Annotated in this window: 40 protein-coding genes (2 of these 40 cut by a window edge); 23 read left to right on the top strand and 17 right to left on the bottom strand. The window is 35.5% G+C overall.

Annotated elements, in window-relative coordinates:
* The 4 genes from OLM51_RS13365 to OLM51_RS13380 all read left to right on the top strand — a co-directional run.
* Nucleotides 1-2,605 carry the 3' portion of a DUF4962 domain-containing protein gene (locus tag OLM51_RS13365; RefSeq protein WP_264551101.1) on the top strand. 71 nt of this gene lie to the left of the window's left edge, so only the last 2,605 of its 2,676 coding nucleotides appear in the window; its start codon lies beyond the left edge, outside the window; it ends in the stop codon at nt 2,603-2,605.
* A gap of 105 nt (nt 2,606-2,710) precedes the next feature.
* Nucleotides 2,711-6,754, top strand: a complete 4,044-nt coding sequence (locus tag OLM51_RS13370; RefSeq protein WP_264551102.1) for a two-component regulator propeller domain-containing protein — start codon at nt 2,711-2,713, stop codon at nt 6,752-6,754.
* Between the two features lie 229 nt (nt 6,755-6,983).
* Nucleotides 6,984-8,114, top strand: a complete 1,131-nt coding sequence (locus OLM51_RS13375; protein WP_264551103.1) for a DUF4861 domain-containing protein — start codon at nt 6,984-6,986, stop codon at nt 8,112-8,114.
* A 54-nt stretch (nt 8,115-8,168) separates the two neighbouring features.
* A complete protein-coding gene (locus tag OLM51_RS13380; protein ID WP_264551104.1) occupies nt 8,169-8,960 on the top strand; it encodes a gluconate 5-dehydrogenase in 792 nt (263 codons plus the stop codon).
* A gap of 320 nt (nt 8,961-9,280) precedes the next feature.
* Here the strand turns inward: OLM51_RS13380 and OLM51_RS13385 are convergent, their stop codons facing one another.
* Entirely contained in the window at nt 9,281-10,237 is a 957-nt protein-coding gene (locus OLM51_RS13385; protein ID WP_264551105.1) for a YheT family hydrolase, read from the bottom strand.
* A gap of 277 nt (nt 10,238-10,514) precedes the next feature.
* Between OLM51_RS13385 and OLM51_RS13390 the strand changes: the two genes are divergently transcribed.
* From OLM51_RS13390 to OLM51_RS13410, 5 genes are all read left to right on the top strand, one after another.
* On the top strand, nt 10,515-10,805 hold the full coding sequence (locus OLM51_RS13390; RefSeq protein WP_264551106.1) for a GNAT family N-acetyltransferase: 291 nt from the start codon (nt 10,515-10,517) through the stop codon (nt 10,803-10,805).
* 202 nt (nt 10,806-11,007) lie between these two features.
* On the top strand, nt 11,008-11,889 hold the full coding sequence (gene fdhD / locus OLM51_RS13395; protein ID WP_264551107.1) for a formate dehydrogenase accessory sulfurtransferase FdhD: 882 nt from the start codon (nt 11,008-11,010) through the stop codon (nt 11,887-11,889).
* A gap of 77 nt (nt 11,890-11,966) precedes the next feature.
* The gene (locus OLM51_RS13400) at nt 11,967-14,333 is read left to right on the top strand and encodes an FdhF/YdeP family oxidoreductase (protein ID WP_264551108.1); all 2,367 of its coding nucleotides are present in this window, start codon (nt 11,967-11,969) and stop codon (nt 14,331-14,333) included.
* Nucleotides 14,334-14,848: 515 nt separating this feature from the next.
* A complete protein-coding gene (locus tag OLM51_RS13405) occupies nt 14,849-15,235 on the top strand; it encodes a T9SS type A sorting domain-containing protein (protein ID WP_264551109.1) in 387 nt (128 codons plus the stop codon).
* 109 nt (nt 15,236-15,344) lie between these two features.
* Nucleotides 15,345-15,854 (top strand): hypothetical protein, encoded by a 510-nt coding sequence (locus OLM51_RS13410; protein WP_264551110.1) that lies wholly within the window; start codon nt 15,345-15,347, stop codon nt 15,852-15,854.
* A gap of 66 nt (nt 15,855-15,920) precedes the next feature.
* Here the strand turns inward: OLM51_RS13410 and OLM51_RS13415 are convergent, their stop codons facing one another.
* Nucleotides 15,921-16,943 (bottom strand): META domain-containing protein, encoded by a 1,023-nt coding sequence (locus OLM51_RS13415; RefSeq protein ID WP_264551111.1) that lies wholly within the window; start codon nt 16,941-16,943, stop codon nt 15,921-15,923.
* Nucleotides 16,944-17,054: 111 nt separating this feature from the next.
* Between OLM51_RS13415 and OLM51_RS13420 the strand changes: the two genes are divergently transcribed.
* A complete protein-coding gene (locus OLM51_RS13420) occupies nt 17,055-17,381 on the top strand; it encodes a hypothetical protein (RefSeq protein ID WP_264551112.1) in 327 nt (108 codons plus the stop codon).
* Nucleotides 17,382-17,434: 53 nt separating this feature from the next.
* Entirely contained in the window at nt 17,435-18,019 is a 585-nt protein-coding gene (locus tag OLM51_RS13425; RefSeq protein ID WP_264551113.1) for a helix-turn-helix domain-containing protein, read from the top strand.
* A gap of 201 nt (nt 18,020-18,220) precedes the next feature.
* Here OLM51_RS13425 and OLM51_RS13430 read toward each other — a convergent pair whose 3' ends face one another.
* From OLM51_RS13430 to OLM51_RS13450, 5 genes are all read right to left on the bottom strand, one after another.
* Nucleotides 18,221-19,909 (bottom strand): DUF4983 domain-containing protein, encoded by a 1,689-nt coding sequence (locus OLM51_RS13430; RefSeq protein ID WP_264551114.1) that lies wholly within the window; start codon nt 19,907-19,909, stop codon nt 18,221-18,223.
* Nucleotides 19,910-20,222: 313 nt separating this feature from the next.
* Complete coding sequence (locus OLM51_RS13435) at nt 20,223-20,930, bottom strand: phosphonatase-like hydrolase (RefSeq protein ID WP_264551115.1); 708 nt, start codon at nt 20,928-20,930, stop codon at nt 20,223-20,225.
* Between the two features lie 276 nt (nt 20,931-21,206).
* Nucleotides 21,207-22,364 carry a TIGR03364 family FAD-dependent oxidoreductase gene (locus tag OLM51_RS13440; protein WP_264551116.1) on the bottom strand — a complete coding sequence of 386 codons (1,158 nt, stop codon included), beginning with the start codon at nt 22,362-22,364 and terminating at the stop codon, nt 21,207-21,209.
* Between the two features lie 38 nt (nt 22,365-22,402).
* A complete protein-coding gene (locus OLM51_RS13445) occupies nt 22,403-23,683 on the bottom strand; it encodes a DUF5690 family protein (protein WP_413614523.1) in 1,281 nt (426 codons plus the stop codon).
* 126 nt (nt 23,684-23,809) lie between these two features.
* A complete protein-coding gene (locus OLM51_RS13450) occupies nt 23,810-26,686 on the bottom strand; it encodes a TonB-dependent receptor (RefSeq protein WP_264551117.1) in 2,877 nt (958 codons plus the stop codon).
* Between the two features lie 554 nt (nt 26,687-27,240).
* On the opposite strand from OLM51_RS13450, the gene OLM51_RS13455 reads away from it, so the two are divergent.
* From OLM51_RS13455 to OLM51_RS13485, 7 genes are read left to right on the top strand one after another with little or no spacing between them, the layout of a single operon-like run.
* Complete coding sequence (locus OLM51_RS13455) at nt 27,241-28,368, top strand: NAD(P)/FAD-dependent oxidoreductase (RefSeq protein WP_264551118.1); 1,128 nt, start codon at nt 27,241-27,243, stop codon at nt 28,366-28,368.
* On the top strand, nt 28,369-29,082 hold the full coding sequence (locus OLM51_RS13460; protein ID WP_264551119.1) for a methyltransferase domain-containing protein: 714 nt from the start codon (nt 28,369-28,371) through the stop codon (nt 29,080-29,082).
* Nucleotides 29,079-30,131 (top strand): type III polyketide synthase, encoded by a 1,053-nt coding sequence (locus tag OLM51_RS13465; protein ID WP_264551120.1) that lies wholly within the window; start codon nt 29,079-29,081, stop codon nt 30,129-30,131. Before OLM51_RS13460 ends, OLM51_RS13465 begins: the two co-directional genes overlap by 4 nt.
* Nucleotides 30,132-30,147: 16 nt before the next feature.
* Complete coding sequence (locus tag OLM51_RS13470) at nt 30,148-30,585, top strand: 3-hydroxyacyl-ACP dehydratase FabZ family protein (RefSeq protein WP_264551121.1); 438 nt, start codon at nt 30,148-30,150, stop codon at nt 30,583-30,585.
* Nucleotides 30,582-31,850, top strand: a complete 1,269-nt coding sequence (locus OLM51_RS13475; protein ID WP_264551122.1) for a beta-ketoacyl-[acyl-carrier-protein] synthase family protein — start codon at nt 30,582-30,584, stop codon at nt 31,848-31,850. Before OLM51_RS13470 ends, OLM51_RS13475 begins: the two co-directional genes overlap by 4 nt.
* A 1-nt stretch (nt 31,851) precedes the next feature.
* Entirely contained in the window at nt 31,852-32,106 is a 255-nt protein-coding gene (locus OLM51_RS13480; protein ID WP_264551123.1) for an acyl carrier protein, read from the top strand.
* Nucleotides 32,103-32,603, top strand: a complete 501-nt coding sequence (locus OLM51_RS13485) for a 4'-phosphopantetheinyl transferase superfamily protein (RefSeq protein WP_264551124.1) — start codon at nt 32,103-32,105, stop codon at nt 32,601-32,603. The genes OLM51_RS13480 and OLM51_RS13485 overlap by 4 nt, the downstream gene beginning before the upstream one ends.
* Before the next feature lie 103 nt (nt 32,604-32,706).
* Here OLM51_RS13485 and OLM51_RS13490 read toward each other — a convergent pair whose 3' ends face one another.
* From OLM51_RS13490 to OLM51_RS13500, 3 genes are all read right to left on the bottom strand, one after another.
* Nucleotides 32,707-33,843, bottom strand: a complete 1,137-nt coding sequence (locus tag OLM51_RS13490) for an efflux RND transporter periplasmic adaptor subunit (protein WP_264551125.1) — start codon at nt 33,841-33,843, stop codon at nt 32,707-32,709.
* 4 nt (nt 33,844-33,847) lie between these two features.
* Nucleotides 33,848-38,227 (bottom strand): CusA/CzcA family heavy metal efflux RND transporter, encoded by a 4,380-nt coding sequence (locus OLM51_RS13495; RefSeq protein WP_264551126.1) that lies wholly within the window; start codon nt 38,225-38,227, stop codon nt 33,848-33,850.
* Nucleotides 38,228-38,308: 81 nt separating this feature from the next.
* Complete coding sequence (locus OLM51_RS13500) at nt 38,309-38,653, bottom strand: hypothetical protein (RefSeq protein WP_264551127.1); 345 nt, start codon at nt 38,651-38,653, stop codon at nt 38,309-38,311.
* A 195-nt stretch (nt 38,654-38,848) separates the two neighbouring features.
* Between OLM51_RS13500 and OLM51_RS13505 the strand changes: the two genes are divergently transcribed.
* Nucleotides 38,849-39,646, top strand: a complete 798-nt coding sequence (locus OLM51_RS13505; RefSeq protein ID WP_264551128.1) for a polysaccharide deacetylase family protein — start codon at nt 38,849-38,851, stop codon at nt 39,644-39,646.
* Between the two features lie 104 nt (nt 39,647-39,750).
* On the opposite strand, the gene OLM51_RS13510 is transcribed toward OLM51_RS13505, so the two are convergent.
* The 3 genes from OLM51_RS13510 to OLM51_RS13520 form a co-directional block, all read right to left on the bottom strand.
* Nucleotides 39,751-41,028, bottom strand: coding sequence for an efflux RND transporter periplasmic adaptor subunit (locus tag OLM51_RS13510; protein ID WP_264551129.1), 1,278 nt, complete (start codon nt 41,026-41,028; stop codon nt 39,751-39,753).
* 73 nt (nt 41,029-41,101) lie between these two features.
* Nucleotides 41,102-45,418 carry a CusA/CzcA family heavy metal efflux RND transporter gene (locus OLM51_RS13515; protein WP_264551130.1) on the bottom strand — a complete coding sequence of 1,439 codons (4,317 nt, stop codon included), beginning with the start codon at nt 45,416-45,418 and terminating at the stop codon, nt 41,102-41,104.
* A gap of 175 nt (nt 45,419-45,593) precedes the next feature.
* Nucleotides 45,594-45,917: a DUF6660 family protein gene (locus tag OLM51_RS13520; protein WP_264551131.1), complete on the bottom strand. Its 324-nt coding sequence runs from the start codon at nt 45,915-45,917 to the stop codon at nt 45,594-45,596.
* A gap of 274 nt (nt 45,918-46,191) precedes the next feature.
* Between OLM51_RS13520 and OLM51_RS13525 the strand changes: the two genes are divergently transcribed.
* Nucleotides 46,192-47,799, top strand: coding sequence for a class I SAM-dependent methyltransferase (locus OLM51_RS13525; RefSeq protein ID WP_264554294.1), 1,608 nt, complete (start codon nt 46,192-46,194; stop codon nt 47,797-47,799).
* A 92-nt stretch (nt 47,800-47,891) separates the two neighbouring features.
* On the opposite strand, the gene OLM51_RS13530 is transcribed toward OLM51_RS13525, so the two are convergent.
* Nucleotides 47,892-48,344 (bottom strand): hypothetical protein, encoded by a 453-nt coding sequence (locus tag OLM51_RS13530; protein ID WP_213256432.1) that lies wholly within the window; start codon nt 48,342-48,344, stop codon nt 47,892-47,894.
* Between the two features lie 90 nt (nt 48,345-48,434).
* Nucleotides 48,435-49,070 carry a hypothetical protein gene (locus OLM51_RS13535; protein ID WP_264551132.1) on the bottom strand — a complete coding sequence of 212 codons (636 nt, stop codon included), beginning with the start codon at nt 49,068-49,070 and terminating at the stop codon, nt 48,435-48,437.
* A gap of 588 nt (nt 49,071-49,658) precedes the next feature.
* Between OLM51_RS13535 and OLM51_RS13540 the strand changes: the two genes are divergently transcribed.
* From OLM51_RS13540 to OLM51_RS13550, 3 genes are all read left to right on the top strand, one after another.
* The gene (locus tag OLM51_RS13540; protein WP_264551133.1) at nt 49,659-52,736 is read left to right on the top strand and encodes a LodA/GoxA family CTQ-dependent oxidase; all 3,078 of its coding nucleotides are present in this window, start codon (nt 49,659-49,661) and stop codon (nt 52,734-52,736) included.
* Nucleotides 52,737-52,738: 2 nt separating this feature from the next.
* Nucleotides 52,739-53,866 carry an NAD(P)/FAD-dependent oxidoreductase gene (locus OLM51_RS13545; protein ID WP_264551134.1) on the top strand — a complete coding sequence of 376 codons (1,128 nt, stop codon included), beginning with the start codon at nt 52,739-52,741 and terminating at the stop codon, nt 53,864-53,866.
* A gap of 320 nt (nt 53,867-54,186) precedes the next feature.
* Entirely contained in the window at nt 54,187-56,004 is a 1,818-nt protein-coding gene (locus OLM51_RS13550; RefSeq protein ID WP_264551135.1) for a phospholipase D-like domain-containing protein, read from the top strand.
* Nucleotides 56,005-56,125: 121 nt separating this feature from the next.
* On the opposite strand, the gene OLM51_RS13555 is transcribed toward OLM51_RS13550, so the two are convergent.
* Both OLM51_RS13555 and OLM51_RS13560 read right to left on the bottom strand, forming a co-directional pair.
* Nucleotides 56,126-57,598 (bottom strand): NAD(P)/FAD-dependent oxidoreductase, encoded by a 1,473-nt coding sequence (locus OLM51_RS13555; protein ID WP_264551136.1) that lies wholly within the window; start codon nt 57,596-57,598, stop codon nt 56,126-56,128.
* Nucleotides 57,599-57,604: 6 nt separating this feature from the next.
* Nucleotides 57,605-57,671 carry the end of a radical SAM/SPASM domain-containing protein gene (locus tag OLM51_RS13560; protein ID WP_264551137.1) on the bottom strand. 1,319 nt of this gene lie beyond the right edge of the window, so the window shows 67 of its 1,386 coding nt (coding positions 1,320-1,386); the start codon falls outside the window, past its right edge — the gene reads right to left on this strand; the stop codon is at nt 57,605-57,607.

Consider the following 57,671-nt stretch of genomic DNA (forward strand, 5'->3'; position numbering starts at 1 on the left):
AAAACTGACCGCAGAAAAACTGCATTCAAGAGTCCGAGAATGGCCTTATCCTGTAAACGGAATTACGGTTCCTACCAATGCTCCTTCCCTCCTTTGGCCTGCAACAAATGGCAAAGACATGGTTAAACCAATGGAAAGCGGCAGCGAAGTACCCGAAGATCCCAATATTGGCAATGTCCGCTATAAAGTGATGCTCGCAGGCGATACCAATTTCAGTAAAGATTTAATTGCCAGTACAGAACAACGCTGGGCTGTTTATCCGCTTCATCAAGCCTTAAAACCCGGAAAATGGTACTGGAAATACGGTTACGCTTTAAAAGGCAGTACTCAATGGACCTGGTCTCCGGTTTATGATTTTGTAGTCGATGCTAAATATGTAAACGAAAAAGTGTCACCGCCAGTAAGCGAAGTTTTAAAACGCAACGAAGGATCGCATCCGCTTTTATGGGATATGAATCGTATTGGCGAAGATTTTTACAAAAACAATCTCGATAATCCCGAAGCGAAAAAGTTTATCGCTTTCGCGGAAAAACTAATGCTGGCCCCGCTTCCAACCGAAAAACCGCAAAGAGTAATTGATACTACGGGCAAAAACAAACTAGAAAAAAAGATCATTATAGAAAGAATGTATCATGGTTTTGGTGATGCCGTTGGTAATCCGGTTCGCAATTTATGCATTGCATATCAGCTTACTAAAGACGAACGTTTCATTCAGGATGCCAAACGCAGAGCCTTAAACCTTGCAGCCATGAATCCAGACGGATTAGCAACTGGTGATGATTTTACAAGCGGAGCCGTGCTTGAAGCCTTAGGCTGGTTTTATGATGCAGGATATCAATTCCTGACGCCACAGGAAAAAGAGATATTTAAAAACATAATTACCATTAGAGCAAAAAGAGTTTACAATCATTTGCCTAACCGTTTTGAACTGCATGTAAGCGATAACCACGTTTGGCAGATTACTTTAAGAAATCTTGCAATTGCAACCGTTGCCGTAATCAATGATGTTCCCGAAGCCAAAGAATGGCTGACCTACATGTATGAAGTCTGGTCGGCACGTTTTCCGGTTTTAGGCACTACAGATGGCGGCTGGCATGAAGGAAATGGCTATTTCAGAGTTAACTTTAAATCGATCATTTACTTATCGCAAATGTTTGGCGATTTTAGCAGAGTCGATTATTTTAAATTACCGTGGATGGAAAATCTGCCGTTTTATATGTTATACACACATCCAAACGGAGCGGCAAGTACCGCAATTGGCGATATGTGGGAGAATATTCCGTATATCGTAAAAGGAGAAGCCTGGTTTGCCGATGCCTTGACCTACAAAATGAACAATCCGTATTTAAACTGGTACGTAAACGAAATAAAAAGAGATTATCCATCTTATTATCACGGCACAGATGATTTTCTGTTCTTTAGATTATTAAACTATAAACCCAATAGAAACATGCCTGTAACTTCGCCGGAGAATTTACCAAAAACCCGCAAATTTGGCGATGTTGGTGTAGTTGCCATGCACGAAGATTTGGCTAAAGCCGATAAAACTTTAAGCAGTTATTTATTCAGCAGTCCGTTTGGTTCTTCCGGACATGGACATGCGTCTCAGAATGCTTTTACTGTTAATTATAAAGGCAAAGTAATCTTTGGCGGAACAGGTTATTACAGCAATTTCAGCGACAAACATAATCTTTTGTTCTACAGATCATCAAAAGCTTACAACACCATTTTAGCCGATAGTTTAAATCAGAAAATTGGTGAAGAAGGTTACGGATGGATTCCGAGAGCCATTTCAGGGAAACACATTCAATATGCTTTGGGCGATGCCAGTAATGCTTATGGAGAAATAAAAAGTGACTTCTGGTTAAACCGATTCAAACAAATTAATGTCGTGCCAAGCAAAGCAAATGGTTACGGAGAATCTGGTGTAACGCTGTACCGCAGACATATGTTACAATTAGAAGGCGGTTATATTGTTTTGTATGATGAGTTAGAAGCTAAAACTCCGGTAAAATGGGCTACTCAATTTCATTGTCCGTATTACACCATCAAAGGAGAAAATTCGGCGAAAGCCAAACAACAAAACTTTACCGTACAAACCGATTTAGGAAATGTAAATGCGAGCGTTTTTGCTAATACCCCTTTAAATATGGCAGTTCACAATCAGTTTTACGAAGCTGCGGTGAACTGGAACAAAGTAACGAATGACGAAGGCCAGATCAAAGAATTCAAAGACCAATGGCACGCCGGAATCACTTCTGAACCCAAACAAAAATTTAGATTCTTAACCATTATTCAAATTAAAGACGGCAAAACAGAAGTCATCAAAACTATTTCAAACAAGAATGGTTTAGCTAATTTACAAGTTGGAGAATGGAATATTCAGGCGCAGTTAGACGGAGAAAAAACGGCTGCTTTACAAGTTTCGGGTAAAACCCTAAAATCATTATTCAGCTATGGAAATCTGCCTGTAAAATTTGAAGGAAAAACCTATTCGCCTAAAATTACAGGAAGTTCTGTATTGTTACAAATAGAAAACAATAAAGTGAAACAGCAAGAGGCCGTAGACGAATTACCGGATGTTGCCAAATACGACAAAAATTAAAAAATAGAAGATGCTTGCTTTTTCTTTAATTTAGAGCATTGTTTTACTTCCTGCAAGGTTTGAAAAACCTTGCAGGATGAATACCGAGATTTAGTTTAATAAAATATGAGAAAAAAGATTGCTATAGCAGCCCTTTTGTTCACTGTCTTTTTTACAATAAAAAGTCACGCACAAGTTCAGGATCGATATTTCCGAAATATTTCGGTAGATAAAGGCTTGTCGCAAAGTTCTGTTTTTGCCATTCAGCAGGATACACTGGGCTTTATCTGGATAGGAACTCAGGATGGATTAAATCGTTATGACAGCAAAGGTTTTAAAGTATATCGCCCAATAAAGAACATAAAAAATAGCTTGCAGTCGTACTACATACGCAGTTTATTTACAGATCATAAAGGACAATTATGGGTAGGCGGTAATCAAGGCATCAGCGTTTACAATTACAACACCGATAGTTTTACCAATTATCCGTTACCGCGAAATATTGGCGAGTGGTACATCTCTTCTATAACCGAGGACAAACAGCACAGAATTTGGGCAAGTTCTATTGCAGGTGATGTTTTTGTACTGAATCCAAAAGAGGAAAAATTTACGGCTGTAAAGTTCAATGCCTCTTCGCATGAAATTAAAAAAATAGCTTACATCGGGCTTTGGCAGCAACAAATTATTTTAGGAACCGATGTTGGTCTTTTTAAACTCAACCAAAATACGCGTCAACTGATAAAAATAAATTTAGGAGCAAAAAAGCCTTATATCAATGATGTTTATGTTGAGGGCAAAAAATTATGGGTGGCCACCGAAGGCGAAGGCGTAATACAATATAATGCGCAAAACAGACAGACTTCTTCCCTGCTTCACAGCTCTGGAACCAACAGTATTGCCGATAATAATATTAGATGCATAGGAAAAGATACCGAAGGAAATATCTGGATGGGAACTTTTAGAGGATTGACTATTTTTAATCCAAAGAATAATTCGTTTACCAATTATTACCATCAAATATCACAGCCTTATACGATTAGCCAAAACTCGGTTCGCTGTTTTTTTAAAGACAAACAAAACGGAATTTGGCTTGGAACATATTATGGCGGTTTAAATTACTATCATAAAAACGATATTAAGTTTAATTTGCTGAGTCAAAACTCAGGGAAGCCGTCTTTAAATGATGAAGTAATTGGTGTTATCAAACAAGATGCAAAAGGAAATTTCTGGATTGGAAGCAACGATAAAGGGCTGAATTACTGGAACAAAAATGCCAATACGATTACCTATTATTCCAACAGCGAGAATAATCCAAACAGCTTAAGTTCTAACAATATCAAGGCGATTGCATTTGATGACAACGGCAATGTCTTAATTGGTACACACAACGGCGGAATGAATTTATTGAATCCCAACAGCGGTTCTGTACAGCGCTTTCGCCATGACGAAAATAATCCAAACACAATTGCCGGAGATTTGGTTTACAGCTTATTAAAAGATTCTAAAGGCCGAATTTGGGTGGGCACAAGATCAGGATTAGATCAGTTTCATCCGGAAACTAAAACCTTTACACACATTCATTTAGATAAAGCCGGAAAACGATTGACTTCTGACGATATTACGTTTTTGTTTGAAGACAGCAAAAACCGAATCTGGATTGGAACTACAAATGGTGTAACGCTTTTTTATCCGGATACGCAGTTATTTGGAAACATCGGACACGGGAAATTAAGCGACGATATTGTAAATTGTATTACCGAAGATGCAAAACACCGTATTTGGCTCGGCACAAGAGAAGGTTTACGATTGTATGATGAAACCCAGGAATCCTTCATTGTTTTTAAAGCCGGAAAAGACTTTGTTAAAGAAACCATTTACGGAATTGTTCCGGATGATGATGGAAATCTGTGGATTTCAACCAACAGCGGACTAATCAAATTTAATCCCGACAAAGGATCTGTTCAGACTTTTGACGAAAGTGACGGCTTACAGAACAAACAATTTAATGATTATGCTTTTTATAAAGCAAAAGACGGCATGCTGCTTTTTGGCGGTATCAAAGGAATCTCCTACTTCTATCCGTCGCTGATAAAACAACAGCCGCTTCCTTTAAAATTAAGTTTTACGGCTTTAGAAGTTTTAAACAAAAATGTTGCTGTTGAGGATGAAACAGGCATTCTTGAAGAACATATCGATCAGGTAAATGAGCTTGAAATTGGCCCGGAATACAAGCAGTTCAGTATCTTTTTTAATACTTTCAACTACATTTCGTCAAACAGAACTTACTATTATTATAAGTTAGAAGGAATTGACAAAGACTGGCAGAGAACAGATGAACTCAAAGTAAGTTACAGTAATCTACCAGCCGGAAAATACAATTTCCAGATTAAGGCAATTGGGCCAAATGGAGAAACCAGCGCCATTAGAAATTTAAAAATTGTGATTTTACCGCCTTGGTACAAAACCATCTGGTTTTCTTTATTGCTTTTAACCATTATTGGTACAGCCGGATATATTGGTTTTAAAATTATAAAAGAAAGAATAAACGCCGTTCAGCAGTTAAAACTGGAGCGTATAGACAAAGAAAGAGTAAGCTATATCAACCAGATTAAAATGGATTTCTTTACTAATGTATCACATGAATTAAGAACGCCTTTAACCTTGATTTTAGCTCCTTTAGAAGAATTATTAAAAATGCCTTTTGCTGATAAAATTTCGAAAAAGAAACATGAATTAATGTTTATCAACGCAAAAAGACTTTACAACTTAGTCGATCAATTATTTGAGTTTAGAAAAACCGAAATGGGAACCCGTCAGCTTAAAGTAGGCAAAGGCGACATTGTAGGTTTTACCAAAGAAATTTTTGAATCGTTTAAACCACTTTCAGAGAAAAACGGCATTCAGTATTCTTATCATTCAGAAGAACCGCAGCTGCTGTTTTATTTTGATAAAGATGCGATGGAAAAAATCCTGTTTAATCTTTTATCCAACGCCTTTAAGTATACCAAAACCGGCCAAAGCATTCATGTTGAGTTAATAAAGAAAAATGATACGGTACAAATAAAGGTCGCTGACACGGGTGTCGGAATTAGCGAAGAAGATCTATCAAAAGTTTTTGATCGTTTTTATCAGGTAAACAATCGCGAGATGAATCTGGGTTCCGGTGTTGGTTTAGCCTTTACAAAACGTTTGGTAGAACTGCATCATGGCGAGATTACTGCCGAAAGCGCACAGGAAAAAGGAAGCACTTTTACCGTAATAATTCCAACTTTAGATCAGGCTTATAAAAACGACCAGCAAATAGAAAGTTCCTTATACGAATTGTCTATTATATCAGATAATGAGCTTGATGAAGATGCTGCATTAGAGGAAGAAAATGAAATTATCGAAAGAGATCAGCCTGTTAAACTGCTTATTGTAGATGATAATAAAGAGATTTTAGATTATCTGCAGGATTATTTCAGCAAAATATACGAAGTTACTACAGCTTACAATGGCCAAATGGCGCTGGATCTTTTAGAAATACAGCCTTTTGATCTTATTATAAGCGATGTAATGATGCCGGAGCTTGACGGCTTGCATTTTTGCAAAAAGGTAAAACAGAACATCAATACATCGCATATTCCGTTAATGCTCTTAACGGCGCGAAATGAAACCAGCCAGCAGATAAAAGGTCTTGAAATGGGTGCCGACGATTATATCACAAAACCATTTTCAACTCCGTTATTAGCTGCAAAAATTACAAATCTGCTTCGTTCCCGTAAACGATTAAAAGAATATTATTCGGTGGGCAAAGAAATGGTTCCGGAGAATATTGCCTTTAATACTCTTGATGAAGAATTTCTAAAACAAGCCATTCAGATTGTCGAAGATCACCTCGCCGATTCTGAATTTTCGGTAGATCAGTTCAGCAAAGAAATCGGGATGAGCCGCTCCAACCTTTACTTGAAATTAAAGGCCATAACAGGCGAATCTGCAATGGATTTCATCAAAAGAATACGCTTTAAAAAAGCAGTCGAACTCATGCAAAGCAAACGCTATACGATTGCGCAAATCACGTATATGTGCGGCTTCAATTCGCCATCGTATTTCTCGACTGCATTCAAACAGCATTATGGCTGTATGCCAAGCGAATACTTAGCGAGAACTGATGAACCAAAAGAAGAATAAAAAGTAAAACTACACAAACTAAATACAATGAAAAAACCACATTGCCTTCCCATGAAAATCTTTTAAAAACAAGTCTTTAAAGGACTATTAACGATCCTGATTTCTTATTCTGAAAAGTCTTAACTCGTACAAATGCAAAACACATTTGGCACCGGGAAAGCCACAACTATGCCTTTTTTGAGCGGATTTCGAGAAAAATTACATTAAAAAACAACAATTATTGCACGTCATGAAATTAATGAAACTTCACTTTTTACTCGCTTTTGTTTTGCCTTTAGCCACTTTGGCACAAACAAAAGCAACTATTACCATTCAAAACAATTCAGTCGTTAGCCGAAAAGAATCGGTAGTAGCCATAAAATGGAAAACGGTGCTTTCCTCCTTCCCACAAATTGATACAGCCAATTTTGTCGTGATTAACAGCATTACAAAAAAACAAATTCCTTTTCAGCTGGAACACCGCGGACAAGCTGCTATTCAGAATCTATTGGTGCAAATCGACATTAAAGCAAAATCTTCGCTGCATCTTTTCATTCAAAAAGGAAAACCGGAACTCTTTACAGCCAAAACCTATTGCCGTTATGTGCCAGAACGCAAAGACGATTTTGCCTGGGAAAACGATAAAATTGCCTTTAGAACGTACGGAAAAGCACTTGAAAAAACCGAAGGAGACGCCTACGGTTATGATGTTTGGGTAAAACGTACCAGCAAATTAGTTTTAAACGACCGTTACAAACGCGACGATTATCATATCGATCATGGCGATGGTTTAGATTATTATCATGTTGGATTTACGTTGGGCGCAGGAAATATGGCTCCGTTTGTAAAGGATACTATCCGATATTCCGGAAATTATCATCATTGGAAAATTTTAGACAATGGCCCGCTTCGATCTACTTTTCAATTAAGTTATGATGCCTGGAATGCCGGCGGTATAAAAGTTAAAGCCGTAAAAATCATTTCGCTTGATGCAGGTTCCCAATTAAACCGAATCGAAAACATCTACACATTCGACGATAACAATTCAATGCCGGTTGTGGTTGGAATTATCAGACGCGAAAAACAAGGTATAATAGACTTAAACGAGCAGCAGGGAATTATGAGTTACTGGGAACCTGCTTCTGAAAAAGACGGAACTACGGCTGTAGGCTCTATATTAAGCACTCCTGCCAATAAAATGTGGGTCGATAAAGAGCAGTTATTGGCCAAAACTTCAGTTAAGAATAACGAACCAATCGTGTACTATTCGGGTGCAGCGTGGGATAAAGCTGGCCAAATAACCAATTCAAAACAATGGCAGGATTACTTAGATCACTTTAATCAGGAACTTCAAAATCTTTTGATTATAAATGTAAAATAGTTCAACATCAAACACAAAATAATACAATTATTAATAACCAAAAACTTAAAAAAAATGTCAATTAACTTATTTGATTTAACGGAAAAAACAGCGCTTATTACAGGAGGAGTTCATGGTCTGGGAATGGCAATGGCCAAAGGACTTGGGCATGCAGGTGCAAAAATTGTGGTAAACGACCATTCATCGCAGGAAGCTGTAGATAATGCCATTTCCGAATACAAAGCCGAAGGAATCGAAGCACACGGCTATCTATTTGATGTAACCGATGAAGCTGCTGTAATTGCCGCTATTAACAAAATAGAAACCGAAGTTGGCCCAATAGATATTTTAATAAACAATGCCGGAATCATCAAAAGAACGCCTATAATCGAAATGGAAGTCGCAGATTTTGAAGCGGTAATAAAAGTAGATTTAACTGGTCCTTTTATCGTTTCTAAAAATGTAGCAAAAGGAATGATAGAACGCGGAGGAGGAAAAATCATAAACATGTGTTCGATGATGAGCGAATTAGGAAGAGATTCTGTAAGTGCGTACGCATCGGCAAAAGGCGGACTAAAAATGCTGACCAAAAATATGGCTACAGAATGGGCTAAATTTAATATTCAGACTAACGGAATTGGCCCGGGATATTTCGCCACAAGCCAAACCGCTCCTATTCGAGTAAACGGACATCCTTTTAACGAATTTATTATGGGCAGAACGCCAGCAGGACGTTGGGGAGATCCAGATGATCTGCAAGGTGCTGCTATATTTTTAAGCTCAAAAGCAAGTGACTTTGTAAACGGACATATTGTATATGTTGATGGTGGAATTTTAGCTACCATAGGAAAACCATCTAACGAATAATAGTATATAGAAACATAGTTTTTCCATCTAACAAAAATCGTTTCGCTTATTCAAAACAAACATAGCTTATTATTTTTAAGTTATGTTTTTAAAATTAAAGCTATTCCCGATAGGTATCGGGATAAAGAATTAAAAAAGATTAAAAAAAATCTTCAAGATCTACTAAATCTGCGGGAAAAAATATCCCGCAGAATTCTATATACTTAAACACAGTGCTAACAATAAAAACTGTTTTTATAAGGAAACAGTTAAATACTGTAATTAGAAACTGATAAATATTTATAGTTTTTGGAGAAATCCAGCTTTTATTTATTAACTGGTTACCAGGATTTAAAAAACTCATAAGCTCTTTTTTCTGCATATGAATAGGTCGAATTGCGCAACGGAAAAGCACAGTGTCCACCATATTTTGGAGTTTCCAGATAAACATATTCGCTTTCCTGAGCGATAGCTCTCGGATAACATCTTTCGCCTAAAAAAGGATCATCAAGTGAATTGATAATTAAAACCGGAGTTGTAATATTTTTAAGAGAAAACTCTGGAGAAACACGCTGATAATAATCATCCCGACTTGCGAAACCATGCAGCGGTGCAGTAAAATACTGATCAACTTCATCAAAAGAAGAAATTTTATCAATCTGATCGCGATTTATAAAATCAGGAAACTGTATTGCTTTGTATTTTAGTTTTCTTTTAATATCAATGGTAAAATTCTTTAAATAAACCTTGTTAAATCCTTGTTTGAGTACCTCTGCACTTGTGGCAATATGTGTTGGCACCGAAATTGAAACGGCAGCCTTTATGCGTTTATCGATTTTTGTCCAGCCTAAATAATTCAAAAGCTGAACACCACCCATTGAATATCCAATCAAATAAACCTCTTTGAATCCTTTTTGTAAAACAAACTGTACCACTTCATCAAGATCATCAACAGCACCGTGATGATATAATCTCGGAAGACGGTTCATTTCTCCTCCACAAGTACGATTGTTCCATGCAAAAACAGAAAAACCTCGTTGTTGAAAATAAGCCGCACAACTATTATTATAAGTTCTGCGCGAATCGCCTTCTAAACCATGGCAAAGAATAACTGCTTTTTTGGGATCACCTATAACAAAATCAATATTGATAAAATCTCCATCGTTTAACTCCTGCTTTTCTCTTGTATAGTTAGGAACTTCAAACTTTTTAAACAAAGCAGCATAAATAGTAGAAATATGCCTATTACGATAAATAATAGAAGGATCATTATATTCTGATTGTTCAATAATTGGCATGATTAAAAAGTTTTTGTGGTACTTTATACAAAGCTAAGAAATCAATCCATATGTAATTTAATACTGTCTTTTTTTTATTTTACTTTTTAGAGCTCTCAATCAATTAAGAGAATAAATTCATAAAATAGCAAAATATGATCTCCTATATGAGATACAGCGATAGCAAGAGACAAATATTGTTACTTCTTAATCCAGGTTAAGCGATACCTATTTCATTATTTAATAAATTTACAATGCAAACAACGCTACAAATGCGATACATTAATTAATAAAAAAGATGGAAACAATAAAACTAGAATTAGACGAAAAAAAACACGGCGCCTTTAATCTTTATGTTGATGATAAAAAAATAGGCGAAATGACCGTAAGCATTAAACCCGGCTTATTAACCGTATACCACACTGGAATTGAACCAGAAGGTGAAGGGAAAGGTTATGCAAAGAAATTATTGGAAGAGATGGTAGCTTATGTACGTGCCAATAATCTGAAAGTTTTACCTCTTTGCCCTTACGTTCATGCACAATTCAAAAGACATCCGGATGAGTATGAAGATATCTGGAAAAAGTAATTTATCTTTTAAAATTAAACACACAGAAGCATCGTTTTTAAACTTTACAAAAGTACCGACATAGAGTATTTTCTGTAAGCAAGCGAAATTGCAGCCGTATAAAATTTGTGCCTTTATTTGCATACGAATACGCTCCAAATAAAAGACCTCTTTCAATCAAATTTTTATTAAATTTACCTATCAATTTTTATAATCCGCTTTTATGGAAATAAATAATCCGGAATTAGTTTCCATTAAAGAAGTACCTATTAGAAAGGTTACCGGTTTTAAAAGTTTATCTTTATCTGATACTCTTTCTATTGAAGAACCGTTGGAAATAAGAATTCAATACGGGCCAATAAATCAAAGAGTGCATAAAAGCATTTCTGTGACCATGAGAACTCCCGGTCATGATGAAGAACTTGCAATAGGATTTCTATTTACAGAAGGAATAATTTCATCTTATCACGTCGTTAAAAATGTATCTCATGTAGAATTAGAATGTAAATTAAAAAAGAAAAACATTGTTCTTGTCGAACTTATAGAAGACTTTGTTCCTCATTTGATGCAGGCAGATCGTAATTTCTATACTACTTCAAGCTGTGGGGTTTGTGGGAAAGGTTCTATTGAAGCTATAAAAACAGTTAGCCCTTTTAAGTCTCTTACTAAACAAAACTTAAATATTTCACCCGATGTATTATATCATTTGCCTCAAAAATTAAAAAGGGCTCAAAATAATTTTGCTGCAACAGGCGGGATTCACGCAGCTGGCTTATTTTCTGTTGAGGGGGATCTTAAACTTTTACGGGAAGATGTTGGCAGGCATAACGCTCTCGACAAATTAATTGGTAATTCATTAAACACTCACCTACTGCCATTAAATCAGTATATTTTACTTCTTAGCGGAAGAGCTAGTTTCGAGTTAATTCAAAAAGCTGCTATGGCAGGCATATCTGTTGTGGCAGCAATTGGTGCTCCATCAACCCTTGCACTGGAATTATCCATAGAGCTCAACATTACCCTTTTGGGATTTCTTAAAGAAGACAGATTTAATATCTATAATTCTTCTGATGAAGTATCGATACAAACTACTGATCAAAACTAAAAGCAATAATTAGGCGTACACCGTTATAATTCACTTTACTTAAAACTTCTGCACTCCACTATTTAAACTGAAAAGCTATGAAAGAGGACAAACCTAAAAAAAATATCGGGCAAGAAAATAAAATACCCGATGCCGAAAACCCATATACGCTTTTAGACTTAAAATTAACAAAAGTAAAAAACTGGGCAGCGGGTGTCCCTGGAGTTGTAGCAGCTTTTAGTGATCTAATAGAAGAAAAAACAATTGTACGAGGAACAAAAGCATTGTTTCAGATGAATCAGAAGGGTGGTTTTGATTGCCCAAGTTGTGCATGGCCCGATCCTGACGATGAACGATCTGTACTGGGCGAATATTGCGAAAACGGAGTTAAAGCATTAGCCGAGGAAGCTACTACAAAAAAAATAACTCCTGATTTTTTTAAAGAAAATTCAGTTTATACCCTAGCTACATTAGATGATTACCAGATTGGAAAATTAGGAAGACTGACCAGCCCAATGTATTTGCCAAAAAATGGCACCCATTATGAACCAATTAGCTGGGATAATGCATTTCAAAAAATTGCGCAACATCTTAATGCACTAGAGTCTCCTGATGAGGCCGCTTTTTATACCTCCGGAAGAACCAGCAATGAAGCTTCTTTTCTCTATCAGCTCTTTGCAAAAGAATATGGCACTAACAATATGCCAGATTGCTCAAATATGTGCCACGAAACATCAGGATCGGCGTTAAGGACCACTATCGGAATTGGTAAAGGTACAGTAACACTGGATGATTTTTACGACACCGATGTAATCGTAATTATTGGTCAAAACCCTGGAACTAATGCCCCAAGAATGCTGAGTGCTTTGTCAAGAGGTAAAAAGAACGGAGCAAAAATTATTGCGATCAATCCCCTGCCCGAAGCGGGTTTAATGGGATTTAGAAATCCGCAGGAAATTAATGGTGTTCTTAGTAGTGGCATTAAACTGGCTGATCTTTATCTGCCTGTAAAAATAAATGGTGATATGGCTTTACTAAAAGCGATCGAAATCCTTTTAATTGAATTTGAAAAGAAAAACCCGGGCAAGGTATTCGATTATGATTTTATAAAAGAAAAAACCACTGGTTACGATGCATTTCTTCAGCAATTTGATCAATACAATCTTGATGATCTGGCTCAGCTTTCGGGAGTTTCTAAAGAAGCACTATATGAAGCAGCTGAAATTATAGCCTTCAGAAAACGAATTATAGTTTGTTGGGGAATGGGACTTACACAACAACCCAATGGTGTTGAAATGATCAGGGAAATTCTCAATATACTGTTGTTGAAAGGAAGTATTGGCAAACCAGGCGCCGGTGTATGTCCTGTTCGTGGGCATAGTAATGTTCAGGGCAACAGAACAATGTTAATTGATGAAAAACCTACTAATGAACAACTGGATCGTTTGCAGGCCTATTATGGTTTTAATCCTCCACGTAAACACGGATACGACGTTGTCAGAGCTATTAAAGCAATGCACGAGGAAAAGATAAAACTGTTATTCTCAATGGGAGGTAATTTTTTATCTGCCACGCCTGATACAAATTATACGGCTAATGCTCTAAGAAAACTTAATCTAACGGTTTGTGTTTCTACCAAATTAAACCGCACACATCTAATTCATGGACAAGAGGCACTTATACTACCAACATTGTCACGAAGCGATATTGACTTGATTAATGGTGAAATACAGTTTGTTACTACCGAAAACTCTATGGGCGTAGTACAATCTTCAAAAGGTATACTTACACCAGTATCAGATGATCTCATTAATGAAATGCAAATTGTCTGTAGAATGGCTATGGCCACTTTAGGGAAAAAATCGGTTATTGACTGGCAGCGCTATCATGACAGCTACGACAATGTGAGAGATGCTATTGAAAATTGCATTCCTGGTTTTGAAAATTACAACATAAGAGCACGCCAAAAAGGAGGTTTTTATTTGCCTAATGCTGCACGGGACGGACAGTTTATCACTAAAGATTTTGGTGATCGTGCACCATTTACTTTAACAGTAATACCAGACAATAAACTAGCTCATGATGAGTATATGATGGCAACCACCCGAACACACGACCAGTTTAATACCACAATTTATGGTCTTGATGATCGCTATCGCGGTGTAAAAAACGAACGCAGGGTAATCTTCATGAACCCAAAAGATATCCAACAAGCAGGTTTTAAAGCTGGTGATAAAGTTGATTTATTCAATTATGACGATAATATCGAACGAATTGCTCCTTTATTTATCATTATTTCTTATGAAATCCCAGAGAAAAACACTGTTACTTATTTTCCCGAAACCAACGTTTTAGTTTCTGTTAATAATGTAGTTAAAGATAGTAATATGCCTGCATCAAAATATGTGAAGATCAAGATCAAAAAACACGATCCTAAAATTTACGAAAGAATCAATAAGTTGTGATTAATAAAATCTTGTCCTGAAATATAATTTTAAAGAGACAACACTTCTTATTTGATACAACTTTTAGGCTAAACTTTTCTGCTTTGGTTTTCTGCTTCATTTTGATGCAGAAAACCTGAGTTATTGTACCCATCATAAATATTAAATCTGAACTTTTCAACTATATTCTAATACATAGTCTTTGAGCGTAGCCTCAATTTCATTGTCTGAAATTGATTAAAAAGAAACGAATTCTTATCCTTTATAAATTTACTCCGCAATAGATTTTTCTTGTTTCAATCTATTATTTCCCCGCAATTCCCTATCAATTTACTAAGGTATTGATAATCAATTATTTTTCTATTAAACACAAAAAAATATAACAAAAATAGCGTTTTATGCATATTTTTTAACAAAAACGGTGAATAATCTATAATTCAGCATTTTACGTATCAAAAAAAAGCCTTTTCTTACATATAATTTAATTTCTTTCGTAATTTTGCGCCTTCAAAAACTGAATACCAAATAATTAACAAATGACAAATTTTACCAAAGCAGGTCTTGTTATGACCTTGCTATTAACAACAATTTTTACCTACGCCAGTCACCGAAAAGGAGATTACATCCTGAACATTGCAACCGGAAATGGCAAAATAATTAGCTTTACTCTTGAGTCTACTGAAAAATCTACTTTCTCAATTTTTGATGAAAAACACAATTTAGTTTACAGCGGAGAATCTGCAACAAACAATTTAGAAGTTTCTAAAACAATAAGCTTAGAAAATTATGCTGCAGGAATTTATTTCCTGGAAGTTACTCAAAACGGTAAAGTCGAAAAACACGAAATTAAAGTTACCTCGCAAAAATTAAAAGTTACAAAATTAGACCAGACTGTAAATCAAAGTCCTTCATTACGTCGATAATCACCTTTTTTGTCCCAAACAAAAAAAATAAAAAACAGCTGTTTTTAAAAGCTGTTTTTTATTCGTTTCTATGTGAAAAATTTCACTTAAATACCCTAAATCCAAGTGTATGATAATAGAAGATTGGCAAGATTTAGTCTCCGTCTACGAAAAAGAGAATGATTGGAAAGCGTTATTTCGTTACTTAAATATTATTGAAAACAAACTTAATCAGGCAGATCGTTTAAATCTTTGTGTCAGAATAATGTTTTTAACTGCATATGCATTTTTAAAAAAGAGCTATTCTCAAGAGGAAGAGATTTATGGCAAGAATAAATTAAGCATTCTGTTTAATAAGTATTTTGAAGAATTTAAAGATGATTCTGATTTTTTGTTCTGTATTGCAGTCATAACAGATCTGAATCCTTCGGCTTTTAATCTGGATTTAAATGATTCAGATAAATTTTTAGATGATTCTATAATAATGTCCAATGGCATAAAACTGTATTTAAACTGGTTTTTAGTGACCAAAAAAAGAATATATCTCGAACGTGATTATTTAAATTCTGAGTTTATAAGATCATGGGAAATGCAAAAAGGAAGATTAGGAGAATATGTGGTAGAATTCCTGAAAAAATAATGCTTTTTTTATAATACAACAAAGCCTGACGGGGTTCGTCAGGCTTTGTCATTTATATAGTAAGGTTTACTTTGTAACTCCAAACATCATTACTAGTTTATCATCAAGATAAAAATTCAAGGTCTGATCTGCCACATCAAAACGCAAGTCTTTATTATTTAAGAAAGACAGCATTTTTTGTTCTGTTTTATTCGAATCATCACCAATACATGCCATTAGAGTAGTTTTCATCTGACTGAAAACAACATGATCATCAGTGTTTGAATATGTACCTGAAAAATTATTACAGCCCGTATTTCCGCTTACTCTTTTTTCAGCAATATCAAATTTGATAGAAGCGCGGCCATAGTCCTGTCCTACGTTTTCAAGCATAATTAATTTCCAATTATTTTTTCCAATAAAACTCCAAAGATCACTTTGAGTTGGTATAGAAAATTCCATAATTGTTTTATTTTTTACACTTTTAAATTGTACTTTATTATTTTTCTTTACAATTTTAAACGTCTTGTTTTTTATTGCTTTGGTAAACTCCCCTTCCAATTTCATGCTCTCATCATTACAAGCCATTAAAGTTCCAAAAGGAGAATCGGTTTTGATCTGATTTTTTGCAGAAAGTTTGGTATACTTTACATTAAAGTTATTACATCCGTTTTTACCACTTATTGTACCAGTTTCGTCGTTAATTGTGATAAACGCTTTTCCGCTGTTTATCTTTTTCCCGTTTAACTGGGTTAAAATCATTTTGGTGTTATAAATTCCTTTTTCGGTATTTACAGGTGTTTTCGAGATAACACTTTTCAGTTTATACTGGTATGCAGACGCATCAGCCGGAATAGGTTCTGGTCTTTTTGTTCTGGTTACCATTATCTCATATCGATTTCCTTTTTCAAAATTAAAGCCTTCAATATGGTCGTAAAAAAGCTGCCAGTCTTTATCCTTGTCATACTTTACCTGTAGACATTCCATAGGAGCAACACCTGTGCAAGGCACTTTACTTTCTTTTACAAACATTTTTAAATTTTCCTGACCGTATGTAAATGTTGATAATAATACTACCACAAAAACATACATACTTTTAAATCTTTTCATTCTTTTAATTTTTAGAATACCTATAAGTACTCTGATTATTCAATGTTTTTTTGCTTGCATTAATTGTGCCATTTCAAAAATGAGAATGTTTTTAACTTTTTTTTATAGCACATGAAATCACCAGAAAGATACGATTTTAATTCTGTAAAATACTTACAATACTGTTTAACAATAACTTCATTTAAAAGATTTACACCTGAGTTTGTTTTAATAAAAAATACTGCCATGACAAACATTTTAATAGTTTTAGTAGTTATTTTCTTTATTTTCTGCCAACAAAAAAATAAGGCTCCTTCCCTTTCAACTTTAAATTCAATTATTATTTTAAGGTACAGCTTGAAATTAAAAAAGGAATTAAATAGAGATTCTAATCCTTTGCTAAAGAATATTTCTATTGATTTTTTTATGTTTATGAGCCTCTTCTTTCTCCTGCATTAAAAAGTTTTCTTCTTAATTGTATTATATTTACCATTTAAAGTGAATTTTAAATTATGGAAGATTTTTTAATTGGTATCGGGAAAAGATTAAAAGAAATTAGAAAGAAAAATGCCTTAACTATACATGAAGTTGCCAACAGAGCCGGCGTAAGCAACGGACTGATTTCAAGAATTGAAAATGGCAGAACTATTCCTTCTTTACCGGTTTTAATTGAACTTATACATTCCTTAGAGACTGATGTTACTTATTTTTTTGAAGGGGTAAAAAACATCAAAAATTCTAAATATATCCATATTAAAAAAGAAGATTATCAAAAAATAGAAAAAGAAGACCGATCTGAAACAAAAGGGTTTAACTACTATCATATCTTTAGCAAAAGTATTAATTCTATTGGTTTTGAAGCGGTAATTCTTGAAGTAGAACCGGATAGTAAACGCGAAAAAGTAATTACAGATGCCTGGGAATTTAAATATATCATCAAAGGAAGTGTAACCTATATTATTGATGATGTAGAAGTAACGGTAAACGAAGGCGATTCTTTATGTTTTAACGGAAGACTTCCGCACGTACCTGAAAACAGAACCCCGGAAAATTGTGTAATGCTGGTGCTTTATTTTTATTCTGAAAGTAATAGTTGATTTTTAACCGCAAAGAGCGCTAAGGTTTACGCAAAGTTCGCAAAGCTTTTTTTAGCCACGAATTCACGAATTAGTGCGATAAAAATCCTTTTAATCTGTGTAATCTGTGGCTAAAAACTTTGCGGTTAAACACAGAAAAGGTTACCTCAAAAAATCGAGGCAACCTTTTATAAAAACAAAAAACACAATTCTAAATATATTTTAATTTCCCGCAGGAAGCCAGGAACGACCGTCTAATGACCATCCTGAATTAATTGGCACACCAAACCACTGCAGGGATGAATAAGCAATATCTACCATTTTTGGAACAACTCCAGTTGCAGTTCCGCATTTTAAAGTTGCTGTACTGGTTGTCCATGTTGGTGTAGTAGAAAAAGCAAGATTTATTTGTTTTGAACTTGAATCTGTAAAGTTGTTTCCAGTTCCGTTATCCCTTTTCCAATATCCTATAAGATTTAAATAGTCAGGATGCAAAGTCGTAACAGAAGAACAGGTATAGTTTAAAATCGAAGCTTCAGAAAGTGCTTTATTCCAAACACGAACCTCAGCAATGTTTCCGTTTACGTTGGCACCATAAGTCAGTGTTCCGTCTTGTCCGACAGCAAAAGGCAATCCCGAAGTCAAACTTCCAAAACTGGCAACAATCGCTGCCTGACCAACAAAAGCGCCATCTTGATAGGTTTTAACCAACTTTGCTGTACGATCTACAACCAATGTTAAATGGTGCCATTTTCCGTCATTAATACTTCCTCCCGAAATATCTACACGATTCTGAGTATCTCCGATATTTACTTTCCAGGTTCCTCCGGTATTGGCGCAAATTACAAATCCGCGGTTCTTACCACTTACCCAGTTTTTATTCGAAACTATTGATGGATCGCTTGAATAACCGGAAGTTTTTACCCGGCATTCAATAGTAAAACTTGAAGTTCCGAAATTATAAAGAGCATTATTGGTTGAAGCATAAATACTATTAGTATTAAAATTGGCAAATTTACCTGTAATAGTGGTTGTAGGATCAACTGGTTTTTCGATTTTAGTCGAAGCGAAATTCTTATTGTTGAAGATGGTAAAAATATTTCGCTCTTCATAAGATGATCCGCCATGAGATCCTGTTGAACCTGTAACAATTCCGCCATGATCTGGTGCAATGATTACCAGCCAGTCTTCATTGGCATAATTAGGCCTGTTTTTCAAAGCTGTCAAGATTTCTCCAATATACCCGTCAGTTGTTTCGACAGAAGCCTTGTATTGCGGAACATTTACAGAAAATCCATAACTGTGGCCGGCGTGATCGACATCATCAAAATGCATAAATAAAGCATCCGGATTATCGTTTGTAAGTGCTGCCACCACTTCATTTTTAACAGCCAAATCTGTAGTCAGTGTTTTTTCAACATCAATTCCGTCAACAATATAGGTATTGATTGGCGCCCAATGCACGATTGACATTGTTTTTAATGCTGCATTATACGTTTCCAGACGTTTTAGAAAACTTGGATAAGTTCCGAAATTCGGACTTGAAAATGAATTGTCTGTTACCCCATGTTTTAAATGCGTAACTCCGCTTAACATGGTAGACCAGCCATTTCCACTCCAGGTTGGCGCTTCGGTCAAAGCATCTAAACTGTAAACTGAATTAGAAAGTAAAGCATGTACATTTGGTGTATTGGCTCCCATTAAAGCATCGCCACGACAACCATCGATACCAATAATAAGCAACTTTTTTACACCACTGCTTACTACAGCAGATTTCCCGGTTTTAGCGCTGTTTTTTGCTGTAGTTATTGCTTTTTCATCGCTTGTTAGTGCTGGATCATTTGTACATGAAGTGACTAAAAGTACACTTGCAAGAATTGTAACGTAACTTAATCTAAAAATCTTTTTCATTGGGTTGAATTGTTTTATGGGTTACTATTAATTTACTTGTAAAACTTTTTCCTGCAGGGATTTTATTCTAACTAATTAATTTAATCGTTTAATACATAGAAACATACTTTTAAGTTTATAAAAGATGCTTTTTTCAAAATAGAATGTCTGTATTTTTTCACGCTCCCGATAGCTATCGGGATTGCAGATTTAGCAGATTTTTTTTTCAAATCTTTTTAATCCTTTAATCTGTGGCAATAACGATCTACATCCAAATAAGTAAAACGCCTTTTTTGAATATCTAAATTTTATGTTTCTATGTATTTAGAATATTTTAATTCATAATGCTGTATAATGAAGCCAGAGAATCTAAGATATAATCGGGTTTGGCTTCCTCTAACTGTACTCTGGTTTGTGCTCCTGATAAAACACCAATTGTAATACCACATTTTGCGTTTTTACCTTCTTCAATATCAATAGCAGAATCTCCGGCTTTGATTACCTTAGAAGCATCTGCAATATCAAAAAGCTGCATGGCTTTAAATATCATATCCGGAAAAGGTCTTCCTAATTCAACATCATCGGCTGTAATTAATGCATCATACTGAATACCTTTTTTCCAATTTAACTTCTCTAATAATGCATTGGCCACTAAACTGTTGTAACCTGTATTTAAAACTACTTTTACACCATCTTTTTTCAGGTTTTCTATCACGTTTTCAACACCTTCAATAGGTAAAACCTTTGCTGTTAGATACTCCTGATCCAGTATTTCGATGAAATATTCAAATATTAAATCTGTTTTTTCTGTGTCGGTAATATTGATGTATTTTAAGATGTCTTTTATAGCCTGATATTTTTCCTTTCCCGCTCCCAGAGACAAAACCAATTCCAGCGAAACATCAATTCCGAATTTATTAATAGATTTATGCAGAGACTTGTAAACTATATTTTGCTCATTGATAGTTGTACCGGCCATATCAAAAACGACCATTTCAATTTCATTCATTTTCATTTTGTGTGTATTTATTTTTATAAACATGTCATTACATGTTTGAGAGTATTTATTCGAATAAAATCTATTCTTCTATGTGTTAAAAATGTTTTTTGCCACAGATTAAAGGATTAAAAAGATTAAAAAATGTTTGCCACAAATTGCACTAATTTTCACTAATAATTTTTTATTCGTTTGTGAAATTTATAAGTGTTTAATTTTCCTTGCAGATTGCTTCTTCTGTTCGCTATCACTAGGGTTGTAGATTTCGCTGATTTAAAGAAAAATCATTTTAATCTGTGCAATCTGTGGCTTTAAAAAAAGTTATGCATTAAAAATTTTATCAATATTATGTTTGGCAAATCCGGCACTTCCTGTCATTCCTTTGCCTCCAATTCCTGTTATGATGTGAATGTTTTCTCCAATTGTATGCTCAAAAATATCTTTGGTTTTGCATTGAGAGTACATCCCGAACCATCTGCTTTGGATTTCGTACGTTGGCAGATCAATGATTTTTTTGGCTTCTTCAATCATAAAATGATCGATATCCATATTCAAATCAAATCCTAAAGAATCTATTTCTTTTGCGCTGGCATATTCATGTGAATCTCCTAAAATTACAGATCCGTCTAAAGCTTGTTTAAATAAAATATGAACACCGTATTTTTTCTCAAAACTCTCCGGATTTTCTTTTGCTTTTATCGCCGCATATGATTTACATTCTTCAAATGATTCATACCTTCTAATCGTTAATCCGGTTAAAATAGAACCATCCAGTTTATAATTCTGTTGTGGCTTGGTTTGCAACATCTGAAGTTTAGAAACAATCAGATCGCTGTTATTATAAATTTCCGGATATAAAATTTTAAAATCGCTTCCGTTGCAGATAATGATTTTCGAAGCTTTGTACTCCACTCCTGTCGAAGTTGTTGCGATTACTTCACTAAATTTGTCTTCAGTATGAACAACAGTCGTATTCATAAATAAATCAAGACCTAAATTGGTGGTCATATACTGATGTAATTTATGAATCATGGTTGAAGGTTCTACCGTAACTTCCTGCGGAAAAAATAACCCTCCCGTACAATAATCAGATCGCAAACCACTATATTTTGCCAGACATTGTTCTTTTGTCAGTAAATTAGATTCGTAATCGTTTGCCATATTAATCTCGTGCAATTCTTCTATCAATTGCATTTCTTCTTCGTTTGAGGCTAAATAAACTGTTCCGTTCTGACGAAGACTGATATCAAACTGCGATTGAATATCTTTATAAATCTTTAAACTTTCTTTCCCAAAATTCTGCCATTTTCTATCCATTCCTGATGGTACAACCTGACCAAAATTTCTAACGGTGGCTCCTTCCGGTTTGGTGTTTTTTTCTAAAATGGCAACAGACATTCCTTTTAATAAGGCATGATAGGCATGAAATGTACCCAAAACCCCTGATCCAACTATGATTAAATCATATTTATCTTTCATGTGTAAATTGTTTTTGTGTTTTATAATTTTTCCTTTGTTCAAGTGTATAAAGGAGTTGTACTGATTTTTGTTTGTTTTTTGAATTTTCTTTTAAAGTAATTAAAAGACATTACTGCAGTTATCGTCCCTACAAAGGATAACAGATAAATACAAGTGGTAAAAAAACTTAAAAGCGAAATATCCTTATTTCCGAAATTTTTAAATAATAAAACCAAAACGCTTCCCAAATAGCCAAAAGCATCAGCTATGTAAATTAAAAAACCTGCGTTTCCGTCTATTTTATAGGTAGCAATCATTCGGTCAAAAAACAAACCATTAAACGGAATATAGCAAATGTACATGCCAAATCCTGAGATTATCATCCACGGAAGTGGTGCCATTAAATGTTTTTGAAACAAGAATGTAGCTGCTCCAATAAGTACAGAACCTATGAATAATACCAAATGATAATTTTTGAAGGCTTTGTAGTTATTTTTCATACTCCCTAAAAACCCTAAAATAACCAAAACCGAAATTGCAATAGGAATCTCTGAATACATATAGATTGAAATGCTTTCTTTATAACCTAGTGAATCCCATAATTCTCTGGCGAAATTATCTCTGAACTCTCTCATTGCTGTTAACATGGCATAGAATACAATAATTGCCGTTAACGGAAAAGCAAATTGTCTGAACAATGAAGCGCGCTCTTTTTTGCCAAGTGGCTTTCGTTTTGATCGCAAGGCCAGATCTTCATGATCCGGATTTGGAATTTTTTCCAAAAACAATGAAAATACAATTAACGGAATAATAAAAAAAAGACCCGAAACAAAAGGCATCCAGAACTCGGTACAGCCTAAAACTTTCAATACAAATACGCCAACCGATTTTGCTGCTCCGGAAGAAACTATAAAACTGGAACATAAAATAACGCCTAATAATTCGGTTGTTCTTCTCCCTTCGATATAAGAAAATACAATTCCCCAAATCATTCCCAAAGGCAGTCCGTTGATAAATAAAAACAGAATGTTGTATGGTGCGGGCACTAAAGCAAAACCTAAAAGGGCCAATTCTGAAATACCGATAAAACTTATTAAGTATAAAATTCGTTTAGACGATTTTAATTCGGATATTATTTTGATACCTAAAAACTTAGAAAACGTATATCCTAAAACCTGTGCCAGAATCAATAAGATTTTATAATCAATTCCCCAGAAAGACATATTGTCGAATGTAGCTACCGTAAACGGTTTTCTAAAAGCATACATACAAAAATAAGTGCCAAATGCTGCTATGGATGTTTTGAGTATAAAGCTGAAATTAGACGCTTTTGATGCCATTAGTTCCTTAATATTAGAGTGATAATAATGCTTTGAATTTTAAAACCCGTTGAGTGCAGTTCGATCAAAAAAAATAAACTGTAAAAATAAAATCTCCCAACATCCAACGGGTTAACTTATAGTTGTCTATAAATTATATTTTAAACCAAGATTGAACTTTGCACCATAGTATTCTACTTGTTTTGGTCGGTTTGGAGTTTCTCCAAAATGGTACATCAAAGGTTCGTTTAGTACATTATTTACATCACTGAAAATGGTAAAATGATCTCCTACTTTGTAAGAAGCTGAAAAATCCAGTGAGTTGTATTTACCGTAATAAATATCATTCATATCAGTATTCTTGGCGTTGGCATCAAAACTTATGGCATACGCTCCTTTATGATTGAATGCTGCTCTCACGTTCAGTTTTCCGGTTTCGTAAAACAATTGCAAGTTGTATAATTCTTTTGCCTGATAAGGAGTTGACACTTTTCTTCCGTTTGGATTATTAGTGTTTTGTCCTAATGTCATTTCAGAATTCATCAATGTTGCATTAATCTGAGTTCCGAAATATTTCAGGAATCCTGGTAAGAAGCTGAATCTTTTTGTGATTCCAAATTCAACACCGCCAATCCATGCATTACCTCCATTTGTAGGCGAACTGATCTCAATATCAGGAATTCCGTTTATGGTACCTTGATAGGTGTCATCAAAAATTGGATCTGTAATCGATTTATAGAATACTCCGGCATTGATTAATCCTACTTCATCAAGAAAATATTCTCCCAATAAATCAAAGTTCCATGAATAAGTCGGATTCAGATTTGGGTTTCCTCCTGCGTATTCTCCATCAATTGTATTTAAAGAACCTGCCGGCGAAATATCTCCAAAGTTTGGTCTGGCAAATGTTCTTGTTGTAGCAAATCGTAAGTTTAAATTCTCGATTGGAGAATATTTTACATGAAGCATTGGAAGTACAGAGGTATACGTTTTTGTATTTTCTGCATCAACTACAACATTATTCTCTACTGTTTTTCCTGTAACTTTTGTAATTGTATGAGTCGTTCTCAAACCTCCTAAAATGGTCCATTTATCATTTAATAAATAAGTTGCCATCGCATAAGCAGAAGAAGTCGTTTCGTCAACATTGAAATTTCTTCCCAAACCTTTTCCTAATTCCGGAATTTGAGAATCTGCAGGATTCAAAACCAGATTTGCCTGAGAGGTATTAAATAGTTTAGTCATTCCGTCAGCTGATAAAACCGGCCCAAATGTGTTACCTATGTTGGTTCCTGTTTCTCTTCTCATATAATCTGTTCCTCCCGGCTGATTGATCAAATCTGAACTATAATTCGATAAAAATGGTGTTGGTGATCCTGTCCAATTGTAATATTCATCTCTAAACGTAGCAATACGATCTTTATCGGTTAATTTTACACCAAATTTCATTTTAAGACTTTCATTAAAATTATGTTCGTAGTTTACGGCAGCAATAATATTGTCACGCTCCACAATGCTAATTTTATATAATTCCAACGTTGAGAATTTCATCTTTGTTGGATCTGTTTTGAAATTTGGATCTGAATAAAAATCAAATATCGATTTTGGGTTATTAGGATCCAGCATTCCGCCATCTGCAGCCCAATACGCTCTTGGACCTCCTGCTCCTCCACTTGTTATTGGTACATTTTTTAAATATTCAGGTTTAACTCCCACTCCTGTTTGATTGAACTGAATCAGGAAATAACTATTATCTTCAGCGTTTGGAATATTTCCGTATTTAAACTCGTTTCGGTAAGAAGCCAGACTCCAGTCTAAATTTCCGTTAGGCAATTGATGTTTTCCTCCTAAATCAATTCCAACAAACTGAGTTTTCAATTCATTATGAATATCCTGCTGTTCTACCGTTAAAGCATTTGTAGTAGTGTTGAATTTATCAAATCTGATGCGGTGCTTGTAATGTGTTTCCTCATCAGAAAGTCCTCCGTAAGTTGCTTTCAGGAAAATTTTGTCTCTCGATGACGGGTTAAACTCCATCGCTGCATTTAAACCTGTCGTTTTTCTAACTCCGGTATAGTCTCTTAATTCTAAACGATAAACACCCTGATCACCTTGTCTTCTGGCTTCGTAGTTATCCGTAGCCCAGTTTCTGTCCCAATACGTTCCATTGATAATATAGCCAAACTTTCCGTTTCTGCTTTTATCCCCAATAGTAAGCGATCCGCTGTAAATTCCTTTATCCGATTTTTGATTATAACCGCTAAAGACACTTGCCTTAATTGTTTTTTTGGTTGGAGCAGTCTGTGTGGTAAAATTTACACTTCCGCCAATAGCATCTCCATCCATATCTGGCGTAATGGCTTTTGTAGCCTCTACATAGGCGATTAAATCTGATGGAAAAAAGTCAAATGCCGTAGCTCTTGAAGTCGTTTCTTCTTCTGCAGTTGGAATTCTGTTTCCGTTAATTGTAGTTGATGACCAAAAAGGTGGTAATCCTCTTACCGAAACAAAACGTCCTTCACCCTGATCACGCTCAATCGAAACTCCCGGCATACGCTGAACTGTTTCGGCAGCATTACGATCTGGTAATTTACCAATACCATCGGCAGCAATCACGTTTACAATGCTCATTGATTTTTTCTGCATGTTAAGCGCTCTTGCTTCACTGTTTCTTTGGCTCATTCCACTTACCACAACCTCATTCAATTCTTTTGAGTTGGTTTCTAATCGAATGATTCCTAAATTTAACTGCTCATTGTCTTTTACTTCGATTCTAATTGTTTTTACTTCATAACCTATATAAGAGATTTGAAGATCAAAACTTCCTGCTCTTACATCTTGTATAGTAAAATAACCACTAAAATCGGTTGTTGCTTTTTGATTATTTGATAATATAATAGTAGCTCCCGGCAGCGGAGACTGTGAGTCGGTGATAGTTCCTCTAATTGTAGCTTTTTGGGCTGTCATGTTTTCCGCAAAAAGCAAAAGAGATAAAATAAAAATTGCCTTGTAAATTGTTTTCATGGTTAGTTTGTTTACAAATATTAAATTTATTAAAGCAAATTAACCACGATTTTTACAAATAGTGAAAAAATTAAAATTATCTAATTGTTAAAGAAATGAAAATTACAACCGTTGGTTTGTTAAGAATATGTAAAAAATAAAACTACCAATAGTACAAAAATGACTCTTTAAACCAGTAAAATAGGGATATAATTAAAAATTAGTATATTTTTCATAAATCCCAGTCATCGATTTCACTTGCCACAGAAGTGTCAATACAATTTCTGTTTAATTAAAATTATTTACAAATAGTAAACTTTTGTCTCAATAGCAGACATTTTAATAAACTTAAATTATCTAATTGGTATAGCTTCAAAATTCAGCATCCTTTTGGTATTCTGCTTTTCTTTTTCAATATACCAATCATGTCCTTCCCAATACCACTCTTCTTAGATGCAATTCCTTATAATTTAAAAAGTCAAAAAATATCTTAAGTATAAGATTTTCAACAATAAAATTAAATTTTAATGAAATTATGTAAAAGATATTTAAGATTTTATGACTAAATTGGTAGTATGAGAACAGATCCGGATATCATTATTATTGGAGGAGGTCTTGCCGGTCTGGCCAGTGCTTTGCATTTATCCAAAAATGGATTGAAGGTTACTCTAATTGAAAAAACAGAATACCCTAAACATAAAGTTTGTGGGGAATATATATCAAACGAAATTTTGCCTTATCTGCAATGGCTGGGTGCTGATGTTATAAAACTCCATCCTTCCATAATAACCAATTTTGAATTTACGGCACAAAATGGCAAAAGTGCCCGAACAGAACTTCCGCTAGGTGGTTTTGGAATCAGTCGTTATGCATTGGATAATTTTCTTTTTGAAACTGCGGTACAAAATGGCTGCACAGTGCTTACTGAATTAGTTACTAAAGTTGTTTTTGAAAATGAAATCTTTACAATAAGCACCTCAGAACGTACTTTATCTGCAAAAATAGTATTGGGCGCTTACGGAAAGAGGTCCAACATCGATCAATCTCTGTCGCGGAGTTTTATTTCGAAAAAATCTCCCTGGTTAGCCGTCAAAGGACATTATACGGGAAATTTTGATGATAAACTTGTTGCCTTATACAATTTTAGAGGTGGTTATTGTGGCGTTTCAACCGTAGAAAAAGGTATTCTGAATATTTGTTATCTGGCGGATTATGAAACTTTTAAAAAGTATAAAAACATAGATGATTATCAAAAATCTGTTCTTTATAAGAATAAAAAACTAAAGTCAATTTTTGAAAACAGTACTCCTCTTTTTGAGAAACCACTCACGATTAGTCAGATATCATTTGATAAAAAACTGCCTGTAGAAAATCATATACTCATGATTGGAGATACAGCCGGCCTCATACATCCAATGTGTGGTAATGGCATGGCAATGGCAATACATAGCGCAAAAATAGCAGCTGAGCTTGTACTTGATTTTTATGCAGGAAAAATTAAATCACGAAACGTATTAGAAGAAAAATACAGCAAAGAGTGGAAAAAACATTTTGGCAAAAGATTACTGTTTGGGAGACTTTTGGCAAAAGCTTTAAGTTATAAAACTTTCTCTAATGTTATGACTTCTGTAGCAGCATCAATGCCTTTTTTACTGTCAGCAATAATCAGGCAAACACATGGTAGCCCCGTAACAATTAACTAGATGAGTTTAAGCACCAAATATAGAACAGAAGAAACCGAGATAATGGACGATTTCTCGCTTGAAGGAGCGGAATTAATCAATGCTCTGGATCAAATTGCCAAAATTAATCAACTATTAGGAGGAAATAAACTGATATTACACGGATTAAAGCAACTCCCGGTAAAAATAAATTCCAGCCAGCCAGTCACAATCGCTGATATTGGTTGCGGTAATGGAGATATGTTGCGAATGCTTGCTCAATATGGCAAAAAACAAGGTTACAATTTTAAACTAATTGGCTTAGATGCCAATGCTTTTACTATAAACTATGCCAAATCGTTATCTAAAGAATATCCGAACATAGAATATTGCTGCATGGATATTTTTAGTACCGATTTCAAACATTTTAAATATGATATCGCTTTATGCACACTTACATTACATCACTTTAGCAATAAACAAATAGAAGATATTCTAGACTTATTACATAACAATGCTGCAACAGGTGTTATCATAAACGATTTACATCGCAGTAAGGTGGCCTATCGTCTTTTTGAAATAATCTGTGTTATTTTTAACCTCAACAGTATGTCAAGAGAAGATGGATTAGTCTCTATTTTAAGAGGTTTTAAAAAAAATGAATTGGAGAGTTTCTCCAGAAAACTGAATTTAAAAAACTATACCATAAACTGGAAATGGGCTTTTCGCTACCAGTGGATAATAAAAAAAATATGAGCGTAAAAATAGTAACAGCCGTAAAACAACTTCCAAAATATTCCCGAACTACCCAGGATATTCTTCCTTATGTTGATATATGGCTTGAAGGTCAAGAAGATCGATTTATAAAAAAAGTTAAAAAAATATTTCAAGGCGCAGCTGTGGATAAAAGATATTCTATAATGGAACCATCAGAAGTTTTTACCGCGACTTCATTTGAAGAGAAAAATGACATTTACAGCAGGGAAATGATTATTCTTGGGAGTCAGGTACTCGAAAAAGCACTTGAAAAAACAGACTGGGATCCGCAGAGCCTTGATTATATTATAACCGTTAGCTGTACTGGCATTATGATTCCGTCGTTAGATGCATTTCTTATCAATAAAATGAAACTTCGTCAGGATATTGTGCGTCTTCCGGTGACCGAAATGGGATGTGCTGCCGGTATATCCGGAATTATATACGCTAAGAATTTTCTAAAATCCAATCCCGGCAAACGTGCTGCCGTTATAGCTGTAGAATCGCCAACAGCAACATTTCAGCTTAATGATTTCTCAATGCCCAATATTGTCAGTGCCGCTATTTTTGGTGATGGAGCTGCGTGTTGTCTTTTATCTTCAAGTGAGGAAGATCATGGTCCGGAAATTCTGGATGAACAAATGTATCATTTTTACGATGCTGAGCATATGATGGGCTTTAAACTTACCAATAATGGCTTACAAATGGTACTCGATATTGAAGTTCCTGATACTATTTCGTCTCATTTTGGCGATATTATACATCCGTTTTTAAAACAAAACAATCTTGAAATTAAAGATATAGATCACATGATATTTCACCCGGGCGGAAAAAAAATAGTCACAACTGTCGAATCTCTTTTCTCTGGTCTTGAAAAAAATATTGACGATACAAAAGAAGTTCTGAGACAATACGGCAACATGTCCAGTGCCACTGTTTTATATGTTTTGGAGCGTATTATGGATCGTAATCCTAAAAAAGGAGAAAAAGGTTTGATGCTAAGTTTTGGTCCCGGATTTTCGGCACAACGAGTTCTGATACAATGGTAATTATTTATAAAAAATCATGAAATTAACTGATATTATAACGCAACTTCCCTACAGCACACCATTTCTATTTGTAGATGAACTGTTGCATGCAGATGAAAACGGGATTACCGGAACCTATACTTTTAAGAAAGAACTTGATTTTTATAAAGGACATTTTAAAAATAATCCTGTAACACCGGGTGTTATACTTACAGAAACTATGGCTCAGATTGGTTTGGTTTGTCTGGGAATATTTTTATTAGATAATGATCTCAAAAAAGATACTGTAATTGCCTTTACTTCTGCTGATATGGAGTTTTTAAAACCTGTATATCCGGATGAAAAAGTAACGGTAAGTTCAGAGAAAATATTCTTTCGTTTTGGCAAACTTAAATGTAGGGCCGTTATGAAAAATGAAACAGGACAGGAAGTTTGCAGAGGAATACTTGCCGGAATGATAACTCAAAAATTATGAAAAAACGAATCGTAATAACTGGTCTCGGAATTGCTGCACCAAATGGGGTCGGTATTCCTGCATTTACTGATGCCATCAAAAACCAAATTTCGGGCATACGGCATGACCCGCAATTAGAAGAATTACAATTCTCTTGTCAGATTGCAGGTCAGCCACAAATATCAGAGGAACTAAAATCACATTATTTTACAGAGCTTGAGCTTCGCGGATTTAACAGCACAGGTATTTTGTATGGTGTAATTGCGGGTATGGAAGCCTGGGAAAATGCCGGACTGTCTGTAAATGAAAATCCTGATTGGGATAGCGGGGTTATTTTTGGTGCAGGAACATCCGGAATCGATAAATTTCGTGAAAGCATTTATAAAATTGATGAAATGCAAATCCGAAAACTAGGAAGTACTGTAGTAGCGCAAACAATGAACAGCGGAATAAGTGCTTATCTTGGCGGAAAACTCGGCCTTGGAAATCAGGTTACAACAAATTCATCTGCTTGTACTACCGGTACAGAAGCAATACTAATGGCATACGATCGTATCCAATCCGGACAGGCAAAACGCATCTTGGCAGGAAGTACATCAGACAGTGGTCCGTATATCTGGGCAGGATTTGATGCACTTCGTGTATGTTCCTCTAAGTTTAACGAAAAGCCTGAAGAAGGTTCAAGACCCATGAGTGCCACTGCTTCTGGTTTTGTACCCGGCAGCGGAGCCGGTGCTTTGGTAATTGAAGAACTCGAAAGCGCCTTAGAAAGAGGAGCAACAATTTATGCTGAAATACTAGGCGGTAACGTTAATTCTGGCGGACAACGTGATGGTGGCAGTATGACCGCGCCAAACAGTACTGCAGTTCAAAAATGTATTAAAAGTGCTATTGAGAACGCCGGAATTTCATCATTAGAAATTGATGCAATCAACGGCCATCTTACCGCCACTACAAAAGACGGGCTGGAAATTGAAAACTGGACGAAAGCTCTGGAACGTGAGGGCACAAATTTTCCATATATTAATTCTTTAAAAAGCTTAACCGGACATTGTTTAAGCGCTTCTGGAAGTGTCGAAAGTGTCGCTTCGATCCTGCAGCTACACGAAGGTTTTCTGTTTGGTAACAGAAATTGCGCTGATCTTCATCCCGAAATTACGGCACTTATTGATCCTTCAAAAGTACTTTTAGAAACAACTTTTAATAATCCAAAAATAATAGCCAAAGCAAGTTTTGGCTTTGGTGATGTAAATGCATGCGTAATATTTAAAAAATTTGAAAACTAATATGGACAGAAAAGAACTTACCGAAAAATTGAAAATTATTATAAAGCCTTATGCTGCAAATACAGAAGCATATGACAATCTAACTGAAGAAACAGATCTTATTAAAGATCTCAATATTAACTCTGCCAATCTGGTCGATATCGTTCTTGATGTCGAGGAGAACTTTGATATTGTAATTGATAATGAAGATATGGAACGTATGCTGAATGTAAAAGCCGTACTTGAAATCATTGAAACAAAACTTGCATCAAAATGATTGGCAACGATGTTATAGATTTGGCACAATCCAGGATAGAAAGCAGCTGGCAAAGAAAAGGTTTTCTTGAAAAAATTTTCACACCAGACGAGCAGGAACTTATCAAAAATCATCCTGATCAGGAGATTATGGTTTGGCTGCTCTGGAGCATGAAGGAAGCTGCTTATAAAATTTATAACAGACAAACCAAAATTAGAGAATACAGTCCTAAAAAACTGTCTTGCATTATAAACTCACTGCATGAAAATGATGCCTCAGGCGAAGTTACATACAATCAAAACATTTACTATACCAAAACCCTGATTACTTCTGAAAGTATTCATACCATCGCAGTAAGTGTATTGAAAGATATTAATAGCGTGATTGAGGTCAAGGACGAAGGTGTTGTAAAAGACGAGAACGGAATTCCGTATTTAGCCACCTTATCTTCAACCTTACTTAAAGATATTTCGATCAGTAGGCACGGACGTTTTGAAAAATTAGTAACTATTAATTAAAATCCAATTACTAATAAAGAAAATTCTAAATACAAAAGCAGCGATACCATGACCGCTGCTTTTATTTCTAATTGTATTAAACTAAAATATAATTTACCAGGCATTACTCCACATGGTTCATCGCTTTCATTAAAAGTGTGTAAGCATTCTCTACAACAATTTTTGACGAAGAAGTAATATTGGATGCCGTAAATTGTTTTAAACCATTTTGTACTGTTCCGGGTTCTACAGGAACAATTTGATAACTGTCTTTTTTGTCGGCAACAAATACATAGCTTTTTCCTTTCCAGTCTACAATAGCTTTTTCAGGCAATGTAAGCTGTTTTTTATTGGTGACATGTATAGCTGCATTTACAAATAAACCAGGCAAAAACAAACTATCATATCGATCTAAACGAGCAACAACTTCGGCTGCACGATCTTCATTTAAACTATGATTAATATATTGTATTCTGGCACTAAACTTCTTTTCAGGATCATTGTTACTGTAAACCTCCAGTTTTTGTCCTACTTTTAAAAGTCTTACATCTTTTTCGAAAGCATTAAAAGTAAGCATCACATCCTGAATATTTGTTAACTCAAAAAGCATTTCGGTTGGTGCAACATATTTTCCATTATTAATGTTTACTTTAGAAACCAGTCCATTTACAGGAGAAACTACATTAATAGATTTTGTAATACTTGCTGCTGTTAATCTATTGACATTTATCCCTAATAAATCCAGTTTTTGTCCAAAAGAAGCCATTGCTATACGCTGTGTTTCGCGCTCCGCCGTTACCTGTTCAAAAACTTTATCACTACTTGCTTTTTTTGCATTAAGCTCCTTTTGGCGATTATACTCCAGATTTGCTGTTTTAAACTGTTCTTTTGCTGTAAGATAATCTTGTTGCAATTGTATAAATTGCATATCTTCAATTACCGCCAGAACCTGGCCTTTTTTTACATGCATTCCGGCTATTATATTGGTCTTTTTAATATAACCTCCCAGCGGAAATGTTACATTTACTAAACTTTGGGGCGGTACAGAAACTTCTCCTTGCAATTGTATTGTAGCACTAAGCTCTTTCTCTTGCGGATTACCTAAAACTATTCCCGCATTCTTTGCCTGTTCTGTAGATAATGTTACAACATTTGATTCATTATTTCCGGAAACTTCTTTTTGGGCTGTTTCTTCTTTTTTTACACAAGAAGAAAAAAGCATTACAACAGCTATTATCCCAGTATATATATTCTTTTTCATTGAATTACAAGTTTGTTAATGTTTGCAAAGTAATTACGGCTCTGTTGAAATTATTTACCGTATCCAGATATTCATTTTTAATCGTGATAGCCTGATTTACCACTAAAACCCATTGCAGATAATCTATATCTCCATTTCTTAACTGGCTATTTGCTGCATCAATAATTGTTTGCGCATTTGCCAGTCCTTCACTTTCATAATAATGAAGACTTTCATTGTATTTCTGAACTTCTTTCGCCGCATTTTTCGTTTGAGCCGAAACTTCAATTTTTACCGCTTCTGCCTGTGTCTGAAAGTTTTGATATTCTGCTTTTGCAGCCTTACTTCTGGCAGACTGGCTTCCAAAAAATAAAGGAACACTTATTCCTGCAGTAACATAACTAAATCGGTCACCTGAGCCATAATACACTTCCTGACCTGTAGCATTGGTCTGAAAACCGGTAATACTTAAATTATTGTACCCAAAATTAAGATCCGGCATCAGGCGTGCTTTTTCGGTCTTCCATCGCCATTTTGCAGCTTCAGCTTCCTGTTGCCACAATTTAGCTATAGGAAGATCATCTGCATTTTTAACTTCCAAAAGTTGCTCTGATGCTATCTTTACATTTGTTTTTACCGGAATGTAAATCTTGTCATCCTGTAATAAAGCATTAAAAGAACGCAATGCAATATCTACATCCAATTCCAGCATATTTAATTGGTTGGTATAATATTGTCGGGCAGATTGCGAAGCACTTTTTTCCAAAATATTAGTTTCTCCGGTTTTAAATCGTAATTGTGATTTTTCTTCCATCAAACGGTAGATACTATCTGCATAATGAAGAAGCTCACGCTTGTTATTCAGCCAGGCTAATTCATAAAATAATTTACGGACTCCTGATTTTATTTCCTGTTGTGTTAATTGATTTTGTGCCTTTGCTGCTTCGCTACCGGCAATGAAAGCCTTTTTCTGTCTGGAATATACAGTTGGAAAATTGATGGTCTGATTTATCCCAAAACGCGTATCATTAATTCTGCTGTTAAATTGTCCGTAATCAGCATCAAGCTGTGTTTTCGGAAGATCATATGCAGATTTACTCAAAAAGTGTTTTGATTCTTCATTATACTTTGCTGCTTTAATACGATTATTATTTTGAAGTGCAATTTCTATAGATTGTTGTAACGAAATTTTTTCAGTCTGCTGTGCATAAACGCCATTAAAACCACTTAATAAAAAGAGGACAATAATAGCAGTCACAATGTTTTTCTTTTTCTTTTTCATCTTAAAGGGTTTTATACTGTACGTCATGAGATAAATAGCCGGAAGTACTAAAAGTGTAAGAAGAGTAGCCGTAACCAATCCGCCAATAACTACGGTAGCTAGTGGGCGTTGTACCTCTGCTCCTGCTCCGTTACTTAATGCCATTGGCAAAAATCCTAAAGAGGCCACCGCAGCTGTCATAAGAACTGGTCTAAGTCTGTTTTTTGTTCCGGTAATAATAATTTGAAAAGGATCGGTGATTTCGCCTTCCTTCTGTATTCGGTTAAATTCGGATATCAATACAATTCCGTTTAATACTGCAACTCCAAAAAGCGCAATAAAACCAACTCCAGCGGAAATACTAAACGGCATATCACGCATCCATAAGGCAAAAACGCCACCAATAGCAGATAATGGAATTGCTGTAAAAATGATAATTCCTTCTTTAAACGATTTAAAGGCAAAATATAAAAGTGCGAAAATCATCAGCAACGCAGCCGGAACAGCAATTCCTAATCGGCTTTTGGCCTGTTGCAAATTTTCAAAAGAACCTCCGTAAGTAATATAATAACCGGGATCGAGTTTTATTTGCGTATTTACTTTTTGCTGCAATTCATTTACAATGCTTTGTACATCTCGTCCTCGAACATTAAAACCTACAATGATTCGTCGCTTAGCATCTTCTCTCTGAATTTGATTCGGCCCCTCAATTTCCTGAACAGAAGCAACCTGATATAATGGGATTTGCGCTCCTGATGGCGTTGCAATCAGTAAATTTTTCACGTTTTCGATTCCTTGTCTTCCGCTGTTTTCAACTCTTACAACAAGATCAAAACGTTTTTCACCCTCATATATATTTCCGGCAACTGCTCCGGCAAAAGCCGCATTTACTGTTCGGTTTATATCTTGTACATACAACCCATATTTTGCCATTTCACCCCAATTATAATCAATTACAATTTGTGGCATTCCGGTAACTTTTTCAACATACAAATCTGCAGTTCCTTTTACCGTCTGACTTATGGCTCCCAATTTCTCTGCATATTCATCAAGCTTATCCAAATCTTCTCCGAAAATTTTACAAACAACATCTTGTTTTGCGCCAGTCATCAATTCGTTAAAACGCATTTGCACCGGAAACTGAAAACCTGTCGTAACTCCCGGAGCAACTTCCTGAACCGTTTTAGCCATTTTTTCTGCCAATTCCGAGAAAGATTCAGCACTTGTCCATTCTGATTTGTCTTTCAGAACAATAATCATATCCCCTCCCTCTATTGGCATTGGATCAGTCGGAATTTCAGCACTTCCAATTCGGGAAACCACTTTATCAACTTCTGGATATTGTTTTTTAAGTTCAGCCGAAATTTTTACAATCGTTTCTGTTGTAGTCGAAAGGTTGGTTCCTAAAAGCAATCGGGTTTCTACTGCAAAATCCCCCTCTTCCAGCTGCGGAATGAATTCACCTCCCATCAAACCAAATAAAAACACTGCAAAACCAAACAGAACAACTGCGCTAATTACAATACTTTTTTTAACGTCTAATGCTTTAGTAAGTGCCTTTTCATACCAGCTTTCCAGTCTGAGCATAACACGATCTGAAATAGTAGGTTTATGACTGATTTTTTTACTGATGAATAAAGCACTCACCATTGGCACATAGGTTAGCGAAAGTATAAATGCTCCTAAAATGGCAAAAGCAACCGTTTGAGCCATTGGTTTAAACATTTTTCCCTCGATTCCCTGCAATGATAAAATAGGCAGGTAAACAATCAAAATAATAATCTGACCAAAAACAGCGGCATTCATCATTCGCGAAGCAGAACCCTGAACCTCTTTGTCCATTTCTTCCTGAGAAATGTTATCGATCGTTTTATACTTTTTGGATGAATGAATATGATGCAGAATAGCTTCAACAATAATAACCGCTCCGTCTACAATAAGTCCAAAATCGAGTGCTCCTAAACTCATTAAATTACCACTTACACCAAAAGTATTCATCATAATAATGGCAAAAAGCATAGCAAGCGGAATTACAGAAGCTACAATAAGACCTGCACGTAAATTTCCCAGAAAAAGAACCAGAACCAAAACAACAATCAATGCCCCTTCTAACAAGTTATGCTCAACCGTTCCTATCGCATTATCGACCATTTTGGTGCGATCCAGAAAAGGCTCTATTTTAAGACCCTCGGGAAGGATTTTTTCTATTTCGGCAACTTTTGTTTTGACATTTTCAATGACATTACTGGCATTTTCTCCCTTGAGCATCATCACAATTCCTCCCACAGATTCTCCAATATCATCTGTAGTTAAAGCACCATAACGTATCGCTGAAGATAATTTTACTTCTGCTACATTTTTAACCAAAACCGGAGTTCCTGCCTGAGTAGTTTTAATAACAATATTTTCAACATCTTCTATCTTTTTGGCCAGACCAACACTTCGAATATAGGATACTGTTGGGCCTTTCTCAATATAAGCTCCTCCTGTATTTTGATTACTCCGACTTAGCGCAGTAAAAACATCACTTATGGTTAAATTCTGAGCCTTTAATCTGGCAGGATTTACGGCTACTTCATACTGTTTTAGTTTTCCTCCAAAAGTAGAAACATCAGCAATACCAGTAGTTCCAAGTAATTGTCTGCGTACTGTCCAGTCCTGAATCGTTCGTAAATCTTCCAAAGAATATTTGCTTTCGTATCCTGGCTGTGGTTTTAAAACATATTGATAGATTTCTCCTAAACCTGTTGTCACCGGAGCCATTTCGGGCATATTGGCGTTTTCGTCTATTTCGACGTTCTGCAAACGTTCTGTTACTTGCTGACGCGCCCAATACACATCTGTATCATCATCAAAAACGATAGAAACGACAGACAGACCAAACCTTGAAATACTGCGGCTTTCTTTAAGCTGCGGAATATTACTTACTGCCTGTTCTATCGGAAAAGTAATCAGACGCTCAACGTCTTCTGCTCCTAATGATGGAGCTGTGGTAATTATTTGTACCTGATTGTTTGTAATATCGGGTACGGCATCAATTGGCAAACGGCTAACTTCAAACACACCGTAGATAATCCACAGCAATGTAAAGATGCCAATTGCCAGTTTATTTTTAACTGAAAATTGGATTATTTTATTTAGCATATTTTCTTTTTGAGGAATAATAAAATGCAATACTCACGCGGTACTAAAACAGCATGGCATTGTTATTTCCGATAAAAAGAATTATACAATTGGAGGTCTGAACAGACTTCCTAAATAAGGATTTGCATGCAGATTTGTTTTGTAATTATTTACAAACTCAGCATCTAATGAAATTAAAGTTAATATGGAAGTGTAGATACGACTCGGAATAAAAACAACATGCTGAGAATGTGGATCAACTTTCTTAAAAGGAAGCTGCATGTCACGATCTTCATCATTATCATTAATGTCCTGTCCTAAATAGTGCATGGCGATAAAATCTGAAAAGGCAAGTCCGCCCGATCTTTCCTGATGTTCTGTGTAATGTTGTATAAGTACAGGAACTTTTGACAATTGCCCAAAAAAGCAATTATTAAAGTTTATCAAAAGGATTAATATGTACAGGGAAATTTTTCGCACACTACAAAAATATTAAGATAAACTTCCCGCCACAACACTTATTTGTTAAATCTTTGTCTATTCTATATTAACCCAATCTATTTACAAAGTAAAATACTACTTCTTTTTTGCTAATCTTCTAAAAATGTTATAATTTGTACGAACTAAAAACATCTCACTTCTATGAAGTCATTATCAATAAAAAGTATTGCAGGAATAATCATTGTTTTGACAGTTACCATAATATTAGCCGTTAAAATTTACCCGGAAGAGAAAAAAGCTGAAGGAAAGCCACTTAAAAAACCCTACCCGCCGGGTGTCTTGTTCACTTTTGATGACGACTATATAGACGATTGGTACAACGCCGATAAGCTATTACAGCCGTTAGGCTGGAAAGCAACATTTTTTGTTTGTTGGTATGGAAGTCTGACCAAAGAACAAAAACTGAAACTTCATTATTTACAAGACAGAGGCCATGATATTGCAGGTCATGGTTATAATCACCTTAATGCCCTAAAATATTCAAAAGAATTTGGATTGGAAAAATATATTAATGACGACATTTTACCTTTGAAAGCCGCCATGGCCAAAGATGGTTTCAATATACACTCTTTTGCTTACCCAGACGGAGCACGCGATGCCGAGCTGGATAACGAATTGCTTAAACATTTTGATGTTATAAGAGGTACAACCTATGAAGAAATTGTACCGGAATCCCAATATTGTTATTACGAAGGCAACAGAGTAGTTTACGGACTCGGAATAGATGATGACTACAAACAATTTAATATTCCATACTATAAAAGTCTAATGGATTACGCGAAGGCTCATGATAAAATAGTGATTTTTTATGGGCATAAAACAGTTGCTAATGCCGATGAAAAATTAGAGACTCCCCTTTCTGCATTAGAGGATCTTTGTAAATATGCAAAAAATAAAGGTCTTAAATTTTATACTATTGATGATCTTGCTAAATTGTAATTTCTTTTTAGCATGAAAATGAAAAATATAGCGCTAAAAAAATCCCGTAGAAACTCTCTACGGGATTTTTTTATTTGTTTAAAATTTAGAAATTATCTCTTTAATTAATGTTCGTGCCCTCCTGAATTACTTAGTTTGGCATTAACAAAAAACGTTCCTTTGGTCACTATTTTAGTTCCTTCCGGGATTTCTTTAACCGGAGTTATAGCTGTATATCCAAGTTCTGAAACTCCTTTTGATACCTCAATTTTTTCAAAATTCAGACTGTTTGCAGCAATTTTCTTTTCTTCGGCCTCATTATGCTTTTCACCTGATTCAGCTTCATGTTCATGTTCTGCTTCTGCCTTTTTATCTGTTTGGGCAAAAATATAATATTTACCGTCAGCTTCTGCAATTGCATCATTGGGTACTGCAGCTGTAAGCGCATTCCCAATACTTATCATTGCCGTGATATTCATTCCGTCAATCAATCCTGTTTTATTTCCGGTTACAGTACAATGCACTGCAACTGTTTTACTTTCGTTTTCGAATGATGATCCTATATTAAATACTTTTGCTGTATAAGAAGTTGTAGGATTATTTGTTAAAGTAAAATTTACCACTTGTCCCACTTTCACCATCGGAAGATCTTTTTCAAAAACCTGAAGATCAAGATGAATAAGACTATTATCTACAATTTCTACCACAGGAGAAGAAACATCAACATAACTTCCTATTTTAGCAAACTCGCTGCTTACCGTTCCGTTCACCGGACTTGTAACTGTTAATGCTGATTTTAATGAAGCTGAATTAATTCCAGCCGGATTTATTCCCATAAGCTGAATTTGTTTCTGTAATGATGCTTTACGTGCCCGAAGCGCATTCATCTCGGCAGTTGCGCTCTGCAAATTTTTCAGAGCCCCTGCATTCCCTTCCTGAAGTTCTTGCTGACGCTTCAATTCCTGATTTGCCAGTGTGATTTTACTTCCAATAGTTAGATATTCCTCCTGCAACTGTATAAACTGCGGATTTTCGATTGTTGCAATAACCTGTCCTTTACGAACATAATCACCTAATTGCACCTTAAGTGTTTTAACAACTCCGCCATACAATGACGTCGCATTTGCTTTATTGTTATTCGGAACTCTTAAAGCTCCATTCACTTTAATTGAAGCGGTAAGATTTTTATTTTCAATCGTTCCCAGAATAATTCCCACAGATTTTAACTGCTCGTGTGTCAAAGTAGCAATTGTAGCTGCTTCTTCCTCGTGATTCTCTTCCTTTGCAGACTCGGATTTTTCCGTTTCTTTTGTTGCTCCCTCACTCTCATTGCTTTTTTGTCCGCAACTAATCAATGATAAGATTGCCGTAGCAGCAAGCAAAATTTTAATGTTGACTTTCATGTATGCTCTTATTTTTAAATTTATCCAATGAAATCTGTCTTGTTTTTCCAAACAGAAATCTTATGACGCTATATTATTTATTATTAAAGTAATTGAACTGAACAGCCGATTGATTGTACTGGTTTAGAATATCCAGATAATTTTGTCGTATACCAACTGCCTGACTTAGAAACTGTCCTAATTCTGCAAAACTAATTTCTCCGGCTCTATAACTTAATGCAGATGCTTTCATAATTTCATCTGCTTGTTTTAATCCGGTAGTTTCATAGTAATTCAACAAAGAAAGATTCTTTTCGATCTCTGCCACAGACGACGCTTTTTGAGTCTGCATCTGCTGAGTCTGATAGGCCAGATTTTTCTCCTGCACTTCTTTCTCTGCCGAAGCTGCTTTTACTTTATTACGAGCATAACCGGCACCAAATAATGGAAAGGAAGCCGTTGCAGAGAAACCGGTATAAGGATCATTTGCTCCCCATAATCTCTGACTGAAAACTCTTCCTGAAAATTCCGGCATATTACTGTTTTTCTGAACAGAAACATTAGACGTGGCAATTTTTACATTTTGTTCCTGAAGTACCAGCAACGGATGAGTGCCATTGTTTTCAGATAAAACCACCTCTGCTTTCCCTAAAGGAGCTTCTACAGGAAGCAGCCATTCATTCTGATTTAAAAGCATCATTAACTGTTGTTGCTGAACAACCATATCCTTTTTATTCTGATCTGAAAAAGCCTGGAGCTCCTGAAGTTTAGCATCAGCAGCAATTCGATCAAGTGCCGCAATATCACCGGCTTTTAAACGAACCTCTGTAGTCTTTAATAGTAATGTATAAATGCTGTCCAGACGTTTATATAATAATTGTTTGTCCTGCAAATACCAAAGTTTATAATATGCCGTACGCACATCTCTTTTGATGCTCGCATTTAAAAGTCCAGTATTTAACTCTGCATATTTAAGCTGCTCATTAAAATAATCTTTTCTTGCTGCATACAGGCCCGGCCATGCAACAGACTGTGATAGACCAATTTTTAATATTCCGGTATGATCAGACGGACGATAATCCTCATTCTCTGCAAATATTCCTGTTTTAGGAATATCAACAGCAGTTTTTACATTGAGTCCTGCCGTTCGTATTTCAGCCTCATTTACTCCCAATTGCTGATTGTTTTTCAAAGCTGTCTCGACAGCTTTATCCATTGAAATTCTTTCCTGTGCATTTGCAGATCCTAAACCTGCCAGACAAAACAGAATTACAGCTGTTGTATTTTTCATTTTAAATTTTTCCTTAAAATTGAATTTCGAATTAAAAATAATGTACAGCAAAGGCAGCACAAACAACGTAAGGAAGGTCGCTGTAATTAATCCTCCAATTACTACGGTTGCCAAAGGTTTTTGTACCTCTGCTCCTGCGCTGCTGCTTATTGCCATTGGTAAAAATCCTAACGAAGCAACCGTCGCTGTCATTAATACGGGGCGAAGTCTGGCAATAGTTCCTTCTCTTACCCTTTCAAAAATATTACTCATACCTTCTTTTTCAAGCTGGTTAAAAGTGCCTATCAAAACAATACCGTTCAGTACCGCAACACCAAACAAAGCAATAAAACCAATTCCGGCACTGATACTAAATGGCATTCCTCTAAGCATTAAAGCAAAAATACCGCCTATAGCACTCATCGGAATTGCGGTAAATATCAAAATAGCCTGTTTAAAGGAACGGAATGTAAAATACAGCAATGCAAAAATTAAAAGCAGTGATACCGGAACAGCAACCATTAAACGTGCACTTGCTTCCTGAAGATTTTCAAACTGCCCACCGTAGGTAAAATAATAACCCGGTGGTAATTTTACTTTTTCGGCTAACTTCTTCTGTATATCCTCAACAACACTTTGAACATCTCGTCCTGCTACATTAAATCCTACCACAATTCGGCGTTTTCCAGCTTCCCTGCTAATCTGTGCCGGCCCCAGTTTATAATTGATACTTGCAACCTGAGAAAGCGGAATCTGATTTCCTGTATTGGTAGGAATCATCAAATTACTTACATCATCAATTCCGCTTCTGTGAATACTGTCTAAACGAACTACCAAATCAAAACGTCTTTCATTTTCATACACTTGTCCTGTACTTTTTCCTGCAAAAGCCGTACTTACTACATCATTTACGTCTTCTATAGTAAGTCCATAGTTAGCAATACGGGTTCTGTCATATTCTATATTGATCTGTGGCAAACCACTTACTCTTTCTACCTGTGGCGAAGTTGCACCCGGAACACTTTGTATAACTTCGCTTACTTCTTTTGCATATTGCGAAAGTGTATCCAGATTTTCACCAAATATTTTTACAGCAACATCCTGTCTGATCCCCGTCATAAGCTCATTAAATCGCATCTGGATAGGTTGATTTTTTTCGAAGAAAACTCCCGGAATAACTTCAAGCTTCTCCATAATGGCATCTGCAAGTTCATTGTAGTCTCTGCCAGATTTCCATTCTTTCTGAGGTTTTAAAACAACCATTAAATCTGTTGCTTCGGGAGGCATTGGATCTGTTGGAACTTCTGCAGCTCCGGTTTTACCAACCACCATTTTAACCTCGTCAAATTGTTTAATTATTCTCGATGCCTGCATTGAGGTTTCTATACTCTGATTCAGCGAACTTCCTTGCGGAAGAATACAGTGAAACGCATAATCACCTTCCTGAAGCTGCGGAATAAACTCTCCGCCCATTCTGGTAAAACAAATGATAGCAATCACAAATAAAAAACTTGTAAAACCAACTACTGCATACTTAATGTTTATTACTTTTTGAAGCAAAGGCTGATAAATATTCTGAAGTCTCTGCATCATTCTGTCACTAAAATTCTCTTTATGATTTGGCTTTTTAGATAAAAACAAAGCACACATCATCGGGATGTATGTCAGCGACAAAATCAAGGCTCCAAAAATGGCAAAACCAACTGTCTGCGCCATTGGGCGAAACATTTTCCCTTCTACTCCAACAAGAGTCAGAATTGGAATATAAACGATTAATATGATAATTTCTCCAAACGCTGCACTTGTGCGTATTTTTGATGCAGACTGAAAAACTTCTTCGTCCATTTCATCCTGTGTAAGACTTCGCATCGCTTTTCGCGCTCCTAAATGATGTAACGTTGCTTCTACAACAATTACGGCTCCATCGACAATAAGACCAAAATCAATAGCCCCAAGAGACATTAAATTGGCACTTACACCAAAGACATTCATCATGGCTAGTGCAAAAAGCATCGCAAGCGGAATGGCAGAAGCCACAATTAAACCTGCACGAAGATTTCCTAAAAACAGTACCAACACAAAAATTACAATCAATGCCCCTTCAACAAGATTTTTTTCAACTGTACTAATTGCTCTGCCAACCAAATCGGTACGATCTAAAAATGGTTCAATAGTAACATCATCAGGAAGTGATTTCTGGATCGTTGGTAATTTTTCTTTTATGCGCTTAACCACCTCATTACTGTTTTCACCTTTTAGCATGAGGACAACACCTCCTACAGCATCCACTTCTCCATTATAAGTCAAAGCACCGTATCTAACTGCCTTACCAAATCGTACTTCGGCTACATCACTTACATAAATTGGTGCTGCACCGGTATTCTTTACTACAATCTTTTTTACGTCGTCCAGCGAAGTAACAAGACCTATTCCCCTAATAAAGTAAGCATTAGGTTTTTTATCGATATAAGCACCTCCTGTATTTTGATTGTTTTTTTGTAATGCAGTAAAAATATCAGGAATACTCACACCCATTGCTTTTAATCTGTCGGGATTAACAGCAACTTCATATTGTTTTAATTCGCCACCAAAGCTGTTTACTTCTGCAATTCCGGGAGTGCCGTACAATTGTCTGGCAACTATCCAGTCCTGCATGGTACGAAGATCTTTTGCATTGTATTTATTCTTGCTTCCTTTTTTAGGATGAATAATATACTGATACACTTCTCCAAGACCTGTACTTACCGGAGCCATCTTGGGTGTTCCTGCGCCTTGAGGAATTTGATCCTGAGCTTCCTTCAGCCTTTCATTAATCAGCTGTCTGGCAAAATAGATGTCTGTATCATCGTCAAAAACTACGGTTATTACTGATAGTCCAAATCGCGAAATACTCCTGATTTCCTGAATCTTCGGAACCGTCGCAATACTTTGTTCAATGGGAAAGGTTACCAACTGCTCGACTTCCTGACCTGCAAGCGTCGGACAGCTTGTAAATATCTGAACCTGATTGTTTGTGATGTCAGGTACGGCATCGATTGGTAATTTGGTAGCGCTCCAGACGCCCCAAATTATTAGAAGCAAAGTCATTATACCAATAACGATTTTGTTCTTTATACTGAATTTGATTATATTATCTAACACAATGTATTTTATTATTTAACGCTTAGAAAATAGGCCGTTTCACCGGTAGCCGGCGAAAACTAAGAAGTATGCTGAAAGATCACATAACTGCAAAAAACTTTTTTTACAGCATGATAATAGTGATTCTTAAAAAAGAAAAATCACAATCTGAATTACAACATAATTCAAAAGAAAATTAAGCGAAAAACTTGGGCGGTTGCCATATACTTCCTGAGTATCTGGAAATAACCTGACAATCTCTAATAACCGAATTTTTAACGGTATAAGTTTGTTGTGGAAGATTAAAATCGGGTAACTTAAACTGGAATTTTACAACAGAAACACTGCAGCATGAACATTGGCAAAAAGGTGTGCAATGATCGTCATTATCCTGACTATGGCTGTGACTAGCCTCCTGTATTTTTGAATTGGTGTCTGTACAACTATTATATACATCACTGCATGGCACTACAAGAAGCGCCAGAATGTATACTAATAATATTGTTGATATCCATTTCATCACAAATACAAATGTATAAAATATTTCATGCAAATTCAGTTCAAAGTTGCTTAAAATACTATTAATACATTCAAACAGCTATACCTTATTGAACTCAAACGCTGTGCAATATTAAAAATCAATATGTAACAAAAATAAATTATCTTTATAATAACCAAAGATTTTTAGCTAATGATAGTGGTACTTCTTAAAAGAAAATCTTAGTATTTAATACGTCAAAATCAATGTACCCTGAATTAAAAAATTGCTGCTTTAACAATTTCATTCTATGACTATGACCAATACATCAGAACTTCGAAGCTTCATTTTCAGACACCTTGATGGTTTGGCAGTTGCTCCTGTAGCAATTGCACTTAAAAAAAAGGCAGTTCTGGAATTTATCCTGAACAAAAAGCAAATACAGTTAACAGAACTTGTAAGTGTTTTTAAAGCAAACGAAGGCTATCTTAATGTTGGCCTGAGGATTTTAGCCTCTCAGGGTTTTTTAGATTATGATGTCGATAACAGTAAGCAGGAAATTACGATTACTGTAAATGAAAAGACAAAAACCGCCTTTTCGCTGTTTTATCTCTATGAAGATGTGGTTGATTTACTACAATTTTCGACCCAGTTTCATCCCCGCATTTTTGATGATGCCCCATTTGAAAAGCTCAACGCTATATTTGAAAAATATAAAAAAAACTATGGCATTGAATCTTCTGATGATGTTCTGACAAACGATATTCAGAATCAAATTTTAAAACATATAGAAGGTTATTTGATTGGTCCAACAATTGTACGTCTGGCCATGAATGGAATGTTTCATAAATATTTTATGGAAACTTCTTTCAGGCCGGAAGAGTTTCATAAATCTCCCGAAAATTTCAAAAAAATACTAGACTTTTTTGTCCATCTTGGATGGTTTCTGGAAAAAAATGGTAATTATCAATTTACAGAAACAGGTTTGTTTTATGCCAAAAGAGCCAGCGCTTATGGTGTTACAGTTTCTTATTTACCCACTTTTGCCAAAATAGAAGATCTGATTTTTGGCGATGCGGCAGTACTAAGAATGATTGCTGATGGCGAAAACGAAATACATGTTGATCGCGAAATGAATGTATGGGGAAGCGGTGGTGCTCACGATACTTATTTTAAAGTGATAGACGAGATTATCCTGAAGCTTTTTAACTTACCAATTGAAGAACAGCCAAAAGGAATCCTGGATATGGGTTGTGGTAATGGAGCTTTTCTGCAACATATTTTTGAAGTAATCGACAGACAAACTTTAAGAGGAAAAATACTTGATGAGTATCCGTTGTTTTTGGTTGGTGTTGATTACAATCAGGCTGCGCTTAAGGTAACCAGAGCCAATCTGATAAAAGCCGACATTTGGGCAAAAGTAATCTGGGGTGATATTGGACGTCCGGATATGCTTTCAGATGACCTGAAAGAAAATTACAATATTGATTTGAAAGACTTGCTAAACGTAAGAACATTTTTGGATCATAATCGAATCTGGCAAGACCCGGAACAAATCAACAAAGAAAGAATTAGCACATCTACCGGAGCATTTGCCTACAGAGGAAAAAGAATCAGCAACAATCTTGTTGAGGATAATCTTCTGGAACATTTACAAAAATGGTCGCCATATGTGCGCAAATTTGGTTTGCTTTTGATTGAGTTACATACTATCGATCCAAAACTTACTGCAAATAATTTAGGAAAAACACCCGCAACAGCTTATGATGCCACACATGGTTTTTCTGATCAGTATATTGTTGAGATAAACGTTTTTAATAAGATTGCATCAGAAGCCGGATTATTTCCCGATAAAACCGTTTTTAAAAGATTTCCGGATGCCGATACAGCTACTGTCAGCATTAATTTACTGAAAGGAAACTGACAAAAATACAACGCTTTAAAGCGAAAAACATAAAAAAACCTCCAGATTCAATTGAATTTGGAGGTTTTTAATTATTCTTGACTATGTAAATATTACATTTCGTTCAAATCGTTGAATTCGTGTAATGATTTCAATGTACTTTCGTAAAATAAAATTGCCGCGATAAGGTTTCCTTTATCTGAGTATGGCATCATTTTTCTTTGAAACTCTACAGTTGTATCTAAGAAAGTTGTAGTTCCAACTGCCTGACCATCTAATACTTTTTTGTGCTCACTATCGTCTGGAATACCTAAGTCTGCCATTGTAACACCTGGTTTAGTAACCAAAGCAATGTAAGGAAGAGTTTTTACTAAAACTTTAATACGTTCAATGTACAATTCTAAAAGTTCTCCTTTTTGCATACCACTCAATTCTTTCTGATCATGGTATTTACGAATAATAGCTGTTGTACTGATAATACTTCTTGGAGCGTTTTTTGCTTGAGCTGAAACAGCTACAGTAGTTAGGAAGCAAAGGACTGTAAGTAAAATAATTTTGCTCTTCATTTTTAAATTAGATTTGGTTGTTTGGATGTTGACAAAAATAGAAAAATTAACTTTAATTACAAGTTTATTAATTTCTTTTTTTAAAATTTCTTATGTTTTTATTATTCTAAAACGTCCGGGGTATTTTATCCAGATACTTTTTTTATTACCATAATAATCCATGTATTCTTCGCAAACAAATACGGCATGTGCTGTAGACCAGGCAACAACGCCACAAAATTCACTTCCGGATTGTCGCTTTAATTTTTGAATTTGTTTGCCTAGTTTAAATCCTAAATACTTATAAATCGTTGGTGTATATACCGCACCATCTTCAAGATCTTCTAATGCTTTATCAAATGTAGCCTCCTTATCGATAATTTGCTTGTATTTTGCCATCACTGCATAAGTCAGAACTGCATAATCTTTTATTTTTTCGCTCTCGCAATTGTCTTTAATAAATACAAAATCGGCAGAAACTTTTGCTTTATTCATTTCGGTGCTGTTCAGCGTAAATGATGCATCATTTTTTAAAGTAATTTTATATAAATCTTCATTTAATTTTTCAGTTACAAAAAGACTGTCTAATCCATATACATTCAAAGATGCCTTAATAAAGGCAATTGAGGAACAATTGGTACGTTCTCCTTGTTTAAAGCTTTCGAATATTTTATCTGAACTTAATTGCGAATAAGAATTTGAACAGACAAAAATTAAAAATAAAAATAGTGAAGTAACAGATTTCATTGTCGTTAAATTTTTTAATTCTTTCCAGACTGATTTTGGGAATCTGATGGATCATGCAAATCTATAAAAATCAACTCATAATTTTTTTTTACTTCTTAATTTTTATCAAAAGTTATAAAGATTAATGCAAGTAGAGCCTTTTGAAAGGGTTACGATTTTATTCTTCCTGAATTTCCATAAAAGCGGTAAAATAAAAGAACCTTAATCATATTTTATTCGAATTGCTTTTTAAATAAAAGAGCTAAAGTCAAAGTAAAACATTCTCAACTGCCCCACTCTTATTAGTGTTTTTACGTGTTTGATTATTTGAGTCCGTAATTTTTTAAATTTAAATGTTTCATTAAAATTTAAAAAATAAAAGAAGGTTCAGTACTTATATAAGCATTCATTTTTTTGCAAAAAAAGCTCTTCATACCCATTTGAACTGACCAAAAAAACAAAACAACTAAACAACACAAAATCAATAAATTACAATAAAACAGTTTTTTACCCCTTTCAAAACACAAACAAAAAACAGGTGTTTTTACTTACATATTGGTTTGCAATAAATTGTAAGTTTGATAAAAAAACAACAAACATCCTACTATTATGAAAAGTATTATAAACAATAAAAGTGACGATCATTTATCTTGTGGCTGCGAAGATCCAATTGAAGGGCTTCGTTACATGTTTTGCAATTTAGTACAAGAAAAAAGAGTAAAACAAGGACAATGCCCCGTTCGAAGACCTGTCTTTTTAAGAACACATGGAATAATGAAGGGAAGCTTTGTTATTCATGAGAATCTCCCAAAAGAGTTTAGACATGGTATGTTTAAAAAATCCGGAACCTTTCCTGTCTATGTAAGATATTCTTCAGATCTGTCAGATGGCAGACCAGACTGGATGAGTACAATTGGTATTGGCATTAAAATATTTGGCATTCCCGGCGAAAAAGTAGTGAGTGATGACGGAGCAGAAACAGCAGATTTACTGTTACAGAATGTACCTTTCTTTTTTGTTGATAATGCCAGCGATATGTGCAATTTTACAAAAGCAAGTCTGGAAGGATGGGGAGATGACTGGGTACAGAAAAATGCCCCGCAAACCAACGAACTTCTTGATAAAATGGCAAAACCAATCCGATCTGTACTTGAAACAGAATTATGGAGTGTGGTACCATTTATGTTGGGTCCCAATAATCACTGCAAATATATACTTCGCCCCGGAACATCAACTTTCCCAGGCGATCCTGATATCAATGATCCCGATTTTATGGCAAAAGATCTTGAGGGACGTATAGCTTTAGGACCTGTTACATTAGATATCTATATTCAAAAACGTCCTGATAGCTCCCAATATGATAAAGCATATATAGAAGAACATTTTCCGCTGGATCGTGCTACAGTAACATGGGATGAAAAGATTGCAGTACCTGTTAAAGTTGCAACTATAGAACTTCCTCAGCAGGATATTACCAATGAAGAGCAGAAAATATACGGTGACTGGCTGGCTTTTAATATTGGCAGAGTGCCCGAAGCAAATCAGCCAGTGGGTAGTATCGCTCAGGCAAGAATGAGTGTCTATCAGACAAGTGCCGATTATCGCAGAAAATTAAATGATCAGCCAGTAACTGAACCGGTAAAACCGGGAGAACCAATCGTTAAAAATCCTGTTTGTCCTTTTCCGCATCATGATCCCAAACCAGAGCCTAAAGAGCTTACAGAGGATCAAATAAAAAAAATAACTCATGTAAAGATACATCCGGGAATTGGTATCGCACGTGTGGGTGATAGTCCTTCTGAGTATTATATTGGCCCTGAAGTATTCAGCCCCGAGCCTACCCAATTTGGTTCTACAAGAGATGCAGGAGGCGCTATAAAGCGTCAGGCAGCCCGTTTCAGAATATATGCATATGACAAATATGATAATGTAGTCGCCGAAGTTGAGCATACTAAAAACTCTAATATTCAGTGGTCTGTACATCTGGCTAACAAAAAAGCTTCATGGTATCAGTTTAATGCTGCTTTAGACATTCCTGCTACTGTAAGCCTCTCCGTTCCGTTACGAAATCCTAATGTGACAAGCAGTGGAAGAAGTGCATTATGTATTGATGCTGGCAAAACAATTATAACAGGTTTAAACATGAAAGATTCCAGTTATGTGATGACAGGTAATTTTGAAGGTACTCCTGTTACACTTGGAGAACTAAGAACAGATGATGTTGGCAGATTATTAGTATTACCTGGTTTTGGAGTTTCTGCAAGTCCTTCAAACAAACCCGTATACAGACCTGAAGATCCTAACAGTTTTAATAATGCCGATGGTTGGTATGACGATATTGCCGATGGTCCTGTGTACGCAAAAGTGACTATTGGAGGGCTAGATTTTGAAGCAGATTCTGCCTGGGTAGCATCGGCACCACCAAATTTTGCACCAGATCTTGTAGGCTGGAGAACTATGGATGATCTTTTACAGAATGTCTATATGCAATCTGGTATGCTGGATGTACCGCAAAAAATTTCTTTTAATGAACATGTTCGCCCTATACTGCAACGATTAAGCGAACTGCAATGGGTAAACAAAGGATTTCTTTCGATGTTTGGCGCCGGTGCTCCAATGAATTTTAATGATCCCGAACTAATGCTAAAATTATCTCATGTTCCATCAGATAATGCACTATATCCGGATCCGTATAAAGAACTTAGACGAGGTATATACAATAGTTTCAGGCCAACCAATACAAAAACAGCAGAAATTGCCGCATGGCCTTCTATTTACGGTGATGCTTTTGGATATACAAATCCGGATCCTAACTTACCTCCTGCCGCATCCACTTACCTGCAGTTACCTCCATTTTACACCTATGTTCTTACCAACTGGGTTCAGGGACTTTTTATAAATGATTATCAGCCTGAAACAAAAAAACCGCATAAAATTGAGGAAGTTGATCTTCAAAAACAACCTGAAACACTTGACAGGTCTGCCATGCACTTTTGTTTGGCAGATGCATTTCATCCGGGTGCAGAATTAACATGGCCCATGCGAAATGCCTCAATGTTTAGAGCCCCTTACAGAATTCGTAAATCTGAAGATGGAATAACAGAACCTTTATATGGTGCAACACTGGATAATAATACTGTAATGGCAGTAAACGGACCCTTATACGGTCAGTCTGCCGGTGGTCTTACAAGATGGATGGCATTACCGTGGCAGGGAGATACAGCGTTTTGCCGTTCGGGATATGATATGGAATACGATCCTTATTTACCAACATTCTGGCCCGCCCGTGTACCAAATCAAATATTAACAGATGTGGATTATCATACCCTTTGTGACACTTCCAAACCAATGGATATTAGAATAGCCGCTTTTCAAAACAGACCAAACTGGACCAGAATGTTTCCAAAAAGTCCCGCTCCTGAAGTAATGATGTTCATGGTATCTCACTTTAGTCAAATGGGAATCATAGAAGCAAAACCACGCCCTGAGGATATGGACTGGCTGCCTGAAAATATTTATGTAGAAAACCTGACTAAGGCAGAAAGTAAAAATCTTAAATCAGACAGTCTTCTTTTCAATAAAGCATTTAATGAACTTGGACTAAAAGATCAAAGAATGGCCGAAGCCGGATGGGATAGCGAAGAACAAAGAAATGAATTCTTAACCATTAAACGCAGAGGCAATTAATTGTGGATGATATAAAATTTGATGTAATTGTGGCTGGCGCAGGTCCTGCGGGATGCGCCGCCGCAATTATACTAAAACGGGCCGGATTAAAAGTTTGTCTGGCAGATAAGGAATTCACAGCCGACTACAAAGTTGGCGAATCGATTCCCGGTGCATCAATCCGACTCCTGAATCGTCTTGGTATAAACAGAATTGATGATTTATTAAATAAAAATGAGTACAAACCTTGTCACTCAAATGCTTCTTCTTGGGGAAATGAAGAATGGGTTTATCAATCCGGTTTAAAAAACCCCGAAGGTGGCGGATACCATGTAAACAGAATTCTTTTTGACCAGGCACTTAAAACAAAAGCAACTTCTCTAGATGTTCCGTTGTTTACCTCTTTAATAGACAAAATAAGTGTTTTACCTAATGAACAGTCTTCCAAAAGATTCCTCATTCAGTTTAAAGATGGTTCTTTTAAAAATATTACTGCAAAATGGATTATAGATGCAACCGGACGTAAAGCCGCTATAGCACACAAACTTGGTATAAAAAAAGTTCGTATTGACAATCAGATGGCTGCTGTAAATTGGGTTCAAGCTGCTGTTGATGATAACGATTTTGCTACAAGAATAAAATCAACACCTAATGGATGGTGGTACACTGCGCTTTTACCTGACCAAAGAAGAGTTATTGGATTTCAAAGTTTGCCTGATACTGTAAGCCAAATGCACAAACAACCAAATTTGTTTTTTCAGGAATTTAATGAGTCAGGAATATTACCCTATAAAATTACCAGCGAATCTAGTGTACAAAATATTGCTGTTGAAGCCGGATTATCTATATCTGAGTCAATTACAGAAAATCATTTTCTTTGTGTTGGTGATGCAGCACTTTCTTTTGATCCTCTCGCCTCTCAGGGAATTTTCTTTGCTCTTTACAGCGGAATCAAAGGAGCTGAAACGATTATAAATTGTATTAATAACAGCAATCTGGAAGATCAAAATCTTGCAGAGTACAAGTTTATCGTAAATCGGGTATTTAACGAAAATAAAAAAGCACTTCGCTATTTTTATTTAAATGAACTGCGTTACCCAAATTATCCTTATTGGAAAAATCGCTGGATCAATTATGAAGTTCTTTCCTGATGAAACAAAACGAATCAATAATTTTTTGGTTTAGTATGGTTTAACAAAAAAATCAATTATATCAATTCTCCTCAAAAGGTTTACATTTTTCAAGTGTAAACCTTTTCTATTTTAGTTCAGTCTCTAAAACTACTCCTTTTTCCATCTTCAAAAAAAACAAAACAAACCAGAACTATCTAGTTATTAATAAATTACATAATAAAAATCCATAAATCCCGTATTAGTACGCAGTACTATTTCAATTTCATTAACTAATTTCACTAAACAAAAATCATATCACTTTTATCGCTCTAAATATCAACAACTTAAAAACCAATTATATGCAAAACGCAATTGCTTTCTCTAACAATGACGTCATAACTATTGCCTGGAGTTTAGGTGAAAAACCAACAGGCTGTCTGGGATTTGCGATATACCGCATTGACGATAAAGGCATTGAAACCGCCCTGCCCAACAAGGCTGTTTTCGAAAATTTCCCCTCTTCTGATGACAAGTCATCAAAACTATTTCCGATTCAAAAATTCTATTGGAAAGATGTTTATGCAAGATTGGTTGCTGAAAAAACAAAGAACAGAATTTTTCAGTATAAAATTGTTCCCATGAAAGGCAGCCCGGGTCATCTGATTCCAATGGAAAATTATGCGCCAATGCTCACCAATAAAGTAGAAATTTCGGCTAATGCAGGAAATAATATGTATGCCTATTTCAACCGTGGAATTATCTCTACTCAAAGGGTTTCTAATTACCTCAATGGCAATTTAAACGTAGATTCTTTACGGGCTCTTGCTGCCGATTATAAAGGAAATCATGAATTGCGAGACAGTTTATCCGGCGATATGGTTGAGGCTTTGATTGGTTTTCTGGATCGAACAAAAGAAGGTGGTGAAATTTTTGCCGGTCTATATGAACTTGGAGATCCTGAACTTATTGAGAAACTTTGTAGTTTGGGTAATAAACTCAATATTGTACTTTCTAACTCTGCAAAACAAGAAAATGACGAAGAGAAAGGAAAATACATTAATAAAGAAGGTAAGGAAGTTTTTCATAAAAAGACCGTTGACGATAATGATCATGCGCGTGAAAGTCTCAAAAATAGCGGTGCTGTCTCTCATGCTCGCATAATGCCATCTGGTCATATCGGGCATAATAAATTTCTGGTGTATGTTAATGCTCAAGGAGTTCCAAAAGCTGTTCTTTTCGGATCCACAAACTGGACTCCTACTGGGCTCTGTACACAAACCAACAATACAATGGTGATTGAAGACGAAGCTTTGGCAAAACGTTATCTCGCCTATTGGAATGAAATGAAAACCGATACTATAAATGCAAACGGGCAAAGCAAAAAACTACAATCTACTGACTTTAGAACTCAAAATGCAGCAGGGAAAACGCTTCAAATTGGAGACATCTCTTTACAAAGCTGGTTCTCCCCTAATACCCCCGCCGCAAGAGGAAAACGTAGTCCTGACGAACCTACACCTGTAGATATGAAGGAAGTTATCAAATGTATTGATAATGCAAAAGAAGCGATATTGTTTCTGGCTTTTTATCCCGGAGCACCATCTTTAGCAAACTGGACAGCAAAAGCAGTAAAGAATAAAAAGGATCTTTTTGTTAGGGGAATGGTTACCAACGACAGTGCATCAGAGAACTTCTATTACGATCTTATTGACGAAGTTCCGCCTAAAAGAGAAAAAAATGTACCTATTAAAGAGGATTTTAGAGTAGGATCTGCAGATGCATTTAACGGAACTAATATGCCCGAGGGATGGAAAAAAGAAATTCTAAGTGCCGGATTTGCCATTATTCACGACAAAATCATGGTAATAGATCCATTTTCTGAAAACTGTGTTGTAGTTACCGGAAGTCATAATCTGGGTTATAAAGCTTCTTATGATAATGATGAGAATCTGGCCATTATTAAAGGCAATAAAAAACTGGCATTAGCTTATGCTACACATGTACTGGATATTTACGATCATTTCAATTTTAGAATTTATTACAAGAAAAAAGGACTTACCAATGCTTTTCTTGAAACCGATTCCGATGTTTTTTTAGCTAAATACTTTGATAAAAAAGGAAAAATAAAAAACTCTCAACTCAAATTCTGGATGGATGGGGCAAGCAAAATTTTATAATTCAGATTAAGACAAAATTCTGAGCCTGAATTCTACTAAAAAATGATTCATATTGAATTTACAAGGCTTACTTTATAATTTACTTTCTTAAAGTATTGGATTAATGTGAGCCTTATATATTCTAAGCTACAGCAAGTAATTGATTTGAAAGAAGAAATACAAAAGTTTTCTTAGACTTTTCTATGGTCATAAATTGATTCAGATTGGCAACAATATCCGAAACCACTTTGCCATGCATATTTTTAAGAAGCGGAAATAATTCTACCTGATCCAAATAAACTAAAGGTCGCTCCAGATTAGGATGAATTAATGCCTGTTTTATAACGATGCAGTCATTATCTATAGCATAAACAGATTTAAAAGTAACATTTGAAGAAACGACTATTTCCTCATTCCAAATTTTATACAAGATGTAGTCAACGGGAATTGGTTCTATGTGTTTTCTTTCAAATATAGATCTGCCAGTATTAAATTCTTTCTCCAGTTTACTTGTAAATTCTGATTTATTCTTCGAAATATCCAATTGAAAATTGGTTCTTTTTATCCAGAATTCCGTTTTATCGTGGCAAGCCCATGCCTTCTGATAATACTCAGCAGTCCAGTGTGTGTGATTTACAACTGATTCTATCATTTTTTCTTCATAAAAATTCTTTGGATGTTCTGAATCCGGGTCTTTCAGATAAGTATTTATTGCAATGGCAACCTGCAAAGAAAAACGCATTGCTTTTTCGACACCGGTAGACGAAAGCGGGTCTAAAGTAAAAGCAGCTTCACCAATTTTTACAAACTGATTATTCCACGGCGTCTGATTAACAAAAGATGTAACAGAACAACTTTCGATTGCATTGGCTTTTAACTGATTTACAAATGGTGCAAATAGCTCGGTTTTGCGCATTAAATCCAAAAGATGCAATTCACTTTTTTTGAATTTTACAGTATCTGTAAAAGCCATAATGCGATAGCGATTTTTACATACCGGAGATCCCCATAACCAGCCCTCATCAATAGCTTCAACAAATGCCTCCTTAAAAACGGCATTGTTATCAATATGTGTCCAGACCGCAATAGCGGGGGGCGCAATAGGAACTCTTTCATTCAAAAGCGTTCCTTTACGTCCTCTTCCGTCTAAAACTAATTTTGAGTTAATTTTAATTTCAGACGAATTATGTGTTATGTCTAAAATCCATCCATTTTGGGAATTGATAGACTGTTTTAATTTTCCCGGCTGTATCAAATACAATCCTTTTGAAACGGTAAATTGAAGTAATTCCTGATCGAGTTTACTCCTGTCTACAATTATTCCTCCATTATTTTGTCCCGGTCGTTCGTATATATGCCCTTTATTCTCCCAAATAACCCTGGCAGAAATAGTATTTAAATACATAGCGTCCTCTAACAAGTGACCTGCATTTAAATAATCAAAAATATTACGAATTCCGGGAGAAAGAGATTCCCCTATTTGTGATCTGGGAAATTCTTCCTGCTCCAGCATTCCTACTGTATAGCCCATATCTAATAAACGTATTGCAGCACATAATCCCGCGGGACCAGCTCCAAGAACAAAAACGTCAAAAGTTTCAGGAAATCTTTTCATTGGCAATTAATTATTCCAATTGGGTTTTAATCTCGATAATCTTTCATTGGCTTGTATCGTATAAAATAACCAT

The sequence above is a fragment of the Flavobacterium sp. N2038 genome (assembly GCF_025947185.1).
GTDB lineage: Bacteria > Bacteroidota > Bacteroidia > Flavobacteriales > Flavobacteriaceae > Flavobacterium.

Excerpts from the sequence above, each read along its gene's own strand:
- OLM51_RS13370 (WP_264551102.1), top strand. The coding sequence starts at position 2,711 with ATGAGAAAAAAGATTGCTATAGCAGCCCTTTTGTTCACTGTCTTTTTT.
- OLM51_RS13375 (WP_264551103.1), top strand. The coding sequence starts at position 6,984 with ATGAAATTAATGAAACTTCACTTTTTACTCGCTTTTGTTTTGCCTTTA.
- OLM51_RS13380 (WP_264551104.1), top strand. The coding sequence starts at position 8,169 with ATGTCAATTAACTTATTTGATTTAACGGAAAAAACAGCGCTTATTACA.
- OLM51_RS13385 (WP_264551105.1), bottom strand. The coding sequence starts at position 10,237 with ATGCCAATTATTGAACAATCAGAATATAATGATCCTTCTATTATTTAT.
- OLM51_RS13390 (WP_264551106.1), top strand. The coding sequence starts at position 10,515 with ATGGAAACAATAAAACTAGAATTAGACGAAAAAAAACACGGCGCCTTT.
- fdhD (WP_264551107.1), top strand. The coding sequence starts at position 11,008 with ATGGAAATAAATAATCCGGAATTAGTTTCCATTAAAGAAGTACCTATT.
- OLM51_RS13400 (WP_264551108.1), top strand. The coding sequence starts at position 11,967 with ATGAAAGAGGACAAACCTAAAAAAAATATCGGGCAAGAAAATAAAATA.
- OLM51_RS13405 (WP_264551109.1), top strand. The coding sequence starts at position 14,849 with ATGACAAATTTTACCAAAGCAGGTCTTGTTATGACCTTGCTATTAACA.
- OLM51_RS13410 (WP_264551110.1), top strand. The coding sequence starts at position 15,345 with ATGATAATAGAAGATTGGCAAGATTTAGTCTCCGTCTACGAAAAAGAG.
- OLM51_RS13415 (WP_264551111.1), bottom strand. The coding sequence starts at position 16,943 with ATGAAAAGATTTAAAAGTATGTATGTTTTTGTGGTAGTATTATTATCA.
- OLM51_RS13420 (WP_264551112.1), top strand. The coding sequence starts at position 17,055 with ATGAAATCACCAGAAAGATACGATTTTAATTCTGTAAAATACTTACAA.
- OLM51_RS13425 (WP_264551113.1), top strand. The coding sequence starts at position 17,435 with ATGGAAGATTTTTTAATTGGTATCGGGAAAAGATTAAAAGAAATTAGA.
- OLM51_RS13430 (WP_264551114.1), bottom strand. The coding sequence starts at position 19,909 with ATGAAAAAGATTTTTAGATTAAGTTACGTTACAATTCTTGCAAGTGTA.
- OLM51_RS13435 (WP_264551115.1), bottom strand. The coding sequence starts at position 20,930 with ATGTTTATAAAAATAAATACACACAAAATGAAAATGAATGAAATTGAA.
- OLM51_RS13440 (WP_264551116.1), bottom strand. The coding sequence starts at position 22,364 with ATGAAAGATAAATATGATTTAATCATAGTTGGATCAGGGGTTTTGGGT.
- OLM51_RS13445 (WP_413614523.1), bottom strand. The coding sequence starts at position 23,683 with ATGGCATCAAAAGCGTCTAATTTCAGCTTTATACTCAAAACATCCATA.
- OLM51_RS13450 (WP_264551117.1), bottom strand. The coding sequence starts at position 26,686 with ATGAAAACAATTTACAAGGCAATTTTTATTTTATCTCTTTTGCTTTTT.
- OLM51_RS13455 (WP_264551118.1), top strand. The coding sequence starts at position 27,241 with ATGAGAACAGATCCGGATATCATTATTATTGGAGGAGGTCTTGCCGGT.
- OLM51_RS13460 (WP_264551119.1), top strand. The coding sequence starts at position 28,369 with ATGAGTTTAAGCACCAAATATAGAACAGAAGAAACCGAGATAATGGAC.
- OLM51_RS13465 (WP_264551120.1), top strand. The coding sequence starts at position 29,079 with ATGAGCGTAAAAATAGTAACAGCCGTAAAACAACTTCCAAAATATTCC.
- OLM51_RS13470 (WP_264551121.1), top strand. The coding sequence starts at position 30,148 with ATGAAATTAACTGATATTATAACGCAACTTCCCTACAGCACACCATTT.
- OLM51_RS13475 (WP_264551122.1), top strand. The coding sequence starts at position 30,582 with ATGAAAAAACGAATCGTAATAACTGGTCTCGGAATTGCTGCACCAAAT.
- OLM51_RS13480 (WP_264551123.1), top strand. The coding sequence starts at position 31,852 with ATGGACAGAAAAGAACTTACCGAAAAATTGAAAATTATTATAAAGCCT.
- OLM51_RS13485 (WP_264551124.1), top strand. The coding sequence starts at position 32,103 with ATGATTGGCAACGATGTTATAGATTTGGCACAATCCAGGATAGAAAGC.
- OLM51_RS13490 (WP_264551125.1), bottom strand. The coding sequence starts at position 33,843 with ATGAAAAAGAATATATATACTGGGATAATAGCTGTTGTAATGCTTTTT.
- OLM51_RS13495 (WP_264551126.1), bottom strand. The coding sequence starts at position 38,227 with ATGCTAAATAAAATAATCCAATTTTCAGTTAAAAATAAACTGGCAATT.
- OLM51_RS13505 (WP_264551128.1), top strand. The coding sequence starts at position 38,849 with ATGAAGTCATTATCAATAAAAAGTATTGCAGGAATAATCATTGTTTTG.
- OLM51_RS13510 (WP_264551129.1), bottom strand. The coding sequence starts at position 41,028 with ATGAAAGTCAACATTAAAATTTTGCTTGCTGCTACGGCAATCTTATCA.
- OLM51_RS13520 (WP_264551131.1), bottom strand. The coding sequence starts at position 45,917 with ATGAAATGGATATCAACAATATTATTAGTATACATTCTGGCGCTTCTT.
- OLM51_RS13525 (WP_264554294.1), top strand. The coding sequence starts at position 46,192 with ATGACCAATACATCAGAACTTCGAAGCTTCATTTTCAGACACCTTGAT.
- OLM51_RS13530 (WP_213256432.1), bottom strand. The coding sequence starts at position 48,344 with ATGAAGAGCAAAATTATTTTACTTACAGTCCTTTGCTTCCTAACTACT.
- OLM51_RS13535 (WP_264551132.1), bottom strand. The coding sequence starts at position 49,070 with ATGAAATCTGTTACTTCACTATTTTTATTTTTAATTTTTGTCTGTTCA.
- OLM51_RS13540 (WP_264551133.1), top strand. The coding sequence starts at position 49,659 with ATGAAAAGTATTATAAACAATAAAAGTGACGATCATTTATCTTGTGGC.
- OLM51_RS13550 (WP_264551135.1), top strand. The coding sequence starts at position 54,187 with ATGCAAAACGCAATTGCTTTCTCTAACAATGACGTCATAACTATTGCC.
- OLM51_RS13555 (WP_264551136.1), bottom strand. The coding sequence starts at position 57,598 with ATGAAAAGATTTCCTGAAACTTTTGACGTTTTTGTTCTTGGAGCTGGT.